53 protein-coding genes (1 of these 53 only partly in view) are annotated in these 57,075 nt (G+C 71.8%); 28 read left to right on the top strand and 25 right to left on the bottom strand.

The window, feature by feature from the left end:
• Positions 1-107: 107 nt before the first annotated feature.
• Together ASG70_RS19580 and ASG70_RS18775 are read right to left on the bottom strand one after the other, a co-directional pair.
• The gene (locus ASG70_RS19580) at positions 108-1,271 is read right to left on the bottom strand and encodes a pilus assembly protein TadG-related protein (RefSeq protein ID WP_056882585.1); all 1,164 of its coding nucleotides are present in this window, start codon (positions 1,269-1,271) and stop codon (positions 108-110) included.
• A gap of 44 nt (positions 1,272-1,315) precedes the next feature.
• Positions 1,316-1,792 carry a TadE/TadG family type IV pilus assembly protein gene (locus tag ASG70_RS18775; protein WP_156399823.1) on the bottom strand — a complete coding sequence of 159 codons (477 nt, stop codon included), beginning with the start codon at positions 1,790-1,792 and terminating at the stop codon, positions 1,316-1,318.
• Positions 1,793-2,025: 233 nt separating this feature from the next.
• Here ASG70_RS18775 and mtrA point away from each other — a divergent pair, with 233 nt between their 5' ends.
• The 3 genes from mtrA to ASG70_RS04250 are packed head-to-tail and all read left to right on the top strand — an operon-like array spanning position 2,026 to position 6,259.
• A complete protein-coding gene (gene mtrA / locus ASG70_RS04240; protein WP_056882586.1) occupies positions 2,026-2,703 on the top strand; it encodes an MtrAB system response regulator MtrA in 678 nt (225 codons plus the stop codon).
• A 2-nt stretch (positions 2,704-2,705) separates the two neighbouring features.
• Entirely contained in the window at positions 2,706-4,493 is a 1,788-nt protein-coding gene (gene mtrB / locus ASG70_RS04245) for an MtrAB system histidine kinase MtrB (RefSeq protein ID WP_082590078.1), read from the top strand.
• Positions 4,490-6,259 (top strand): LpqB family beta-propeller domain-containing protein, encoded by a 1,770-nt coding sequence (locus tag ASG70_RS04250; RefSeq protein WP_056882587.1) that lies wholly within the window; start codon positions 4,490-4,492, stop codon positions 6,257-6,259. Before mtrB ends, ASG70_RS04250 begins: the two co-directional genes overlap by 4 nt.
• A gap of 5 nt (positions 6,260-6,264) precedes the next feature.
• On the opposite strand, the gene ASG70_RS04255 is transcribed toward ASG70_RS04250, so the two are convergent.
• From ASG70_RS04255 to ASG70_RS04265, 3 genes are read right to left on the bottom strand one after another with little or no spacing between them, the layout of a single operon-like run.
• The gene (locus ASG70_RS04255; protein ID WP_056882588.1) at positions 6,265-7,497 is read right to left on the bottom strand and encodes a hypothetical protein; all 1,233 of its coding nucleotides are present in this window, start codon (positions 7,495-7,497) and stop codon (positions 6,265-6,267) included.
• The gene (locus tag ASG70_RS04260) at positions 7,494-8,966 is read right to left on the bottom strand and encodes a hypothetical protein (protein ID WP_056882589.1); all 1,473 of its coding nucleotides are present in this window, start codon (positions 8,964-8,966) and stop codon (positions 7,494-7,496) included. The genes ASG70_RS04255 and ASG70_RS04260 overlap by 4 nt, the downstream gene beginning before the upstream one ends.
• Positions 8,963-10,423, bottom strand: a complete 1,461-nt coding sequence (locus ASG70_RS04265) for a hypothetical protein (RefSeq protein WP_056882590.1) — start codon at positions 10,421-10,423, stop codon at positions 8,963-8,965. The genes ASG70_RS04260 and ASG70_RS04265 overlap by 4 nt, the downstream gene beginning before the upstream one ends.
• Positions 10,424-10,624: 201 nt before the next feature.
• On the opposite strand from ASG70_RS04265, the gene ASG70_RS04270 reads away from it, so the two are divergent.
• The 7 genes from ASG70_RS04270 to ASG70_RS04300 all read left to right on the top strand — a co-directional run bounded on the left by ASG70_RS04270 (position 10,625) and on the right by ASG70_RS04300 (position 17,396).
• Positions 10,625-10,792, top strand: coding sequence for a Flp family type IVb pilin (locus tag ASG70_RS04270; protein ID WP_056882591.1), 168 nt, complete (start codon positions 10,625-10,627; stop codon positions 10,790-10,792).
• Between the two features lie 106 nt (positions 10,793-10,898).
• The gene (locus tag ASG70_RS04275; RefSeq protein WP_235531328.1) at positions 10,899-11,093 is read left to right on the top strand and encodes a Flp family type IVb pilin; all 195 of its coding nucleotides are present in this window, start codon (positions 10,899-10,901) and stop codon (positions 11,091-11,093) included.
• 28 nt (positions 11,094-11,121) lie between these two features.
• Positions 11,122-11,910: a Flp pilus assembly protein CpaB gene (locus tag ASG70_RS04280; protein ID WP_056882593.1), complete on the top strand. Its 789-nt coding sequence runs from the start codon at positions 11,122-11,124 to the stop codon at positions 11,908-11,910.
• A 9-nt stretch (positions 11,911-11,919) separates the two neighbouring features.
• Entirely contained in the window at positions 11,920-13,122 is a 1,203-nt protein-coding gene (locus ASG70_RS04285) for an AAA family ATPase (protein ID WP_056882594.1), read from the top strand.
• Positions 13,119-14,495: a CpaF family protein gene (locus ASG70_RS04290; RefSeq protein ID WP_056882595.1), complete on the top strand. Its 1,377-nt coding sequence runs from the start codon at positions 13,119-13,121 to the stop codon at positions 14,493-14,495. The genes ASG70_RS04285 and ASG70_RS04290 overlap by 4 nt, the downstream gene beginning before the upstream one ends.
• Positions 14,495-16,471: a VWA domain-containing protein gene (locus ASG70_RS04295; protein ID WP_056882596.1), complete on the top strand. Its 1,977-nt coding sequence runs from the start codon at positions 14,495-14,497 to the stop codon at positions 16,469-16,471. Before ASG70_RS04290 ends, ASG70_RS04295 begins: the two co-directional genes overlap by 1 nt.
• A gap of 10 nt (positions 16,472-16,481) precedes the next feature.
• Positions 16,482-17,396, top strand: a complete 915-nt coding sequence (locus ASG70_RS04300; protein ID WP_235531329.1) for a type II secretion system F family protein — start codon at positions 16,482-16,484, stop codon at positions 17,394-17,396.
• 22 nt (positions 17,397-17,418) lie between these two features.
• Here the strand turns inward: ASG70_RS04300 and ASG70_RS04305 are convergent, their stop codons facing one another.
• A complete protein-coding gene (locus tag ASG70_RS04305) occupies positions 17,419-18,069 on the bottom strand; it encodes a response regulator transcription factor (protein ID WP_156399809.1) in 651 nt (216 codons plus the stop codon).
• Positions 18,066-19,679, bottom strand: a complete 1,614-nt coding sequence (locus ASG70_RS04310) for a histidine kinase (protein WP_056882598.1) — start codon at positions 19,677-19,679, stop codon at positions 18,066-18,068. The genes ASG70_RS04305 and ASG70_RS04310 overlap by 4 nt, the downstream gene beginning before the upstream one ends.
• Before the next feature lie 119 nt (positions 19,680-19,798).
• On the opposite strand from ASG70_RS04310, the gene ASG70_RS04315 reads away from it, so the two are divergent.
• From ASG70_RS04315 to ASG70_RS04340, 6 genes are all read left to right on the top strand, one after another.
• The gene (locus tag ASG70_RS04315) at positions 19,799-20,557 is read left to right on the top strand and encodes a ComF family protein (RefSeq protein WP_056882599.1); all 759 of its coding nucleotides are present in this window, start codon (positions 19,799-19,801) and stop codon (positions 20,555-20,557) included.
• Positions 20,558-20,800: 243 nt separating this feature from the next.
• Entirely contained in the window at positions 20,801-21,451 is a 651-nt protein-coding gene (gene hpf, locus ASG70_RS04320; RefSeq protein ID WP_056882600.1) for a ribosome hibernation-promoting factor, HPF/YfiA family, read from the top strand.
• Positions 21,452-21,617: 166 nt separating this feature from the next.
• A complete protein-coding gene (locus ASG70_RS04325; protein WP_056882740.1) occupies positions 21,618-22,289 on the top strand; it encodes a response regulator transcription factor in 672 nt (223 codons plus the stop codon).
• Positions 22,286-23,506 carry a winged helix-turn-helix domain-containing protein gene (locus tag ASG70_RS04330; protein ID WP_056882601.1) on the top strand — a complete coding sequence of 407 codons (1,221 nt, stop codon included), beginning with the start codon at positions 22,286-22,288 and terminating at the stop codon, positions 23,504-23,506. Before ASG70_RS04325 ends, ASG70_RS04330 begins: the two co-directional genes overlap by 4 nt.
• A gap of 102 nt (positions 23,507-23,608) precedes the next feature.
• Positions 23,609-24,961, top strand: coding sequence for an MFS transporter (locus ASG70_RS04335; protein WP_235531330.1), 1,353 nt, complete (start codon positions 23,609-23,611; stop codon positions 24,959-24,961).
• Positions 24,962-25,023: 62 nt separating this feature from the next.
• Complete coding sequence (locus ASG70_RS04340; RefSeq protein WP_056882602.1) at positions 25,024-25,311, top strand: GNAT family N-acetyltransferase; 288 nt, start codon at positions 25,024-25,026, stop codon at positions 25,309-25,311.
• Positions 25,312-25,313: 2 nt separating this feature from the next.
• Here the strand turns inward: ASG70_RS04340 and ASG70_RS04345 are convergent, their stop codons facing one another.
• The 3 genes from ASG70_RS04345 to ASG70_RS04355 are packed head-to-tail and all read right to left on the bottom strand — an operon-like array spanning position 25,314 to position 27,221.
• Positions 25,314-26,345, bottom strand: coding sequence for a hypothetical protein (locus tag ASG70_RS04345; protein WP_056882603.1), 1,032 nt, complete (start codon positions 26,343-26,345; stop codon positions 25,314-25,316).
• Between the two features lies 1 nt (position 26,346).
• The gene (locus ASG70_RS04350; protein ID WP_056882604.1) at positions 26,347-26,997 is read right to left on the bottom strand and encodes a cytochrome b N-terminal domain-containing protein; all 651 of its coding nucleotides are present in this window, start codon (positions 26,995-26,997) and stop codon (positions 26,347-26,349) included.
• Positions 26,994-27,221, bottom strand: a complete 228-nt coding sequence (locus ASG70_RS04355; protein ID WP_056882605.1) for a hypothetical protein — start codon at positions 27,219-27,221, stop codon at positions 26,994-26,996. The genes ASG70_RS04350 and ASG70_RS04355 overlap by 4 nt, the downstream gene beginning before the upstream one ends.
• 235 nt (positions 27,222-27,456) lie before the next feature.
• Here ASG70_RS04355 and secA point away from each other — a divergent pair, with 235 nt between their 5' ends.
• Positions 27,457-30,408, top strand: coding sequence for a preprotein translocase subunit SecA (gene secA / locus ASG70_RS04360; RefSeq protein WP_056882606.1), 2,952 nt, complete (start codon positions 27,457-27,459; stop codon positions 30,406-30,408).
• 107 nt (positions 30,409-30,515) lie between these two features.
• Here the strand turns inward: secA and ASG70_RS04365 are convergent, their stop codons facing one another.
• Together ASG70_RS04365 and ASG70_RS04370 are read right to left on the bottom strand one after the other, a co-directional pair.
• Positions 30,516-30,977 carry an Rv3235 family protein gene (locus tag ASG70_RS04365; RefSeq protein ID WP_156399810.1) on the bottom strand — a complete coding sequence of 154 codons (462 nt, stop codon included), beginning with the start codon at positions 30,975-30,977 and terminating at the stop codon, positions 30,516-30,518.
• 107 nt (positions 30,978-31,084) lie between these two features.
• On the bottom strand, positions 31,085-31,951 hold the full coding sequence (locus tag ASG70_RS04370; protein ID WP_056882607.1) for a LysM peptidoglycan-binding domain-containing protein: 867 nt from the start codon (positions 31,949-31,951) through the stop codon (positions 31,085-31,087).
• A gap of 199 nt (positions 31,952-32,150) precedes the next feature.
• Here ASG70_RS04370 and ASG70_RS04375 point away from each other — a divergent pair, with 199 nt between their 5' ends.
• A complete protein-coding gene (locus tag ASG70_RS04375; RefSeq protein ID WP_056882608.1) occupies positions 32,151-32,693 on the top strand; it encodes a hypothetical protein in 543 nt (180 codons plus the stop codon).
• A gap of 57 nt (positions 32,694-32,750) precedes the next feature.
• Here the strand turns inward: ASG70_RS04375 and ASG70_RS04380 are convergent, their stop codons facing one another.
• Positions 32,751-32,975, bottom strand: a complete 225-nt coding sequence (locus ASG70_RS04380) for a helix-turn-helix domain-containing protein (RefSeq protein ID WP_056882743.1) — start codon at positions 32,973-32,975, stop codon at positions 32,751-32,753.
• A gap of 264 nt (positions 32,976-33,239) precedes the next feature.
• On the opposite strand from ASG70_RS04380, the gene ASG70_RS19830 reads away from it, so the two are divergent.
• Complete coding sequence (locus ASG70_RS19830) at positions 33,240-33,911, top strand: hypothetical protein (protein WP_056882609.1); 672 nt, start codon at positions 33,240-33,242, stop codon at positions 33,909-33,911.
• Complete coding sequence (locus ASG70_RS04390; RefSeq protein WP_056882610.1) at positions 33,908-35,191, top strand: hypothetical protein; 1,284 nt, start codon at positions 33,908-33,910, stop codon at positions 35,189-35,191. Before ASG70_RS19830 ends, ASG70_RS04390 begins: the two co-directional genes overlap by 4 nt.
• 17 nt (positions 35,192-35,208) lie before the next feature.
• Here the strand turns inward: ASG70_RS04390 and ASG70_RS04395 are convergent, their stop codons facing one another.
• Positions 35,209-36,540, bottom strand: a complete 1,332-nt coding sequence (locus ASG70_RS04395) for a hypothetical protein (protein ID WP_235531331.1) — start codon at positions 36,538-36,540, stop codon at positions 35,209-35,211.
• Positions 36,537-36,992 (bottom strand): hypothetical protein, encoded by a 456-nt coding sequence (locus tag ASG70_RS19585; protein WP_235531346.1) that lies wholly within the window; start codon positions 36,990-36,992, stop codon positions 36,537-36,539. The genes ASG70_RS04395 and ASG70_RS19585 overlap by 4 nt, the downstream gene beginning before the upstream one ends.
• A gap of 49 nt (positions 36,993-37,041) precedes the next feature.
• On the opposite strand from ASG70_RS19585, the gene ASG70_RS04405 reads away from it, so the two are divergent.
• The 3 genes from ASG70_RS04405 to ASG70_RS04415 are packed head-to-tail and all read left to right on the top strand — an operon-like array spanning position 37,042 to position 39,901.
• Positions 37,042-38,466: a wax ester/triacylglycerol synthase family O-acyltransferase gene (locus tag ASG70_RS04405; RefSeq protein WP_056882745.1), complete on the top strand. Its 1,425-nt coding sequence runs from the start codon at positions 37,042-37,044 to the stop codon at positions 38,464-38,466.
• Entirely contained in the window at positions 38,463-39,485 is a 1,023-nt protein-coding gene (locus ASG70_RS04410) for a patatin-like phospholipase family protein (RefSeq protein WP_082590082.1), read from the top strand. Before ASG70_RS04405 ends, ASG70_RS04410 begins: the two co-directional genes overlap by 4 nt.
• Complete coding sequence (locus ASG70_RS04415; RefSeq protein WP_056882613.1) at positions 39,482-39,901, top strand: hypothetical protein; 420 nt, start codon at positions 39,482-39,484, stop codon at positions 39,899-39,901. The genes ASG70_RS04410 and ASG70_RS04415 overlap by 4 nt, the downstream gene beginning before the upstream one ends.
• A 70-nt stretch (positions 39,902-39,971) precedes the next feature.
• Here ASG70_RS04415 and ASG70_RS04420 read toward each other — a convergent pair whose 3' ends face one another.
• Positions 39,972-40,805, bottom strand: coding sequence for an alpha/beta fold hydrolase (locus tag ASG70_RS04420; protein ID WP_056882614.1), 834 nt, complete (start codon positions 40,803-40,805; stop codon positions 39,972-39,974).
• 68 nt (positions 40,806-40,873) lie between these two features.
• Here ASG70_RS04420 and pruA point away from each other — a divergent pair, with 68 nt between their 5' ends.
• Entirely contained in the window at positions 40,874-42,502 is a 1,629-nt protein-coding gene (gene pruA / locus ASG70_RS04425; RefSeq protein ID WP_056882615.1) for an L-glutamate gamma-semialdehyde dehydrogenase, read from the top strand.
• 99 nt (positions 42,503-42,601) lie between these two features.
• On the opposite strand, the gene ASG70_RS04430 is transcribed toward pruA, so the two are convergent.
• The 6 genes from ASG70_RS04430 to ASG70_RS19590 all read right to left on the bottom strand — a co-directional run bounded on the left by ASG70_RS04430 (position 42,602) and on the right by ASG70_RS19590 (position 46,690).
• On the bottom strand, positions 42,602-43,093 hold the full coding sequence (locus ASG70_RS04430) for a DUF2505 domain-containing protein (protein ID WP_056882616.1): 492 nt from the start codon (positions 43,091-43,093) through the stop codon (positions 42,602-42,604).
• A 74-nt stretch (positions 43,094-43,167) separates the two neighbouring features.
• A complete protein-coding gene (locus tag ASG70_RS04435; RefSeq protein WP_056882617.1) occupies positions 43,168-44,814 on the bottom strand; it encodes a 5-oxoprolinase/urea amidolyase family protein in 1,647 nt (548 codons plus the stop codon).
• Positions 44,814-45,587 carry a LamB/YcsF family protein gene (locus ASG70_RS04440; RefSeq protein WP_056882618.1) on the bottom strand — a complete coding sequence of 258 codons (774 nt, stop codon included), beginning with the start codon at positions 45,585-45,587 and terminating at the stop codon, positions 44,814-44,816. Before ASG70_RS04440 ends, ASG70_RS04435 begins: the two co-directional genes overlap by 1 nt.
• 19 nt (positions 45,588-45,606) lie before the next feature.
• Complete coding sequence (locus tag ASG70_RS04445; RefSeq protein ID WP_056882619.1) at positions 45,607-46,128, bottom strand: hypothetical protein; 522 nt, start codon at positions 46,126-46,128, stop codon at positions 45,607-45,609.
• Positions 46,125-46,442: a hypothetical protein gene (locus ASG70_RS04450; protein WP_056882620.1), complete on the bottom strand. Its 318-nt coding sequence runs from the start codon at positions 46,440-46,442 to the stop codon at positions 46,125-46,127. Before ASG70_RS04450 ends, ASG70_RS04445 begins: the two co-directional genes overlap by 4 nt.
• 89 nt (positions 46,443-46,531) lie before the next feature.
• Entirely contained in the window at positions 46,532-46,690 is a 159-nt protein-coding gene (locus ASG70_RS19590) for a DUF6131 family protein (RefSeq protein WP_200949181.1), read from the bottom strand.
• A gap of 220 nt (positions 46,691-46,910) precedes the next feature.
• On the opposite strand from ASG70_RS19590, the gene ASG70_RS04455 reads away from it, so the two are divergent.
• The 3 genes from ASG70_RS04455 to ASG70_RS04465 are packed head-to-tail and all read left to right on the top strand — an operon-like array spanning position 46,911 to position 54,018.
• Entirely contained in the window at positions 46,911-51,794 is a 4,884-nt protein-coding gene (locus ASG70_RS04455) for an NAD-glutamate dehydrogenase (RefSeq protein ID WP_056882746.1), read from the top strand.
• On the top strand, positions 51,791-52,510 hold the full coding sequence (locus tag ASG70_RS04460) for an MOSC domain-containing protein (RefSeq protein ID WP_156399812.1): 720 nt from the start codon (positions 51,791-51,793) through the stop codon (positions 52,508-52,510). The genes ASG70_RS04455 and ASG70_RS04460 overlap by 4 nt, the downstream gene beginning before the upstream one ends.
• 14 nt (positions 52,511-52,524) lie before the next feature.
• Positions 52,525-54,018, top strand: a complete 1,494-nt coding sequence (locus ASG70_RS04465; protein WP_056882622.1) for a sensor histidine kinase — start codon at positions 52,525-52,527, stop codon at positions 54,016-54,018.
• Positions 54,019-54,160: 142 nt separating this feature from the next.
• Here the strand turns inward: ASG70_RS04465 and ASG70_RS04470 are convergent, their stop codons facing one another.
• Positions 54,161-54,409 (bottom strand): WhiB family transcriptional regulator, encoded by a 249-nt coding sequence (locus ASG70_RS04470; RefSeq protein ID WP_056882623.1) that lies wholly within the window; start codon positions 54,407-54,409, stop codon positions 54,161-54,163.
• Between the two features lie 438 nt (positions 54,410-54,847).
• Between ASG70_RS04470 and ASG70_RS04475 the strand changes: the two genes are divergently transcribed.
• Positions 54,848-55,294, top strand: coding sequence for a hypothetical protein (locus ASG70_RS04475; RefSeq protein WP_235531332.1), 447 nt, complete (start codon positions 54,848-54,850; stop codon positions 55,292-55,294).
• Position 55,295: 1 nt separating this feature from the next.
• On the opposite strand, the gene ASG70_RS04480 is transcribed toward ASG70_RS04475, so the two are convergent.
• Together ASG70_RS04480 and ASG70_RS04485 are read right to left on the bottom strand one after the other, a co-directional pair.
• Positions 55,296-55,709 carry a PPOX class F420-dependent oxidoreductase gene (locus ASG70_RS04480; RefSeq protein ID WP_200949182.1) on the bottom strand — a complete coding sequence of 138 codons (414 nt, stop codon included), beginning with the start codon at positions 55,707-55,709 and terminating at the stop codon, positions 55,296-55,298.
• A gap of 9 nt (positions 55,710-55,718) precedes the next feature.
• Positions 55,719-57,075: the final stretch of an FtsK/SpoIIIE domain-containing protein gene (locus ASG70_RS04485; protein WP_056882624.1), read on the bottom strand. Its footprint extends 3,158 nt past the window's final position; only the last 1,357 of its 4,515 coding nucleotides appear in the window; the start codon falls outside the window, past its right edge; the stop codon is at positions 55,719-55,721.

A 57,075-nucleotide genomic window follows, 5' to 3' on the forward strand; every position in this document is an offset into this window, starting at 1 on the left:
TCTGCCAGGTCAGTACACCTAGCGAGCCGGGGTGGTCCCCGCGGCCCCCAGTCGAGGGGCGGTTCAGCCGTGGGTGACTCATGAACGAGCCAAGGACTCGCGCCAGCTCACTCCGTGAGGAAGACCTGCTTCAGCCCGAAGTCACACGTCGGGTCGCCGATGGCGCAGATTCCCGGGAGGCTGTCCCCCTCCGAGATCGTGATGGGCACGGCGCGCAGCAGTAGGTACTTGTCCTGGTTGGTTCCGTCACCCGCGTTGAAAGGGACCGTGTTGTACGCAGCACAGTCCCCTGTGACCGCCTGACCGTTCTTCGAGTTGCTCCAGTGATAGCCACAGACCTGCACGCCGATGAGCGACTGCACCGGGTAGATGGCGTTGTTACCACCTGCGTTGACTACTGCAGATGAGCTGCACGCACCGGTGGGTGGTCCGCCGCAGAACACCGGCAGCACGATCTTCTTCTGGGCGTCCACGAGCGTCTGCCAGGCGTTCGCGAGCGGCTCAGACGAGAGGTTGCCAGGGTTGGCGCTGAGGCACGAGGGCCCCCGAACGGTGCAATAGCCTTCGAGGTAGTTCTTCAGCTCCAACGGAGTACGAGCCGGTGCCGGCGGGGCGGGGACCTGATCCGGGACGATCGTGATGGGCAGGGTGCAGCCGTTCACGGTCTTGTCTGCCAGGGCGTCGGTGCCGTTGGAGCCCGCCTCCGGGCAGTCCACGGTCCACCAGTTGCCGCTGCTGCCCGCGTCGGGGCAGGTGGTGTTGCCGGACGCGGGCAGCTGCATCTTGAACACCACGCCGGACTGAAGGGCGTTGCTCGGGATCTGGCTGGCGCAGATGGCGTAGGGCCTTACACCGATGCCGGTCCTGGCGACCTCGACGAGGGCCGTTGCCGGGCGGGAGGACGTGTAGGGCGAGGACTTGCCGAAGATGCCGCCGAGGAAGCTGGGCGTGCTCCCGCCGGAGACGTAGCGCACCTGGAGCGACTTGTTGCCGTCGACGCAGGTCACCTGCATGCTCTCCACGCTGCTGCCGGGGCGGTTCCGCGTGCGGATGTACTCGGCCTTGTCCCGGGCCGCATTGATCACGCTGGCATCCGCCACGAGGGTGGGGCATGTCCCCGTTTGCGTCTTGAGGTAGTTCGCCGCGGCCAGTGCTGCGGCGTCCGCAGACGTCTGCAGTTGACGAGTGTCTGCGTAGCTCATGCCGAAGTCGATCGTGAATGCGCCGATGCCCAGAAGAACCACGGACAGGATCGCCACCGTGACGGCCACCGCCCCTCGTTCATTGTGGCGGCATCGGCCTCTCCAGGCGCCAGTCATGAGAACTCGCATCGAAACATCCCTGTCGCCGTGAGGTTGAAGGTGGGCTGAAAGAACGGGAGAGCCAGCGTGCTGGTGTAACCCAGGCGAACCTGGAGGTTGTCGTTCACCGCGCTGCCTGCACACGGCTTGTTGGTCGATGACCCGCAGGGGTCGCTGGGGAGTCCGGCCGTCGGAACACGGCTGACGGTGACGGTCACACCGGCATTGTTGAGGCCGATCGTGGTTGCATCGGTCTGTGCCTGACCCTTAATGCCAGATCCCGGGCTTCCGGTAGCACCGCAGACAGGCCCGTCCACGACAGCTGATCGAGCGGCTTGGCGCGCAGCATTCCCCAATGCGATCTGTTGCGCGAAGACGAACCCGAAGCCGACGATGCCACTGATGATCAGGACGAGTACCGGCATCACCAGCGCGAACTCGACGGCCGAGGCACCGCCTTCACGGTGTCGACGGCCGAGCCGATGCCTCATGGCAGTCACGTGCGAGTCTCCCTGCGTTCCCGTGGACGCCCTCGATCCGGGTGTCCGCCCCCACAGTCTGGACAAGGGGCTGAGCACGGGAAATCGTCCAAACGGTCGAAGACCTCCGTCGGACGGCCATCGTTTCGTTGCGCTTTCCTGTCGTAGGTGCCGGACCGGGCGCCGCCGGTGTGTGATGATTCGTGAGGGAATCTTGACCGAACGCAGGAAGAGGGCTGACGCAGGTGAAGGGTCGCGTACTCATCGTCGACGACGATCTGGCGCTGGCGGAGATGCTCGGCATCGTCCTGCGCAATGAAGGCCTCGAGGTCTCCCACGTCGCCGACGGCGGCAACGCGCTCGGCGCCTTCCGTGACGCCAAGCCCGATCTCGTCCTGCTCGACGTGATGCTGCCCGGCCTCGACGGCATGGAGGTCTGCCGCCGCATCCGCGCCGAGTCCGGCGTCCCGATCGTCATGCTCACCGCGCGCACCGACACCGTCGATGTCGTGGTCGGCCTCGAGTCCGGGGCCGACGACTACGTCGTGAAGCCGTTCAAGCCGCAGGAGCTCATCGCCCGCATCCGGGCCCGGCTGCGCCGCGACAACGAACCCGAACCCGAGCGCCTCGAGATCGGTGACCTGTCCATCGACGTCGCCGGCCACTCCGTGAAGCGCGGGGGAGAGCCGCTGTCCCTCACGCCGCTGGAGTTCGACCTCCTCGTCGCCCTGGCCCGCAAGCCCTGGCAGGTCTTCACCCGCGAGGTCCTGCTCGAGCAGGTGTGGGGCTACCGGCACGCCGGCGACACGCGCCTGGTCAACGTCCACGTGCAGCGCCTGCGTTCCAAGATCGAGCACGACCCCGAGCACCCGGAGATCGTCGTCACCGTCCGTGGAGTCGGCTACAAGGCCGGCCCGAGCTGACGATGTCCACCCCGGGCACGTCCTCCCCGCGGTGGCCTTCCGACCGCCACGAGGTGCTGCGCGCGGTACGCCGCCTGCTCCGCCTCGCGCGCCGGTGGCTCACCACAGGACTGCGGTGGGTCGTGCACGCGTGGCGTGCGTCGCTGCAGGTGCGGGTCGTCGCCACGACCATGCTCCTGGGCCTGCTCGTCGTCCTCGGTCTCGGCTCCTACCTCTACTCCTCCATCTCCGACGGCCTGGAGCAGGACCGCATGACCACGGCCCAGCTGGAGACCTCGCGGCTGACCAGCCAGGTGCAGGACCGCTTCGACGAGAGCGACCAGAGCAGCCAGGCGGGCCTCAACCTCCTAGCGCAGCAGACGATCAAGAGCGTGGCGGCACCCGGCGGTGACAACGAGCGCTACCTCGTCTTCGCCCGCAGCCTCGGCAACACCTCCGTGCAGACGGTGCAGACCGTCCTCAGCGGGGCGGTCGGGCTCTCCAGCATCCCCGCCGAGATGCGCCAGGCGATCAAGGCCGACCCGCGCCGCCAGCAGGTCACCCTGATCGGGATCACCGATCCCCAGACCAACCAGCAGGTGCCGGCGGTTCTCGTCGGCTCGCAGGTCGAGCTGCCCGTGGCCGGCAAGTACGACCTCTACGTCGTGTTCCCCATGCAGCGTGAGCAGGCGACGCTCAACCTCATCACCCGCACCTTCGCCATCGGCGGCTTCGCCCTCGTGGCCCTGGTGGGCGCCATCGCGTACGTCGTGACGCGGCAGGTCGTGAACCCGGTGCGCCGCGCGGCCGTCGTCGCCGAGCGGCTCTCGTCGGGCCGGCTCAACGAACGGATGCGCGCCCGCGGCGAGGACGACCTCGCGCGACTCGCCAAGTCGTTCAACGAGATGGCCGACAGCCTGCAGACCCAGATCCGCCAGCTCGAGGGGCTCTCGCGGGTGCAGCAGCGGTTCGTCTCAGACGTGTCGCACGAGCTGCGGACCCCGCTGACGACCATCCGCATGGCTGCCGACCTGATTCACGACTCGCGCCGCGACTTCGACCCCACGGTCTCGCGGTCGGCCGAGCTGCTGCACAACGAGCTCGACCGGTTCGAGGAGCTGCTGGCCGACCTGCTCGAGATCAGCCGGTTCGATGCCGGTGCGGCCGCGCTCGACGTCGACCTCATCGACCTGCGCGACACCGTCGCCCGTGCGGTGCAGTCGGCCCAGCCCCTGGCCGAGCGGTGGGGGAGCACCATCACCGTCGAGGCGACCGGGTCCTGCCAGGCCGACATGGACCCGCGGCGCGTCGAGCGGATCCTGCGCAACCTCGTGGTCAACGCCGTCGAGCACGGCGAGGGCCGGCCGGTCGAGATCCACGTGGCCGGCAACGACACTGCCGTGGCCGTGACCGTGCGCGACCACGGCGTCGGGCTGCGCCCGGGCGAGGCCGCCCTGGTGTTCAACCGGTTCTGGCGCGCCGACCCTGCCCGGGCGCGCACCACGGGCGGCACCGGCCTGGGCCTGGCCATCTCCCTGGAGGACGCCCGCCTGCACGACGGCTGGCTGCAGGCCTGGGGCGAACCGGGCCAGGGCTCCTGCTTCCGGCTGACCCTGCCGCGCCGCGCGGGGGGCACCATCGGTGACTCGCCGCTGGCCCTGCGACCGGACGACGCACCCAGCCGCGCGACCGCGCCGGCTACGCCGACCAGCCGCCGTGAGGGACCCGGACGGTCCGCTCCGCCGCGCGGGGTGGTGCCGACCGCGACCGCCCCAGAGCAGGCGCCCACCGCGCCCGGGAGCCCACGGTGAGGGCGCGGTACGCCGTCGCCGCGGCGGGCTGCGTCGCGACCCTGCTCTGCGCCTGCGGCGGGGGACTGTCCACCCGCGCGCCGATCCAGCCCGGCCTCGACGTGGGGTCGGTGCAGGAGAACGAGGTCCGCGTCGAGGCCAACCCCATCGCCGCGGGCTCCTCGCCCGAGCAGGTCGTGAGCGGCTTCATCCGCGCCGCGGCGGCCAGCGACGACCAGTACCAGGTGGCGCGGTCCTACCTGACCAGCGGACCAGCGGCGGGCTGGCGGCCCGACACCTCGGTCGTCATCTTCTCCAACGACTCCGAGCTGCGGGTGCAGCAGACGGGTGCAGGCACCGTCACGGCGACCGCCACCGCGACCGCCCGCGTCGACGGCAACGGCCGCTACCAGGAGCTGCCCGCCGACTCGACTGACGAGGTGACGTTCAGGCTGGAGCGCAGCTCGGGGGAGTGGCGCATCACCGCGCTGCCCGACCAGTTCGGCACGTGGCTGAGCGAGTCCGACTTCGACCGGCTCTACGACCCCTACCGCATCTACTTCCTCTCCACGACGCAGCGGCGCCTCGTGCCCGACGTCCGGTGGTTCCCCCTCGGCACGGGACTGGCCACGCGGTTGGCCAGGTCGCTCATCGCCGGCGTCCCCGACTACCTGCGCGGGGCGGTGCGGAGTGACGTGCCCACCGGCACCCGCCTCGCCGTCGACTCGGTGACCATCGACTCCGGCACCGCGACCGTCGACCTCACGGCCACCCGGCTGGCGACCGACCCCGCCCAGCGGCAGAACCTCGCGGCCCAGTTCCTCGCCACGGTCACCCAGGCGCCGGGGGTGAGCCAGGTGGCGCTGCAGCTCGAGGGCGCCGACCTGCAGGTGCCCGGGACGGACAGCGCCCTGCGATCACTGTCGGTCCTGGGGTTCACCACGCCGAGCGACCCGGCCGTGAAACCGTTGCTGCGCATAGGGTCCACGCTCGTCCCCGTCGACCCCGACGAGGTTGGCGACCCCGGGGAGCGGCCCCCGCCGCCCACCACCGCCGCCTTCCCTTCCCTGCAGCCGGGGTGGACGTATCCGGCCCTGTCGGCAGACGGCAAGGAGGTGGCCGCCGTGAGCGGTGACCGCGGCCAGCTCGCCCGCTGGCGCGGCAAGACGCAGGTGCAGCTGCTGACGTTCGGGTCGCTACTGACCCGCCCGACCTACGACCTGGACGGGCTCCTCTGGGTGGCTGGGCGCGACAAGGGCGCCACGCGCGTGTGGGTCCTCGACACCCGCAGCGACCCGACCATCACCGGCAAGGCAGCGCCGCAGTCCGTGTCGGTGGCGTGGCTGGCCGACCGTCGAGTCGTGAGCCTGCGGGTCTCGCCCGACGGCCAGCGCATCGCCGTCGTGAGCACCGATGCCGGAGGCAACGCACCCCGCCTGGACGTTGCCGGGGTGGTCAGGGGCAGCAACGACGTGCCGTTGAGCCTGGCGCCGCCGCTGAGCCTCGCGCCGACGCTGACCCTGGTGCGCGACGTCGTCTGGGTCGACGACGCGACGCTGGTGGCGTTGGGACGCAAGAACTCCGGCCAGGTCATCCGGCCGTGGACGGTCCCGCTCGGCGGCCAGGTCGCCGCCGGCCCCGAGATCGCCGGTGCCCGCACCATCACGACCATCAACGGCGAGCGCGGGCTCATCGTCACGACCGACACGGGCCAGGTGCTCATCCGCGCAGGCAGCCGGTGGCAGCCTCTGGGCGAGGGCAGCGACCTCCTGGTCGCCGGGCGCTAGGGCCGTCAGGGGTAGCCGAAGCCGCCGGTCGGACCTGTGTAGACGAGGAACTTGGCGACCCACACGTACTGACCCACCAGCTCCAGCGCACAAAACACGACGACCACCCACGTGCCAGCTCGACGGTCGGCAGCCGTCGCCGCGGGGGGCATGAGGACGAGCCCGAACGGGAAGGCCAGCATGAGGTAGCGCACGAGGCTGCTGGTGACGCCCGAGGCCAGGAAGATGTAGGCGCAGTAGGCGACGGTCCAACCCCACAGCTCCGGACCCCAGGCGCGCTGTGTCCGGCCACCGAGGAGGCCGACGAACGCCAGGACCAGGACGGCCACCCCGACCCAGCCACCGATGCCCAGGCCGCCGGCGGCGCCGAGCCACGGCGGGTCCAGCGGCGATTCCGTGTAGCCGGGCCACGCCGCGAGGGTGGTGAAGTAGGCGCGTGGGTCCCCCGTCAGCGCGCCCGCGAGGAGCGGCCACTCGGCCGTCGCCGCGACGCAGACGGCGACCAGCAGCGCAAGCCGCCCGTGGCGTGGCGGTGGCGACAACTCGGTCGAGACGTGGGGCCCGACGAGCGCCCGGCGGTGGCGACGGACGGCGACCAGCCAGTGCAGGGCCACCACCGGCGCGAGGACGAGCGTGATGTTGCGGGTCAGCCCCAGGAGGACGACCGGGACGAGGCACCACAGGTAGCGGCGCCGCACCAGGAGGAGCAGCGTCGTCGCCACGAACAGCAGGCCCAGGCTCTCGGTGTAGGCCGACTGCAGCACGGCGGTGGCGGGGAAGCAGCACAGCAGGGCGGTGCAGGCGAGGGCCCGCCCGCGGTCGACGACCACCTCGAGGAGGCGGAACACCACCAGGACGGCCGCGGCGCCGAGGAGGAGGCTCAGCGTCGGGGCGACCACCTCGAACCCGAGACCGGTGACGGCCATCCCCGCCTTGACCAGCGCGGGGTAGAGGGGGAAGAACGCCAGCGACGACTGCACCGCGTGACCGCCGGTGTCGACGACGGTGCTGGGGTAGCCGTGGAGGACGATGTCCCAGTACCACTGCCCGTCCCACGAGGTGACGACCGAGCCGTAGTCCGCGGGCAGCCGCGCGGTCACGGTGGAGTGGTAGCCGGTCAGGTCCTCCATCCGCACCACCCGCCCCGGGACGGCCATCAGGATGAACGCGGTGGTCACAACGCGGCTCAGCAGGTAGACGGCCAGCGGCACCGCGTAGCGGCGCGCAGCCCTCGTCACCGGCGACCCGGCTCGAGGAGGATGAAGTCGTGGGTCGCGACGACGCGGTTCCATCCCAGCCTGTGCTCCAGCGCGTCGCCGAGGGCCGAGTCCCGTGCGACCAGGGCGACATCGGGGTGCACGCGTGTGACGAAGTCCTGCCAGCCAGGTTCGACCTGCAGCGTGGAGGTGTAGTCGGCGAGGTAAACGTGGTCGTAGATCTCGCCGCGCAGGTCGGCGACCGGTGTGAGGTCGGGGTGCGCCCACAGCAGCCACCCCGAGACCCCGAAGTCGTCGAGGACGACGCTGTGCCGGGGCAGGTCGGCCAGCGCCGCGTCGATGGGCGCCATGCCGACGGGGTAGGCCGCGGCCTTGCCGCCCAACCCTGCGCCGGCGAGCGCTCCAACGACGAGGGCCCCGGCGCAGAACGCCACCAGGCCGCGTCGTTCGGTGCGGGTCCAGCGCTCGCGACGGGCGGTCAGCCCCGACTGGAGCGCCGCGGCGACCAACGGCGTGACGGCGATGCTGCCCAGAGGGACCAGCCGCCACATCCACAGCGTGCAGAAGGCCGCGAACGCCAGCAGGGCCAGCTCCCACAGCCGGGGTCGTGTGCGGCCCCTGGACCGGGCGACCACGCAGATCAGCAGCTGCACCAGGGCAGCCCATGCGAAGACGTTGTTGAGGGGGGTGGCCCGCCACTCGTCGGCGATCATGCTGGCGTTGCCCGCGACCTGGAACGGCGTGAGCAGCAGGCGTGGGCCCAGCGGTGTCAGCGCGACAGCGACCAGGCAGGCGAGCCACAGGGCCGCGAGCCGAAGGGCCTGGCGACGTGTGGGCCGCGTCCGCGGGTCGACGACGGCAGCCGCGAGCAGCAGCACGCCCAGGGCCAGCCCGAACGTCCAGAGCCCGTGGCAGCAGGCCCACACCCAGAACACCGGCACCAGCCACCACCGCGGGCGGCGGTCCCGCAGCATCGACAGACAGGCGTGCAGGGTCAGCGCGAACAGGACGAAGCTGACGAGCTGGGGCCGGGGGTTGAGCCCACCGCCGGCCCCGACGAGGGCCAGGCCGGCGGCCACAGCTGCGGGCAGCCGCCCCGCGGACCTGCGGGCGACGACGTACACGAGGGCGACCAGGGTGACCACGGCGGCGGCACGCAGCCACAGGACCGCGCCCATGCCACCCACGGAGTACGCGGCGGACGCCAGCATCTCGGGCAGCCACTGCGTCGAGGTGTAGTCGCGGTCGGCGAACCCGGCGGACGGGTCCGGAGCCACGAGGTCGAAGGCCTGCCACAGGCGGTCGCCGGTGCGCAGGTGCCACCACACGTCCGGCTCGGCGAAGGTCGACAAGCCCTTGACCAGGGCCAGGGTGAGAACAAGCCCCACGGCGGTGCGGCTGATCATCGGCGGGGTGGTGCGCCCTGCAGGCCGGGCCGCGGTCCCGGTCTCGGTCCCGGTCTTGGTCGAGGAGGCCGTCACGGGCGTCACCGGGGGGCCTCCAGCAGGACGTGGCCATGGTCACGACCGAGCTCGCGCCAGCGGTCCTGCTCGACGAGCGCGGCCCGGACGGGGGAATCGGACGGCACCAGCGCGACCGTCACGCCTCGTTCGCGCACGTAGGCGTCCCAGCCGGGGTCCGCGGACATGGCACCGATGAAGTCCTTGACCTGATGCGCTGAGTAGGACTCGACGCGCAGGTCGTAGACGGGGCGCAGCTGCGGTGCGGCATACATGAGCCACCCGCTGGTGTCACCGTCGACGAGGACCGTGGTGTCCGCGGGCAGCGCGGTGAGACGGGAGGTGAGGCCGAGCGGGACCCCGACCGGGGTGTCGGCACGGGCCGCCGCCACGGGTCCCGCGACGACCATGCCGACAAGGGTGGCAGCGGCCCACGCCGCCGTCGTCCGGCTGAGCACGCGCCCCCGCCGGGGGAGCGCGTCGCGGGGGGCTCCCTCACGGCTGCGCAGCGCCGCCTCGACGGCGGTGGCGGTTAGGGGGACGGCGACGAAGGCCGCGACCGCCACGGTGCGCTCCATGGTCAGGGCCAGCGCGCAGCCCACGACGACCAGCACCACGTGCCAGCCGGGCATCCGACGTCCTAGCGCGACCCAGCAGAGCCACGCCACCGCGAGCAGCGCCAGCGCTGCGAGCACGTGCGGCGACCGCACCGAGGACGGCATCCACTCCTGCACGAACTGGCGCCCTTGGCCACTGACCGCGAAAGGCGTCAGCAGCAGCCGGGGGCCGATGGGCGTCAGGGCAGCCGCGGCCGCGCAGGCCGCGAGCAGCCCGACGAGCCGCAGCGCCACCTGTCGCCCGACGCTCCCGGACACGATGACGCAGAGCGCGACGATGCCACCGACCGCGGCGCCGGTCGCCCAGATGCCGTGGACGCACGCGGCGAGCCAGGTCAGCGGCACCAGCCACCAGCGAGCCTGGTGGTCCTGCGCCGTGCGCCACCAGGCGGCCAGCACCGGGACGAGCAGTACGAAGCCGGCAAGCTGCGGTCGCTCCGTAAGGGAGGGCCAGGCGGCGAAGACCGCCACAGCGGTCGTGGCGGCAGCCACCCAGGGGCGGGCCAGGGTATGAGCCCAGAGCAGCAGCGCCAGGGCGAGCACGCCGATGGCGGCGGCGCGCTCCCACGCCACCAGGGGGGCACCGAGGTGCGGGTAGAGCCAGACCGTCACCACCGACGGCAGCCACTGCGTCGGGACGTAGGCGTGCGAGGCCAGCGGCGCCCACGGGTCCGGGAGGGCGAAGCGCCCGCCGCCCGCGAGGAAGGCGCCGACCTTGAGGTGCAGCCAGGGGCTGGGGTCGCTCACGGGTCGCACCGCCAGCACCGGCAGCGCCGCCAGCAGGAGGGGGAGCGCGACGCGGGTCAGCAGTGGCCCCGCCGCACCGGGCGCCCGGGCGCGCAGGCGTGCGCGGTAGGGGGCGGACGGCATACCGCAAGTCTCTCCCGTCCCAGCCGTCCCATGTCGGTTGCCACACCACATCGGCCGTTCGGACGACCTTCCGGGTACGAAGAGCCCACGCCATCGTGACGGGACGGCCGATTCGCGAAGGGTGCACCGACTGACAACCTTCTGCGTGCTGGGGCAAGTCCGTCCCGGCAGCCCGTTGGTCTTGAAAGGACACCCAGCAACATGACCAAGTACATCGCCAAGTTCCAGACGAAGATGAACGAGCGCGGCGCGACCGCGGTCGAGTACGGCCTCATGGTCGCCCTCATCGCCATCGTCATCATCGTCGCCGTCGCCCTCCTGGGTGGCAACCTCTCCGGCCTCTTCAACAAGGTCGCCGGCAGCGTCTGATCGAACTAGAACAACGGGCTCTCAGCCCGTTGATCGAGGAGGCACAGTGAACGCACCCATGGCTTGCAGAAGGGCATCCAGGCGATGCCGCGCTCAGGTGGTGACCGTGTTCGCAGCGGCCTCAGTCAGCGAGCTGGACCGCGGTCGTCCCGGCAGACGCCGGGGCGACCGCGGGGCCACCGCCGTCGAGTACGCGCTGATGGTGGGTCTCATCGCGCTGGTGATCGTCGTCTCCGTCACGTTGTTCGGGAACAACGTCGTCACCCTCTTCCATGTGCCTGACAGCGTCTTCAACCCGTAACCGCTCGAACACCGAGGACTGAACACCTATGGGACGCAGAATCGTCGCCATCTTCGCTGCTGTCGCCGTCGCCCTGGTGGGTGTCGCGGCAGTGCTGCTGTATGCGCGCGGAGCCGACGCCCGCGCCGTGGCGTCGCAGCAGCCCACCAACGTCTACGTGGTCCAGTCGGTGGTCCCGGCGGGCACGACGCTGAAGGACGCCGTCCAGAACGGCCTCATCATCAAGACCTCCGTCGCCGCGAAGGGCGTCCCCGCGGGCGCCCTGTCCGCCGTCGACGGCAGCAACGGTGGCTACTTCGCCACGACCGACATCCAGCCCGGCGAGTATGTCCTCGCCGCACGCTTCGGCGCCAAGCCAGTCGGAGAGAAGGCAATCGAGGTCCCTGCCGGAATGGTCGCCGTCTCCGTGGCACTCGGCGACGCCAACCGGGTCGGGACCTTCGTGACGCCCGGCTCCAAGGTCGTCCTTTTCGACACATACACCCCGGTGGCCGCCAAGGCGTCCACTGCCAGCAGCAGCTCCTCGAACAACTCCACGACGGCCAGCGGCCAGAGCACCCGGGTGCTGCTCGACGACGTCCTCGTCATTGCCATGGGCGAGGCCTCTCTCACGCCGGCGCAGACCACGACCGCCGACGGAGAGCCGGCTCCCGCGCCGGTGCGTGGCGCGCTCATGACCGTCGCGCTGTCGCCAGCGGACGCCACCCGGCTCGTGCACGGCATCCAGACCGGGACGCTGTACGCCGCCCTGCGTGGCACCGATGCCAAGATCGACCTCGGCAAGGTTGTCTCCGAAGCATCACTCTTCTCCAAGTAGGAGCACGTCATGACCCTGTTGTGGGATGCAGACCCCGCGGCCACCGACCGCTACGACTTCGCGGTCGGGCAGGTGACCCGGGTGGACACCCAGGCCGCCATGGTGCGAGCCCTGGAGGAGGCGCCCGAGGAGCAGCTCGTCCTCATCGGCCCCGATGTCGACATGGAGGGTGCCTGCCAGTTCAGCGAGTTCTGCCGGGTCGAGCGCCCCAACCTCGGGGTGCTCCTGCTGCGCCGGCGCCTGGACGTCAACGTCCTCGGCCAGGCGCTGCGCTCCGGCGTGCGCGAGGTCATCACGGCCGACGACCTCACCGGTCTCGCCGACGCCGCACGTCGCAGCCGTGAAATCTCCTCGCGCGTCGCCGGCCACGCCGGGGACACCGCGGGCAGCACGCGCTCGGCACGTGTCGTCACCATCTTCTCCGCCAAGGGCGGCGTCGGGAAGACGACCTTCGCCACAAACCTCAGCACCTACCTCGCCTCCACCGGCTCCAAGGTGCTGCTCATCGACCTGGACCTGGCGTTCGGCGACGTGGGCATCAGCCTGCAGATGCTGCCGCAGAACTCGATCATCGACCTGGTCGGCATGGCAGGCCACATCGACGAGCAGGCCATCAAGTCGGTCGTCACCAAGCACGACAGCGGCCTCGACACGATCAGCGCCCCGGCCGAGCCCAGTGACGCAGACCGCATCCCCGGCTCGATCGTCGGGGAGCTCATCCGCGTGGCCAAGCGCCACTACGACTACGTGCTGCTCGACACCCCGCCGGCCTTCACCTCCCACGTCCTTGCGGGCTTCGACGACAGCGACCTGCTCGTCCTCATCGCCACCCTCGACATCCCGGCGGTGAAGAACCTGCGCCTCACCCTCGACACGCTCGACCTGCTCGGCAACCCCAAGGACACCCGCCTCATCGTCCTCAACCGCTCCGACGCCAAGGTGGGCCTGCGCGCCGAGGACGTCGTCGCCGCGCTCAAGCAGGACATCGCGATCATGGTCCCCAACAGCACGGCGGTCCCGGCCTCGGTCAACCGCGGTGTGCCGATCATCCTCGACGAGCCGAAGCACCCCGTCAGCGTCGCCCTGCGCGAGCTGGCCGAGAAGTTCGTCCGCACGCCCGAGCCCAGCACCCGTGCCGACGGCCAGAAGTCCTCGGAGGCCGGCAGCGGTCGCTCGAGCCGCTGGTCGCTCTCCCGAGGAGGTAACCGATGAGCCTCGCCGAGCGCCTCGAGAGCGTCCGCCGCAGCCAGCAGGCCGCCAACGACGCCGCCAACAACACCCCGGCGCCGTCGGCGCACGAGCGACAGCGCGTCGTCGACCCGTTCGCCGCGGTCAAGGCGAGCGTGCACCAGGCGCTGCTCGACTCCCTGGGACCGCAGCTCTACGACCCTCACCTCGACCAGTCCGAGCTCGAAGCCAAGGTGCGGCACACGCTGCAGGAGGTCATCGACCACGAGGAGACCCCGCTGTCCCTCGCGGACCGCACCCGGATCTCCCAGGAGGTGGCCGACGAGATCCTCGGCCACGGCCCGCTCGAGCCGCTGCTTCGCGACTCGGAGATCTCCGAGATCATGGTCAACGGCCCGGACTCCATCTATGTCGAGCGCGCTGGCAAGCTCTACCCCGTCGAGGCGCGGTTCAGCTCCGACGCCCACCTGCGTCGCACCATCGACAAGATCGTGGGCCGCGTCGGTCGCCGTGTCGACGAGGCCAGCCCGCTCGTCGACGCCCGCCTACCCGACGGCTCGCGTGTCAACGCCGTCATCCCCCCGATCGCCCTCGACGGCTCCCTGCTGACCATCCGCAAGTTCGCCACCGACCCGTTCACCGACAAGGACCTCATCGCCTTCGGCACGTTCACGCCGCAGGTCCGTGACTTCCTGTCGGCCTGCGTGCGCGGCCGCCGCAACATCGTCATCTCCGGTGGTACGGGCTCGGGCAAGACGACGCTGCTCAACGTGGTGTCCTCCTTCATCCCCGACGACGAGCGCATCGTCACCATCGAGGACGCCGCCGAGCTCCAGCTCCACCAGGACCACGTGCTGCGCCTGGAGTCCCGCCCGTCCAACATCGAGGGTCGCGGCTCCATCCCGATCCGCGAGCTGGTCAAGAACTCCCTGCGCATGCGGCCCGACCGCATCGTCGTCGGTGAGTGCCGTGACGGCGCCGCCCTCGACATGCTGCAGGCCATGAACACCGGTCACGACGGCTCGCTGACCACGGTCCACGCCAATACCCCGCGTGACAGCCTGTCGCGCCTGGAGACCATGGTGCTCATGGCTGGTGTCGACCTGCCCGTCCGCGCCATCCGCGAGCAGGTCGCCGGCGCCGTCGACATGGTCATCCAGCAGGCCCGCCTCAAGGACGGCTCGCGACGCGTCACCGCCATCAGCGAGGTCGTCGGCATGGAGAGCGACGTCATCACCATGCAGGACCTGTTCACCTTCGACTACAGCGCCGGGCGCGACGAGCAGGGCCGTTTCAAGGGCACCCTCAAGAGCACCGGCCTGCGCCCGAAGTTCGCCGCAGAGCTGCACGACCAGGGGATCGAGCTCGCCCCTGACATCTTCGTCCGGGGGATTTGATGCGCTTCTCCCTCCCGCGCAGGCTCGGCGCCGCCGTGGCGCTGGCCTCCGTGGCGCTGCTCTCGGGGGTCTCCTCCGCCGGCGCAGCCCAGGCCCCGACCGTGAACATCACGGGCATCGAGGCCAAGAACGGCAACCTCGTCGGCCTCATCTCCGCCAGCGGCGGTGCCGACATCAACCCGGCCCTCACGGTCACGGTTTCCGGCAAGGACCACCCCGTCGACGCCATCACGTCGGGCCAGGGGTCACCGGTCGCCAGGACCGCCGTGATCGTCGTGGACACCAGCGGCTCGATGGGTGAGCCAGGCATGGCCACTGTCCGCACCGCCGTCGCAGCCTTCCTCAAGAGCGTGCCGGACGACGTCCGGGTGGGCGTGGTGTCGTTCTCCGGCAAGGCCGTCACCAACCTCGTGCCCACCGCCGACCACGGCAAGGTGCAGTCTGCGGTCAACGCCCTGAAGGCCAACGGCGAGACGGCCCTGTACGACGGCGTCCAGCTCGCCGTGCGCACCCTCGGCACCAAGGGGGAGCGCAGCATCCTGCTCCTCTCCGACGGGGGCGACACCGCGAGCCGGAGCACCCAGGCAGCCGCCACGGCCGCGCTCAAGTCCGGCGGGGTCCGCGCCGAGGCCGTGTCCTTCAAGTCCAACGAGGGCAACGTCGCGGTGCTCAAGGGCTTCACGTCCGCCGGCGGCGGGTCGGTGGTCTCCGCTGCCAACGCCGGCGCGGTCGCCAGCGCCTTCACCAGCGCCGCGCAGACCCTTGCCTCCCAGCTCACCTTCTCCATGCCGCTGCCCCCGGGCGTCACCGCGGTCCAGAACATCAAGATCTCCGGCGAGGCAGGCGGCGCGAAGTTCGCTACCACCGCCCTGGTCGACTTCGGCGACGGTGTGCCCGTCGCCACGCCCACCTCCACCACGGCCGCCAAGACGCCGATCACCGGGCCCACCGAGGACGTCGTCAAGGCCACGTCGCCCGGCTCGAAGATCCTCGGCCTTTCGCCCATGGTGCTGCTGGCCGTCGGTGCGGTCTTCCTGGCGCTGGTGCTGTTCGGGCTCGCACTGTCCAGCTCGTCCTTCAAGTCCGGGCGCCAGACCCGCGTCGAGAACATCGACCGCTACGTTGCCCCGGGTGCCGCCCCGAAGAAGAAGGACCGCCAGCGCGCGGTCTCCGAGAACCTCGTCTTCTTCGGCGATAAGGTGATGGAGGGTCGCGAGTCGACCGGCAAGACCATGGCACTCATCGAGCGCGCCGACCTCCCGCTGCGACCCGGTGAGTGGTGGGTGCTGCGGATCGTGGCCGTCGTGGTCGGGGTCGCCGTCTCCATGACGCTCATCCGGGGAGGGCTGATCATGACCCTCGTCGCGGCCCTGATCGGTGTCGTGCTCGGCCTGCTCGCCCCGGCGTTCGTCCTGCGGTTCCTTGCCAAGCGCCGTGCCAAGAAGTTCGACCACCAGCTCCCCGACGTGCTCACCCTCGTCGCCAGCAGCCTCAGCACCGGCTTCTCCCTCCCGCAGGCACTCGACGCCGTCGCCAAGGACGCTGCAGACCCCGCGGCCAAGGAGTTCGCGCGGGCGCTGGCCGAGACCCGCATCGGCGCCGACATCGCCGACGCCCTCGAGCGGATGGCCGACCGGATGGACAGCGGCAACATGCGTTGGACCGCCATGGCGATCCGCATCCAACGCGAGGTCGGTGGCAACCTGGCCGAGACCATGCGCACCACCGCCAAGACGCTGCGCGAACGCGAGGAGCTCGGCCGCCACGTGCGGGCCCTGTCCGCCGAGGGACGGCTCTCCGCCTACATCCTCATCGGCCTGCCGATCGGCATCTTCTTCTACACGATGCAGACCAACCGGGCCTACGTCGAGCTGCTCTGGACGCGCCCCCTGGGCCTCATGATGATGGCGGCCGGATTGGTCTCTCTCGGCATCGGTGTCTTCTGGATGCGTAAAGTCGTGGATGTGAAGGTCTGAGATGGGAACCATGTTGCTGATCGTCGGCCTCGTCGCCATCGCCGGGGCGCTCGTCACCATCGTCATCGCCGCCTCCTCGGGGGCTGGACAAACCACCGGCGTCGCCCGGTCCCTCGAGCTCATCGAGAAGACCATCGACCGTCGCGAGGTGAGCAAGTCGGACCTGCCCGCCATGGAGCGGCTCGTGGCACCCGTACTCGCCAGGACCCGCGCGATCGCCTCCAAGCTGTCGCCCACGGGTACTCAGGAGGGCCTGACGCGCCGGCTGGACCTGGCGGGAAACCCCGGCACCTGGACCGCCGAGCGGATCATGGGTGGCAAGGGAGCCGGCCTGCTCATCGGGGCTGTCCTCGGCCTCGCGTTCGGCGGCTTCAGCCCCAAGGGCCTGCTCATCGCCCTCGGTGCCGCGGCGGCCGGTTTCTACCTGCCCGACCTGCTGCTCATGAACGTCGGCCAGAAGCGCCAGGAGGAGCTGCGCCTCGGCCTGGCCGATGCCCTCGACATGCTCACCGTCTGTGTGGAGGCCGGGCAGGGCTTCGACGCCGCCCTCATGCAGGTGGCCAAGTCCACCACCGGACCCATCTCCGGCGAGTTCGCCCGCGTGCTGTCGGAGATCCAGATCGGCAAGTCGCGTGGCCAGGCGTTCAGCTCGCTCGCCACCCGAACCACGGTCGCTGAGGCGAAGACGTTCGTCAGCGCCCTGGTCCAGGCGGACCGCCTCGGCCTGCCCATCGGCAGCGTGCTGCGCGAGCAGTCCAACCAGATGCGCCTCGTGCGTCGTCAGCGCGCCGAGGAGAAGGCGCAGAAGGTGCCGGTGAAGATCCTGTTCCCGATGCTCCTGTGCATCTTCCCGGCACTGTTCATCGTCATCATCGGCCCCGGCGCCATCAAGATTGTCGATGCCTTCAGCGGCGGCGGCCTCTGACCTCAGCCGGGGCGATCAGGCGTCAGCGGCGGGTGTGGCCGACGGACTCCGAGCGGACCAGCCCCAGGCGCAGCGCGGCCATGACCGCGGACGCGCGGTTGTGGGCCCCGAGCTTCTCGTAGACCTTCGAGACGTGGGTCTTGACCGTCGACTCGCTCATGTAGAGGCGCTTGGCCACCGCGGCGATCGAGTCGCCGGCGACGAGGCGGTCGAGCACCTCAGCCTCGCGCGGCGTCAGCTTGGGCTTGTCGTTGGAGTCGCGACGGCGCAGCGCCTCGGCGAGCCCGGTGGCCATGAAGGCGTCGGGGGCCACCGCGGCACGACGGACCGCGGCGATGACCTCGTCCGAGGGGGCCGACTTCAGCACCAGCGCGGAGGCCCCCAGGTCGAGGGCCTCCAGCAGGGTCTCGTCGTCGTTGTGCATGGTCAGCACGACGATGCCGAGCCGCGGGGAGGCTTCGCGGGCCGCCCGGGCGAGCACCAGCCCTGACCCGTCGGGCATCGAGACGTCGACCACGAGCACGTGGATGAGGCTGTGGGCGAGGACGGTGCGCCCTTCGGCGATGCCCCCGGCCTGGCCGACGACGGCGAGGTCGGGCTCGCTGTCGATCATGCGGCACACGGCCTCGCGGACAAGGGTGTGATCGTCGATCACCACGACGTTGATGGTCATGACGGCTGGGGGATCCTTTCGTTGGAGAGCGTGGCCGACGGTGCGGCCCCGCGGCCACGCATGCGCATGCGGACCGCGACACCGTCGCCGGCATACGGCTCGACCGAGATCTCGCCGCCGAGGGTGGTCAGGGGGTGGTCGGCGAAGTCGCGCGGGCCGAGCGAGCTGGTGCCGTTGTGGGCGACCCAGAGCTCGACGCGCGGGGCCGCGACGTTGAGGCGGACCTCGACGGTCTCGGCGTTGAGGGAGTGCCGCGCGTCGGCGAGCACCTGGAGGAAGAGGCGGTAGATGAGGACCTCGGTGTGCGCAGGCAGGCGGAACCCGGTCTCGCTGAGGTGCATCCGGGTGGTCACCCCGGACGTCGACCCGAAGTTCTGCAGGCGGGCACCGATGAGGGCGCCGAGCCCGGTGTCGGGGCGCACGGCAATGCGGAGGTCGGCGATGTGCAGCCGCAGGTCTGCCAGCACGCGGGACACCTCCACGCGGAGCCCGTCGAGCTCCTCGGCGAGCGGGGAGCCGGTGTCACGGGCCCTGCGGCGCAGCGAGTCGATGCCGAAGCCGAGCGCCACCATCTCCTGGGCGATCCCGTCGTGCATCTCGCGGGCGAGCCGCTCGCGTTCCTCGAGGCCTGCTCGTTCGCGCAGCCCGGCGAACAGCACCGACAGGTCGATGTTGGCGGCATGGCGCGAGGCAACCTCGGAGGCTGCAACGAGGTCGTCCTCGGTGAAGGGCGTCACCAGCGGCCGGTCGGCCACCAGGAGGCCCAGGCGGTCGCCATGGTCGTCGTGGAGGGGCACGACGATGACCGAGCGGGCGACGAGGTCGTCCGCCCACTCGCACAGCGTCGGGACGCCCTCGTGCCACGTCCGGGCGAGGATCGAGTCGGGCTCCATGGGGTCGGGCCACGGCGTGCGGTCGGCTCCACGGATGGCCAGCGGCACCGCCGGGTCGTCGCCGTACCCGACGAGGATGGCGCTCCGTGCCGCCCGCATCTGGGCGGCGAGGTCCTGAAGGGCCATCTCGGCCGAGCCGGGGGCGTCGAAACCCGTGTCTAGGGTCTCGGCGAGCTCGTGGAGGCGACGCAGCAGCAGCCCGGCCTCGGCGGCGATGTTGGGGTCGACGACCGGCTCGTCGGCCTCCATCCGGTGCGACCACGCGCCGAGCAGCCCGAAGACCAGGGCGAGCAGCGAGGCCAGGGCGATCTGCTGGCCCTCGCCCTCGGAGAGGTGGCGCAGCCACGCGGACGTGAGGAGACCGGTGACCAGGCCGACCGTGAAGACGGTGAGCGCGCCACGACGGGCAAAGCGCATTCCGGCGTGGAACGCCGGGATGAGGATCAGCATCTTGGACCACGCAGGCGCATAGCCCATGGCCACGCCGGCGGTGGCTGCGGCGACGCAGTACAGGGCGAACAGCTGCATCCGCCCGATCGCGTTGCCGCTCTGGCTGAGGTACTGGAAACCTGAGGCCGCAAGGTCGAGGGTGACGACCAGCAGGATCCAGGGCAGGCCCGGCAGCAGCGAGCCGTCGAGGGCAGCGAGGAGGGCGGCGAGCACGGCGATGCCGAGGCGAAGTCGCGTCGCCACGGACAGTCGGGGAAGCCACCGCATACAGCCCTCCCGTCTCACGACCTCAGCAGTTGTCCACAGAGCGAGGCTCAGACTAGTCGTGTCCTCAGGTTTACGTCGGCTGAAACAGCACCAACACTCCGTGAGCACACACTCCTGCCATGACCTTCGCTCGCTCGTCGTTGGGTGCGCTGGCCGATCTGGCGCTCCCGGTGACGTGCGCCTCGTGCCGGGCCCTCGGCGCTGCACTGTGCCCCGACTGCACCTCCGGGCTCTGGTCGCAGGTGTGGGAGCGTCCCCGTCCGGTGCGCCCGCGGCCCTGCCCGCCGCGGCTTCCGCCCGTGTGGGCCGCCGGGACGTTTGCGGGGGAGCTCGCCGCCGTCGTGGCCGCCTACAAGGACGACGGGCGCCGCGACCTCGCCCCGGTGCTCGCGGGCCTGCTGGCGGGCGCGGTCGACGCCGCGGTGGGTGGCGCGCCGGAGCTGAGGCGGGCGCTGTGCGCGGGCGACGGTCCGGTACTCGTCGTCCCCGTACCGTCCTCGCCTGCAGCACGCCGGCGCCGCGGCGACTTCCCGCTGGGGCAGCTGGCGGCCCTCGCGTGCCACGGCTTCGGGTCGGGGGAGGTGGTCGTGGCCGACGCGCTGCGGCTGCGCCGCCGGGTCGCCGACCAGGCCGGCCTCGGCGCCCGCGAGCGCCAGGTCAACCTCGAGCACGCCCTGCAGGTGCGAGGCAGGTGGCAGCCGGTCGTCGACCGAGCGAGCTGCGTCCTCGTCGACGACGTCCTCACCACCGGGGCGACCCTCGTCGAGGCCGCGCGGGCGCTGCGTGGTGGCAGGGCGAGGACCGTCGTGGCGGCCACGGTGTGCGCCACCGAGCGTCGCGCCGGCCCTCTCGGTCAGCGTCCAGCCGACTCCCGGTAAACGTTGGGTCAGGCGCGGTGTCGCATCCGTCGGACGTGGACTACCGTCGGTACATGGCCCCCCTGGCCCCCGTGCGTGACACGAGAACAGGGCGCCTCGGACGCGGTCCGACGGGCGCCCTGGGCCGGGGAGCGGAGCCGGTACAGCCCTCCCGTCCCCCTCTGGGGCGGAGGTGGTGCCGCGGTTGACCCAGGGCGTGCCGCCCCCGTCTCGCACCACCCATCGCAACCATGGAGGAAAACCGTGGAGATTGTCGTCACTGGACGCCACATGCAGGTCTCGGACCGATTCCGTGACCACCTCGACGAAAAGCTGGCGAAGGTTCCCCAGCTCGCGCCGCGCGTGCAACGCGTCGACGTCGTGGTGAGTCACGAGCCCAACAAGCGGCAGGCCAAGTCCTGCGAGCGGGTCGAGATCACCTGTCACGTGAAGGGTCCCATCGTGCGGGCTGAGGCCTGCCTGGACGACAAGTACGCGGCGCTCGACGTCGCGATGGACAAGCTGATGGAACGGCTGCGCCGGGCGCAGGACCGCAAGCGCGTGCACCGTGGCCGGCACGCACCCGAGTCGGTGGCCGAGGCCACCGCCCGCATCCAGGGCCTCGAAGCCCTGGCCGCTTCGGAGGAGCACTCGCACGACGAGGCGGCCGAGGCTGAGCCCTTCGGCGCCCAGGGCAACAGCCCCGTCGAGATCCGCGAGAAGGTCCACGCCACCGTGCCCATGGCGCTCGACCAGGCCGTCGCCGAGATGGAGCTCGTCGGCCACGACTTCTACCTCTACCACGACGAGGACACCGGCCAGCCGAGCGTGGTCTACCGGCGCCGGGGCTGGTCCTACGGCGTGATCCACCTCGACGTCAGCAATGGGGGAGAGGTCGCCCAGAAGGTCTCCTGACACCTACGACCGTGCACCATGCAGGGCGGCGATGCCGCCCATCCCGCCGCCCATCCCGCCGCCGAACCCCGGACGCCGTCCCAGATGCCGCGTTCGGGGTTCGGCGGCGGTCGGCCTGTTCTGACAGGATGGGCGCGTGAGCAGCGGGGATGTGCACCAGGGGCCGATGACCGACCCCATCCGGGTCGTCATCGCGGACGACCATGTCCTCTACCGTCGCGGCCTGCAGATGGTCGTCTCGCAGGACGACGACATCGACATCGTCGGCGAGGCCGGTGACGGCAAGGAAGCGGTCGACCGCGTCGTGGAGCTGCTGCCCGACGTGGTGCTGATGGACGTGCGCATGCCGCACACCTCCGGCATCGAGGCCTGCAAGACCCTCAAGGCGCTCGTGCCCTCCACCAAGATCATCATGCTCACGATGTCCGACGAGGAGTCCGACCTCTACGAGGCGGTCAAGGCCGGCGCCAACGGCTACCTCCTCAAGGACGTGCCGGGCGAGGAGATCGCGGCCGGTGTCCGCGCCGTCCACCATGGCGACTCGCTCATCTCACCGTCCATGGCCAGCAAGCTGCTTGCCGAGTTCGCCCAGATGAGCCGGCGGCAGGGCGAGCGCCCCAGCGCCGTCGGTGCGCCCCGGCTCACCGACCGCGAGCTCGAGGTGCTGCGCCTGGTCGCGCGTGGACTCGCCAACAAGGAGATCGCCCACCAGCTGTTCATCTCCGAGAACACCGTCAAGAACCACGTCCGCAACATCCTCGAGAAGCTCCAGCTCCACTCGCGCATGGAGGCGGCGATGTACGCGGTGCGGGAGAACCTGCTCGAACCCGGCGAATGACCGCGGGCGCCGCCATCCCGCCGACCCTTCCGGCGCCACTGCGGCTGACCAAGGCCCAAGCGCGACGAATCGCCTTGGCAGCACAGGGCTTCCGCGACCCCAGACCTGCGCCCGGGGAGGCGACGACTCGCCACCTGCAGCGTGTCATCGACCGGGTGCAGGTGGTCCAGATCGACAGCGTCAACGTCGTGACCCGCAGCCACTACCTGCCCTTCTTCTCGCGGCTCGGTCCCTACGACACCGCACTGCTCGACCGGGCGCGTGACCGTGCGCCGCGGCGCCTCGTCGAGTACTGGGCTCACGAGGCGAGCCTGGTGCCGCCCACGACGTGGCCGCTGCTCGACTTCCGGATGCAGCGCGCCCTCAGCGACGCGTGGGGTGGGATGCAGCGGGTCGCCCACGACCACCCGGGCCTGGTGTCGGCCGTCAAGGCCGAGGTGGTGGCCGGCGGACCGATGACCTCACGGCAGGTGGAGGCTGCGCTGGAGCACGACCTGCCCCGGGAGCGCGAGCACTGGGGCTGGAACTGGTCGCTGGTCAAGAACGCCCTGGAGCACCTGTTCTGGTCGGGACAGATCACCTCGGCGGGGCGGACCAGCCAGTTCGAGCGCCGCTACGCAGCCCTGGAGCGCGTCCTCCCGCGGGCGGTCGTGGAGCAGGCGGCCGATCCCGCGCGCAGGCCCTCGCACGAGGAGGCGTTCCGGGAGCTGGTGCTGATCGCGGCCCGGGCGCACGGCGTCGGCACCGAGCAGTGCCTGCGCGACTACTTCCGGCTCAAGCCCGAGCAGGCGCGCCCGGCCATCGCCTCTCTCGTCGCCGAGGGTCAGCTGGTGCCCGTGACCATCGAGGGGTGGAAGCGGGCCGCGTACCTCCACCCCGAGGCGCGGCGCCCGCGACGGGTGCAGGCGCAGGCCCTGCTGAGCCCGTTCGACTCGCTCATCTGGCAGCGGGAGCGGACCGCTGCCCTGTTCGGCTTCGACTTCCGGCTGGAGATCTACGTGCCGGCCCCCCAGCGCGTGCACGGCTACTACGTCCTGCCGTTCCTCTTCGGTGACACGCTGGTGGCGCGGTGCGACCTCAAGGCAGACCGCGCGGCGGGTGTCCTGCGCGTGCACGCCGTGCACTGGGAGCCGGGAGCCCCGGTCGAGGCGCGACCTGCGCTCGACGCCGAGCTCGCGCTGCTCGCCGGGTGGCTCGGGCTCCGCACCGTGGGCTGAGCCGGCGGGACGCCGTGCGAACGACCAGGCTGTGGCGGGATCCTGTCGAAGGATGACGAGATCGTGCTGGTCGGACGACGCGTTGGCACATAACCTTCGGGGGTGACGATTCCTGCCACAGACCGGTCGACGGCCCCCACCCGTACCCCGCGCGTCCACCGGGCCTGGTGGGTCACCGCCGTGGTGCTCGCCGCCCTCGTGGCCGCAGCCGGCTTCCGCTCCTCGACCGGCGCGCTGCTCGAGCCGCTCGAGGGCGAGTTCGGGTGGTCCCGGGCCACCACCTCCGGCGCGGTGACCGCCAACCTCGTCGTCTACGGGCTCACGGCGCCCTTCGCCGCCGCCCTGATGGAGCGGTTCGGCATCCGGCGCGTGGTCACCGGGGCCCTGCTGCTCGTCGCGGTCGGCAGCGGCCTCACCGTCGTGATGACCGCCGCGTGGCAGCTGTGGGTGCTGTGGGGCCTGGCCGTCGGCATCGGCACCGGCGCGATGGCGCTGGTGCTCGGAGCCGTCGTGGCCAACCGGTGGTTCGTCGAGTCGCGCCGGGGCCTGGTCACCGGTGTCTTCTCCGCGGCGGGGGCAGCCGGCCAGCTCGTGTTCCTCCCCGGCATCGCCGCGCTCGCCACCGGACCGGGGTGGCGGTGGGCGGCGGTGGTCGTGACCGCGGCGGCGCTGCTCCTCGTGCCCCTCGTCGCGCTCGTGGTGCGCGACCGCCCGGCCGATCTCAGGTTGCGGCCCTACGGCGCCGAACCGGGGGAGGCGCTCGACGAGCAGCTGGCCCCGCCCCGTACCTCCGCGGAAGGTCCCGCTCGCACGGCCCTGCGCACGCTGCGGGAGAGCGCCCGGTCACGGACGTTCTGGATCCTCGTAGGGACGTTCTGGGTGTGCGGGTGGTCGACCAACGGCCTCATCGGCACCCACTTCATCCCCGCCGCCCACGACCACGGGATGCCGGAGACGACGGCGGCCGGTCTGCTCGCCCTGGTCGGCGTGTTCGACCTGGTCGGGACCATCGCCTCGGGCTGGCTCACCGACCGGGTCGACCCGCGGATGCTGCTGTTCGGCTACTACGCGCTGCGGGGGCTGTCGCTGCTGTTCGTGCCGGCGCTGCTCGGTCCCGCGATCGCCCCGAACCTGTTCCTCTTCATCGTCTTCTACGGCCTGGACTGGGTGGCGACCGTGCCCCCGACCATCGCGCTGTGCCGGCGACACTTCGGAGTCGCGCGGTCGGGGATGGTGTTCGGTTGGGTCTTCGCCGCCCACATGGTCGGAGCCGGTGTCGCCGCCTCCTACGCCGGCTGGGTCCGGCAGGGGACGGGCGACTACTTCACGGCGTGGCTGACGGCGGGCGGGCTGTGCCTCTTCGCTGCGATGGCGTGCCTGGCCGTCTCGGCGTCGCCCGAGCATGGTCAGTGGAACGCCGAGGGGGAGCAGGCGGAGGTCGCGGCCGTCACCTGACCGTCCGGACGGCTCCCGTCCGACCGGCCGGTGCGGTTGACAGCCGTGCTTCCCTGTGGGGCATGAGCGACGTGGAGGTGCGGCCCAACCCCGACGAGCAGCGGTACGAGGCGTGGCTGGACGGAGAGCTCGCGGGCTTCGCTGCCTACCGGATCTCGCGCGGCCACCTCGTGCTCACGCACACCGAGGTCGACGACGCCTACGAGGGCAAGGGCGTCGGGAGCGCCCTGGCCCGCGGGACCCTCGACGACATCCGGGCGCGGGGCGAGCACGACGTGGTGGCGCTGTGCCCGTTCATGTCGGCGTGGATCGACCAGCACCCCGACTACCAGGACTTGGTCGCCCCCTGACCTCAGCGGCCGGGCTCGTCCCCTGTCTTGGGGGCGGGACGGTCGCGACGGACCGGCGGGTGCTCGCGGTACCAGTCCCGCCAGATGAGGCGGTGCACCGGGACGAGCCGCGGGACGTCACGCAGCCCAGGGATCAGCGGCAGGAACATCAGGCCCAGCGTCAGCACCATCATCAGGCCCCAGACCTGCGCGTCGGCGTTGTCCGAGGTCGAGAACGGTGCGACCTGGTACCAGAACGTGTAGAGCCACATCCACGGCTGGCCGGGGTAGTTGCCCGTCTCGTTCATCATCCCCCACTGGTCGCCGCCGAGCTGCTGGGCGCGGGCGGTGTCCTCGAGGTAGGCGCCGTCGCTGAGCAGGAGGATCGTGCGCGTCTGGTCACCGCCGTAGAAGTTGCCCGACGCGGCGAGCTGGCCCTCCAGGCCGCCGCTGCGCGCGACCGCCAGGAACGACTGCGCCAGCACCGGGACCGGGCCGTAGCTGCCGGAGGCGACGGCTGCGGGGTTGCCGTCGGGTGCCTTGGCCAGCGCGTCGCCGTACGCCGTGGCCCACGCCGTGCGCGTGCCGGCCGGGGCGCTCCGCCAGGCGGCCAGCGCCGCCTTCGTCGGCGCGTCGGCGGCGGCCCGCGTCAGCGGGTCGAGCACCAGTGCGGCGGAGTCCACCGGGATGCGCACCCCGCCCCACTTCTGCAGGGGGATGCCCAGGACCTTCTGGCCCTCGGAGGCGGTGTTGTACGGCGCGCCGTAGGTGGCGCTGACGCTGGTGCCGGCCAGCTCGGAGGTCGCCGTCGCCACGACGTCGGCCGGTGCCGCCTGCGCCCAGCCCGACATCGTGATCGAGCGCTCGTCCGGGGAGGAGAACACGGCGGCGAGGGCGGCGGTGAGCAGGGCCACGACGGCCAGCGCGACGACGAACTCCTTGACGAGGTCGTACGGCCGTGTGGCGAACGAGTGCGAGTCGGGGGTCCGCGTCGCGACGGGGTGCGGCCGGCCCGGCCGGGTCTGTCGAGGCCTCGTGGGGGTGTGGGTGGCCACCTCACTCACCGTCCCTCGCGTCGATGGGCGGCACGACGCCGTGGCGGCGGACCAGCACGACGTGCAGCACCGTGATGAGGCCGATCGCGAGGGGCAGCAGGACGACGTGCCACAGGAGCATCTGCCCGGGGTTGAGCACGTTGAACCAGGCGCCCACGCCGATGGCGTTGATGCCGTCCTTGGCCTCGGCGCTGATCCACTGGGAGTCGAAGTTGGACTGCGACAGGTACCCGGTGAAGGCGGTGCCGATGGAGGTCACGAAGGCGATGACGCCGGTGACCCAGGTCAGCAGGCGCCCGCCCCGCCAGGCGGCCATCCAGAACTTGCCCCACAGGTGGATGACCATGAAGCCGAAGAACAGCTCCACGCTCCACAGGTGCAGCGAGTTGACGAAGTGGCCCAGCGACGACACGTGCCACCAGGCGACTCCGCCGACGGCCAGGACGCAGCCGGTCGCCACCACGACGACCAGCGAGGCCACCGTCAGCACCCCGAACACGTAGATCCACGACGACACGAAGACGGGCTGGCGGTCGGGCAGGGCCTGGCCAGGTGGCACCGTGCGTTCGATGCGCTCGCGCAGGGCCCGGGTCCAGCTGTCCGCAGGTCGGCGGGCAGTCTCTCGCCGGGCTGCGGCGCCGGCGCCGCTCACGGCCGGTCCCCGGAGTCGTCCCGGGCCCAGGCAGAGCGCCCGAAGGGGACCACCATGGCGATGACGAACACCACGACCATCGCCAGGATGATCAGCAGGTTGGCCAGCTCGATGCGGAACCAACCCCAGTGGACGACGTGCGGCGACGCCGCCATGACTGCTGCTGCACGGACCATCTCGACCTCGGCTCGTCCGCGGGCGGTGGGCTGCCGCCCTCGTGCCATGGTCGACCGGTTACCCCTCCCCGCACAGGGCCCAAGGTCCTCCCCGGCGCGCTCGGCACGTCGCCGGAACCTGCTCGGGGGGCGACGCGTTCGCCGACCGGGGACCATTCACCACCCCGGGGCGTCCACAGGCGCGCACCGACTCGACTAGCCTAGGTCGGGCCGTTGCCACCCGGACGTCCACGGCTGCGATCTTCCGGGCGTAGCAGGAGATCAGAACTTCAGGAGATATTGCGTGTCCAAGATCGTCGAACGACTGCTGCGCGCCGGTGAAGGCCGCATCGTCAAGAAGCTCCATGGCATCGCCGCGCAGGTCAACTCCATCGAGGAGGACCTCGCGGGCCTCACCGACGCCGAGCTGCGCGCCGAGACCGATGTGTTCCGCAAGCGCCTCGCCGACGGCGAGACCCTGGACGACATCCTGCCCGAGGCCTTCGCGGCGGTTCGTGAGGCGTCCAAGCGCACCCTGGGCAAGCGCCACTTCGACGTCCAGCTCATGGGTGGGGCTGCCCTGCACCTGGGCAACGTCGCCGAGATGAAGACCGGTGAGGGCAAGACCCTGGTCGCGACTCTGCCGTCCTACCTCAACGCGCTCGAGGGCAAGGGCGTCCACGTCGTCACGGTCAACGACTACCTCGCCGAGTACCAGTCCGAGCTCATGGGCCGCGTGCACCGCATGCTCGGCCTCGAGACCGGCGTCATCCTCGCGTCGATGACGCCCGCCGAGCGCCGCGTCGAGTACGCCAAGGACATCACCTACGGCACCAACAACGAGTTCGGCTTCGACTACCTGCGGGACAACATGGCTTGGTCCATGGACGAGCTGGTGCAGCGCGGCCACAACTTCGCCATCGTCGACGAGGTCGACTCCATCCTCATCGACGAGGCCCGCACCCCGCTGATCATCAGCGGCCCGGCCGACGCCGCCACCAAGTGGTACGTCGAGTTCTCCAAGATCGCCCAGCGCCTGACCCGCGGCGAGCTCGAGTCCGGCGAGGGCGACTACGAGGTCGACGAGAAGAAGAAGACCGTCGGTGTCCTCGAGGCCGGCATCGCCAAGGTCGAGGACTACCTCGGCATCGACAACCTCTACGAGTCCGTCAACACCCCGCTCATCGGCTACCTCAACAACGCCATCAAGGCGAAGGAGCTGTTCAAGCGGGACAAGGACTACGTCAACATGAACGGCGAGATCCTCATCGTCGACGAGCACACCGGCCGCATGCTCGCTGGGCGCCGCTACAACGAGGGGATGCACCAGGCGATCGAGGCGAAGGAGGGCGTCGAGATCCAGAACGAGAACCAGACGCTCGCCACGATCACCCTGCAGAACTACTTCCGCATGTACGACAAGCTCTCCGGCATGACGGGCACGGCCCAGACCGAGGCCGCCGAGCTCAACTCGATCTACAAGCTCGGCGTCGTCCCGATCCCGACGAACCGGCCGATGATCCGCAAGGACCAGCCCGACCTCGTCTACCGGACGGAGGAGGCCAAGTACACCGCCGTCGTCGACGACCTCGTCGAGCGCTACGAGCAGGGCCAGCCCGTCCTCGTCGGCACCGTCTCGGTCGAGAAGAGCGAGTACCTGTCCGACCAGCTGCGCCGCCGCGGCGTCCCGCACGAGGTCCTCAACGCCAAGCAGCACGAGCGTGAGGCGGCCATCGTCGCCCAGGCCGGCCGCAAGGGCGCCGTGACCGTCGCGACCAACATGGCCGGACGCGGTACCGACATCATGCTCGGCGGCAACCCCGAGTTCATGGCCGTCGCCACCCTCAAGCAGCAGGGCCTCGACCCGGAGGAGACCCCGGAGGAGTACGAGGCAGCCTGGGACGAGGCGCTGGCCAAGGCCGAGGCCGCGGTCCAGACCGAGCACGACGAGGTCAGCGGCCTCGGCGGGCTCTACGTCCTCGGCACCGAGCGCCACGAGTCGCGGCGCATCGACAACCAGCTGCGTGGACGCTCCGGCCGCCAGGGAGACCCCGGCGAGTCCCGGTTCTACCTCTCGCTGCAGGACGACCTCATGCGCCTGTTCAACGCGGCGATGGTCGACCGGTTCATGACCACGGCCAAGATGGAGGACGACGTCCCGATCGAGTCCAAGATGGTCAGCCGCTCCATCCAGAGCGCGCAGGGCCAGGTCGAGGGCCGCAACTACGAGATCCGCAAGAACGTCCTCAAGTACGACGACGTCCTCAACCGCCAGCGCACCGTCATCTACGACGAGCGTCGCCGCGTGCTCGAGGGTGAGGACCTGCACGAGCAGATCCGCCACTTCATCAACGACGTCGTCGGCGGCTACGTCGACGCCGAGACGGCCGAGGGCTTCGCCGACGACTGGGACCTCGACCGCCTCTGGGCCGCGCTGAAGACGCTGTACCCGGTGTCGATCACCCCGGACCAGCTCATCGAGTCGGTCGGTGGCCGCGAGGCCCTGACCGCCGACGTCCTGCGCGAGCAGATCACCTCCGACGCCCACCACGCCTACGACGCCCGCGAGGAGCAGCTCGGCGAGGAGGTCATGCGTGAGGTCGAACGGCGCGTGGTCCTGTCCGTGCTCGACCGCAAGTGGCGCGAGCACCTCTACGAGATGGACTACCTCCAGGAGGGCATCGGCCTGCGCGCGATGGCCCAGCGCGACCCGCTCGTGGAGTACCAGCGCGAGGGCTTCCAGCTCTTCGAGGCCATGAACGAGTCCATCAAGGAGGAGTCGGTCGGCTACCTGTTCAACGTGCAGGTCGACGTCGACCAGCCGCAGGAGCAGGCGCCGGCGGTCCAGCCGATGAGCGTCTCCGACATGCTCGCCGGGGCCAACCTGGGCGGGGACGGCGACCACGCCGGTCACGACCACGCCGGTCACGACCACGACCACGATCACGCCGGGCACGAGCACGACCACGAGCACGGGGAGCCGGTTCCCGCCGAGGTCGGCGCGCCGGCCGCGGGCGAGCCGCAGTCCTCGGGCGAGCGCACGCCGGCGTTCCGGGCCAAGGGCCTCGAGCAGCCCGTGCGCCGTACCAGCGAGCTCCAGTACTCGGCACCGGGCGAGACCGGCGAGGTCGAGCAGCGGGGCGGTTCGGTCGACGACCAGCTCACCCCCGAGCAGCTCGAGGGCGCCTCGCGCAACGGTCCGTGCCCCTGCGGCTCGGGCAAGAAGTTCAAGATGTGCCACGGCGCGAAGGACTGACCACGGTTCCACGCGCCACCGGGCGCTGACCGCGCGGCAAGCGCCACGCCCCAGCATGACGGCGCCGCACCCACCAGGGTGCGGCGCCGTCCGCGTCCGTCTCCGGGTCACCCCACCTGGAGCGCCTCGACCCGCCACCGGCCGTCGAGGCCCACCAGCCGCAGGGCGAGCGCCCGGACCCGGCCGCCGTCGACCACGACTGCGCTCACCTCGGCGACGCCGTCCGCCGGTTCGCACACCCGCAGGCTCCGCACGACCGTACGCCGCGTCGGCGGCATGCCGCGGCGGGCCGAGACCGCCGCCCGCCGCGCCACGACGGCGTAGACCTCGGGCGTGGTCCACCGCAGCACCTGCGGCGCGGGGCGCACGCCGCCCATCACCTCGACGAGGGCCTGGGCGAGGTGGCCCCCCCACTCGCGCGGGTCGGGGAGGTCGTCGCGCCGGGTGGGCTGCTCGCCGAAGATCTCCGCATCGCTGCGCAGGCTGAAGTCCACGGCGAGGGCGTCCTGCACGTAGTGCGGGCCACGGGTCACCGGAGTGCGCCAGTCGTCGTCGGTCTCCGCGATCACCGGTGGCCGGTGGCGAGGGGTCGGCAGGATCCGCAGGGGCGTCAGGGCCGAGGGTGCCGGCGCGGCAGCACCCGCGTTCGGTCGCTGTTCTTGCCGGGCCACGGCGCTCACCGGGCGCTCACCGTCGCCGCAGGAGCGCGCAGCTGCTGGCCGGGCACCAGCAGGTCGGGGTCGTCCCCGATGACCGAGTGATTCGCCTCGTGCCAGGCAGGCCACGCTGCGGCGACCTCGGCGTCGGAGGCCTCGGGCCCGAGCTGGCGCGCCACGATGCTCCACAGCGTGTCGCCGCGGTGGACGACCACCTCGTCGGCGGTGGCGCGGGCACCCGGGCGCAGCCCGAGCACCTCGACCGGCGCCTGCGGGCGCTGCACCGGGCGCGTCGGGGTCCAGCCCGGCGCGTCGGCACCGTCTCCGCGCCCGGTGGTGGGGGAGGGTGCGGGGCCATCGGTGGCCGGGCGGCTTCCGCGCTCGCCGTGGGCGGAGCGGGGTGCCGGGGCGTCCTGGTCGGTCGTCGCGCGCTCGTTCGGTGCGGTCGGCAACCACTCCGGGCCCGCAGCGACCGTGGTCGTCGTGGTGGTCAGGGTGCTGGGCATGGTGGTGGTCAGGGGTGGGGCCGTCGTCGAGGCCATGGCGGCGGCGGGCGCCAGTGCGCCACCCACGGCGACACCGAGGAGTGCTGCGGCGACGCGACGGGACGCCGCGGGCGCGGCGCCAGCGGCGAGGCGGCCGCACCATCGACCCGCTCGCCCCTCCAGGTGGGACCCGACCGCGACCAAGGTCCCCAGCCCCCACCAGAGCACCAGTGCGGCGGCGCCCGCGGAGGCCGTGAGGCCGAGCACCTCGTCGAGGGTCGCCGGCCCGGGAGCGGCGACCGCGTGCCACGCCCAGCGGGTCGCCGCCACCAGCCCCACCTGCAGGGCCAGCGTCGCAGCCCCGGCCACCGTCGCCGCTCCGGCCACCCGTGCCGTCGTCACCCCACGGCGTCCTCCGTGGTCTTCTCGTCGCCTGCTCATGTCGACCCCCTAAAACATGCATTTGCTAACGTTTGCTTGTGTTCGAACGTAGCAAGGTGCGTTGGCGAACGCAATGGGTGCCTACTACAGTCACCAGCGGGGGTCGGGTGGGCTCGGACGCGGCTCGACATGATGGGCACGGCGACAAGGGGGATGGCGCATGCGGTGGGACGAGCTGTTCGGCGACCTGTCGGCGCAGTGGGATGCCGAGGTGCGCCGCGAGCTCGATGCCGAGGTGGCCGACCGCACGCGCCGGGAGAGGGCGGCGCTGGGTCTCTACGAGCGGCTGGGCGCTGCAGGCGACGCCCGGGTCGGGCTCGGGCTGCGTACCGGCACGACGCTCAGCGGACGCGTCGCCGACGTCGGCGACGGGTGGGTGCTCCTGACCGGTGAGGCCGGGCGGATGGCGCTCGTGCCCTTCGGGGGCCTCGCCGCGGTCACCGGCCTCAGCGGCCGGACGGGTGGGTCAGCGATGGGCCGCTCGTTCGGGTTCGGCTACGCGCTGCGCGGCCTGAGCCGCGACCGGGCCGTCGTGACGGTGACCGACCACTCGGGGGCGGGCGTCACCGGCACGATCGACGGGGTCGGCCGCGACGTGCTCGACCTCTCCGAGCACGCAGCCGACCTGCCCCGGCGCCCGGAGAACCTCACGGGCCGCCGACTCGTCCCGTTCGAGGCCGTCGTGGTCGTCAGCGCGACCTGAGCCCTCACGCTGCGAGCCCGGGCCGCGAGGGTCCGGGCTCGCACCATCGGGCTCCGGTCAGTCGGTGCCCTGGCCGAACGGGTGTGCGGCGACGAAGGTCTTGGTCTCGGAGTACATCCGCTGGATGTACGTCTCGAGCTCGGCGACCTCGACGCGCCACTGGCCGCGTCCGCCGACCTTGATGGCCGGGAGCTCTCCGGACCGGACCAGGGCGTAGGCCTGGGCCGAGGAGATGTCGAGGATCTCGGACACCTCTGACAACTGGATGAACCGCTTGGCCATCATGGGCCCCCTGTCTTTACCTGCCATCGACTGCTCTTGACGGAACCATGGCGTCCCTTGACCAAATTTTTACCATGTCGGTGTGTCCGCGTCCGGTCGATCGCCAAAGTCTCTCATTGTCAGCCGTTTGGGGGAGTTGGCGCCCAAGGCCTGTGGATGACCCCGAACCTGTGGATTCGCTGGGCGGCAACCCGCTGCCCTGCGCCATGATGGCTCCGCCGGCTGCCCAAAGCCGGGCAAACCATGCCGTAGGGGGACGACGACGTGAGTGACCTGCCGGTGCCCAGCGCACGACGACTGCAGAAGCCGGGATGGCGCGACGCGAGACTGGTCGTCGGGCTGGTGCTCGTGCTCGCCTCGGTGGCGCTCGGTTCGGTGGTCGTGTCGTCCGCCGACGACCGCACTCCGGTGTATGCCGCCCGTGGGCCGCTGGTCCCCGGCCGCCCCCTCAGCGCCGACGACCTCACGCGCGTCGACGTGCAGCTGGGCTCCAGGACGAACCAGTACCTCCCGGCCGACTCCGGGCTGGCGCCGGGGCGCTTCGTCCTCCGGGAGGTGGGCGAGGGCGAGCTCGTCCCGCGCGTGGCGGTCGGCAGCCGGGAGCAGGTCGGGGTGCAGCCGCTGGTGCTCTCCGTCGACGCGGGGTCCGTCGCCACCCTGACCGTGGGCAGCAGGGTCGACGTCTACGTCAACCCCGTCGACCCGGCCGCGACGGGGGCGACCAAGTTCACCGGTCCCGAGCTGGCGCTTGCCGGCGTCTCCGTCGGGGGCCTGCCGAAGGCCGCGGGAGGGCTCTCCGGTGGTGCCGGGGGCGATCGTCCCGTGCAGGTGATGGCGCCTTCGTCCCGCATCAAGGACATCATCGGCCAGGTCGACGCGGGCGCCCGGGTGACCCTCGTGGCGGTGCCGGGCGGCACCGCCGAGGCCGACCAGTGAGCCACCCGGTCGTCACGGCACTGACCGGCCCCGGCGAGTCCGACCTCGTCACTGCGCTGGGGGCCACGGCCGAGTACGCCGTCGCCCGGCGGTGCGCGGACCTGCCGGACCTCCTCGCGGCTGCGGCCGCCGGGCTGGGTGAGGTGGCCCTGGTCTCCCCGGACCTTCGTGCCCTGGACCGCAGCGCCTTGCACGAGCTGGCCAGCCACGGCGTCGTGGTCGGGGGTGTGACCGAGCCCGGGGACGAGCTGGGCGAGCGTCGGCTGCGGCAGCTGGGTCTCGACGTGGTGGTGCGCACCGACATCACGGCACCGGAGCTCGAGGACCTCCTCGACGGCCTCGTCCGCGACGGCCTGGTCCTCGCCCACGGCGCGCACCTGACCCAGGACGGACCGGCTGCCGACGCGCAGGGGGAGGCACCCGACGTGCCGGACCTGCCCGCCCCGCCCGAGGCGCCGTGCCGGGTCATCGCCGTCTGGGGACCTGCCGGCGCACCGGGGCGCAGCACGGTCGCCCTCAACCTGGCCGCGGAGCTGGCGGTGCACGGGCCCACCCTGCTCGTCGACTGCGACACCTACGGCTCGTCGGTGGCCCAGGCACTCGGCCTGCTCGACGAGGCGCCGGGGATGGCAGCCGCGTGCCGGGCGGCCGACCAGGGCACGCTCGACCTCATGGCCCTGGCGCGGCTCGCGCCGGAGGTCACCCCGGACCTGCGGGTCCTCACCGGGATCCCGCGCGCCGACCGCTGGACCGAGCTGAGGGCTGCTTCCGTGGCACACGTGGTCGAGGTCGCCCGGCAGCTCGGGGCCTACGTCGTCGTGGACTGCGGCTTCTGCGTCGAGGATGACGAGGAGCTCTCCTACGACACCCTCGCGCCCCGCCGCAACGCCGCCACCCTCGTCGCGCTGGAGTCGGCGGACGACCTGCTCGTCGTCGGTTCCGGTGACCCCATCGGCCTGCAGCGGCTGGTCAGGGCGGTGCAGGACCTCGCCTCGGTCCCGTCACCGGCATCGCCGCGGGTCGTCGTCAACAAGGTGCGCGCTTCGGCCGTCGGCTCGCGGCCCGAGCGCCGCATCGCCGAGGCGCTCGGACGGTTCGCCGGGATGGAGGAGCTGAGCTACCTGCCCTGGGACCAGGCGACCCTCGACGGCGCCATGTTCGCCGGGAAGTCGCTGGCAGAGTACGCACCGGCGAGCGAGCTGCGCCGCGCGTTCGTCGGGCTCACCGAGGCGTATGCCGCGGTGGAGCCGCGCTACCGCCGCCGGCGGCGTCGCCGCTGAACACCACGACGGACGGGTCAGGAGCTGAAGAGCAGCGTCAGGCCACCCACGGTGTAGACGACCATGAGGGCGAGCAGCGGGAGCTGACCGAGGACGGCCGCCCGCCGCGGGAACAGCGCGACGGCCCGCTCATGGGCCAGCACGACGCCGAGCACGTGCCCGGTGATGATCGAGACGACCTGGACGCCGGCGACGAACCCGGGGGCGATGAGGGACTGCGGTGCCTCGAGACCTGCCGTCCCGAGCAGGTTGGCGCCGGTGCCGAGGGGGTCGGACATCTTCGCCAGCCCGTGCGTGCCCTCCCAGACCCACAGCGACCAGTAGTGGGCGATGAGGTACCCGGCGGCGATGGGCACCAGTGACGGCGCGAACGCGCTGGCGACCCCGCGCGGCGACACCCCTGCCAACCGTGCGGAGAGCACGGCGGTCAGGGCGAGCGAACCAGCCACCACGAGGCAGAATGTGACCAGCGCGGTCGTCTCCCAGAAGGCGGCAGGGAGGCTGGAGGACTGGACGAAGGAGTACCAGCGGGTCTCGCCGGAGAAGCCGTCGTAGGCGGTGGTCCCCAGCATCACCGAGATCACCGCGAGCAGGCCCGGTTGCGCGTCGATCATCAGCGGGCCGTGCAGCGGCGTCCGCAGCACCCAGCGACCGTCGGCGCGGCGGCCGAGCGGGCTGAGTGTGCCGTAGAGGGAGGACCAGGCGGTGAAGGGGTCGCCGGTGCGCAGGTAGGCCGGCCCGAAGGCGAGGCCGAGCACCAGGCTGACCAGGAGGTAGCCGAAGACCGCGATGCGCATCGTCAGCAGGTCGGCGTTGTTCGGCGCGACCAGCTCCAGCCACGCGAAGGCGAGCAGCCCGGCCGCGGCCGGCCAGTACCCGAGCCGGTACTCCGTCAGCGCGAAGTCCTCCTCGATGCGGCCGAGGGCGAGCAGCCCGCGACGCAGCCAGCGCACCGGGTTGACGAGCCTCCAGTAGCCACCGAACAGCATGGAGGAGAACGCCAGCCCGACCCAGAGCCAGACGTAGACGACGCTGGGCACGGGGTTGTTCGCGGTGTCGGCGCCTGCGACGAGTGCGACCAGGGTCCATCCGGTGATGACCAGCGAGAGGGCGACGAAGACTGCCCGCACGGGCGCCGAGTCCAGCGCCAGCGACACCATGATCGGCAGCAGGCGGCCGTCCTCGCGGCGCAGGCGGGGTTGCTTCCACAGCGCGCCCAGGGCGACGAACGACACGACGAGGGCGAGTCCGGCGCCGACCAGCAGCAGGTGGAACGGCAGGGGCAGGTCCTCGCGCGACCCCACGCCGTGGGCCGGCAGCATCGCGAGGGGCCCGACGGCTGGGGTCACCGGACCGCGATCTTGAGCAGCCGCAGGGGCGGCTCGTGGGTCTCGACCTCGTAGATGCCCGGGTCCTTCCCGGTCACCGTCACGGTCGTCGGCACGCCCGCCTTGAGCTTGTCCTCGACGTCGAAGCCGTGCAGGTGCAGCTCGTCGTCGTGGTCGCTGGTGACCACGAGGGTGAGCTGCTCGCCGACGGCGAGGTCGACGGTGGCGGGGGCGGGCACCACCTTCTTGCCGGTGATGGTGATCGTCAGCCCGCGGCCCCGGGACGCCGGGCTGGCGGAGCTGGACGACGACGAGGACGAGGACGAGGACGAGGACGACGAGGGGGATGACGAGGACGTCGAGGAGCTCGACGTCGTGGACCCCGAGACCGCCGAGTCGTCGCCTCCACAGGCGGTGAGGCCGAGGGCGAGCACCAGCCCGGCGGCATACGGAGTCGTCGTGCGCAGCGTCATCTTCGTCACGAATCGAAGTCTAGACAGCGGGTTCTGCCACGATGTGGGGGTGCCTGACCGCCTGAGCTCCCTCGACGCGTCGTTCCTCTACCTCGAGGAGTCGACCACGCCGATGCACGTCGGGTCCGTGATGGTGTTCGACCCGCCGGAGGAGGGCTTCGACTACGACCGGCTGGTGCAGCTCATCTCGACGCGGATCGCCTTCGTGCCGCGCTACAGACAGCGGATCAGGCAGATCCCCGGCCGGCTCGCCAACCCGGTCTGGGTCGACGACGAGAACTTCGACGTCACCTACCACGTGCGCCGCTCGGCGCTGCCCAAGCCGGGCACGGACGAGCAGCTGCAGGAGTTCGTCGCGCGGATCCAGCCGCGGGCCCTGGACCGCAAGCGACCGCTGTGGGAGGTCTACCTCGTCGAGGGGCTCGAGCACGGCCGCTTCGCGATCGTCACCAAGTCCCACCAGGCCCTCGTCGACGGGATCAACGCCGTCGACATCGCGCACGTCATCGTCGACGGTGACCCCGCGGCCGAGGGGCTGGTCACCGACACGTGGCGGCCCTCGCGGGAGCCGAGCGACGTCGAGCTGCTCACCGGTGCGCTCGTCGACGCCGTACGGCGCCCCAGCGAGATCGTCGAGAACATCCGCGGCGGCATCGTCGACGTCAAGGCCGTCGGCAACCGGGCGCTGTCGGCTGCGGGTGACGTAGTGTCGACGCTGGCCCGGACCGCCGCCCGGCCCGCCCCCCACTCGCCGCTCAACGCGCACGTGGGCGAGGCGCGCCGCTACGTCATGATCGGCACCGACCTCGAGGACTACCGCAAGGTCCGCAGCAGGCTGGCGCGCGGGCGCTACGCCGACGACGTCAGCATCAACGACGTGGTGCTCGCGACGATCTCGGGCGCATTCCGCTCGTGGCTGCTCACGCGGGGCGAGGCGGTGCACTCCGGCACGACCGTGCGCGCGATGGTGCCCGTGAGCATGTACGACGCGGAGGCACGGCACGTGGGTAGCCGCCTGACCGCCTGCTTCGTCGACCTGCCCGTGGGGGAGCCAGGCCCCTCGATGCGGCTGCACCAGATCGCGTTCGCGATGCGCCAGCAGATGGAGGGCGGTCAGGCGGTCGGCGCCGAGTCGCTCGCAGGCCTCGCCGGGTTCGCCCCACCGACCCTGCACTCGCTCGGGGCGCGGCTGGGCTCGGCCGTCTCGCGGCGCCTGTTCAACGTCGTCATCACCAACGTGCCCGGCCCGCAGCACACCCTGTACGCCGGGGACGCACGGATGCTGTCGACCTACCCCGTGATGCCCCTGGCCCGGGGGCAGGCGCTGTCGATCGGGCTCACGTCCTACGACGGCGGGGTCTACTACGGCCTCAACGGCGACCGCGACTCCATGCCGGACGTCGACGTCCTAGGCCAGAGCATCGTCGACTCCCTCGCCGAGCTCCTCGACAGCCACCGGTCGCCGTCGAGATGAGCCCGGCGCGTCGGACCGCTGCTCCACGCCGAGGCCTGGTGCTCGGTGGGGGCGGCGTGCTCGGGGCAGCCTGGATGGTGGGTGCACTGTCGGCGCTGCAGGACGAGCTGGGCGTCGACGTGCGCGAGTTCGACGAGGTCGTCGGCACGTCGGCGGGATCGGTCGTGGCCGCCCTGGTCGGCGCGGGCGTGTCCGTCACCGACCTGCTGCACCACCAGCTCGTCGGCGACATCGACGTCGGGCCGCTGGCCGGGTACTCGTGGAACTACGAGCGCGACACCGGCGGCGACCGCCCAGGCCGACCGCGGATGGCGCTGGGGTCACGAGAGCTGTTGCGCCGCAACGCCCTCCACCTGCGCTCGCTGCCCCCTACCGCCGTCCTCTCGGCCATCCTCCCCGAGGGCCGGGGCAGCATCGAGGCCGTCGGCGCCCTGGTCGGTCACGTCGTCCCGTCCGGGTGGGCGCCACGCACCGGGGTGACCGTCGTGGCGCTCGACTTCGACACCGGCGCCCGCGTGCCCTTCGGCCGACCGGAGGCGCCGGCGGTCGACCTCGCGCCCGCCGTGATGGCCTCGTGCGCGATCCCCGGGTGGTACCAGCCGGTCCGCATCGGCGAGCACCGCTACATCGACGGCGGTGCCTGGTCCTCGACCAACCTCGACCTCATGGTGGGCAGGGGGCTCGACGAGGTGTACGTGCTGGCCCCGCAGGTGAGCTTCGTGAAGGACGCGCCGACCCAGTGGCGCACGCGGGTGGAGCGCCAGTGGCGCAACCGCGTCACCCTGCGCGCGCTGCGCGAGCTGGCACGGGTGCACGCCGACGGTGCCGAGGTGACCATGCTCGGTCCCGGCGAGGAGGACCTGGAAGCCTTCGGCTCCAACCTCATGGACGTCACCCGGCGCCCACGTGTCATCGAGACGTCCCTGCGGACGTCGGCGGTGGCCCTGCACGACCCCGCACCACTGCCCGACCGCTCCGCTTTCGAAGATGTTGGACGACTCAACGAGGACGTGGGATGACCCAGACCCGGATCTACCTCCCCCTGGACGCCGAGGGCGTCCGCCGGCTCGCGAGCGAGCGCGAGGTGGCATCGCCACCGATCGCGGCGTTCGCCGTCACCGAGCGGCTCGAGCGCTCGCAACCGGCCGGCGACGAGGAGGAGTGGGAGTACGCAGCGATGGGCGAGGCGCTCGCCGCAGCGGCCCGTGCGCAGAGCGGCCCCGCCCGCAAGCGCGTCGTCCTGGCCGCCGACGTCGACCCTGCCTGGGTCTCACCGAGACCGGGTGACGACCTGGCCGGGGTGCTGGTTGCCGAAGCACTGCCGCTGGCTCGCGTCGTCTCCTTCCACGTCGACGAGACGGCCGGTGACGACGGCATGGACGACCTGCTCTGGTACGACGTCACCGAGCTCGACGAGGTCCTGCGCCTGCTCTGACCACGGCGAGATCCTGAGGTCGGAGACCGCCCCGGAACGCGGGCTCAGCGGGCGTGCTCAGTGGGCGTGCTCAGTGGGCGTGCTGGGCCAGGAGCGGGTCGACCAGGGCGTGGTAGGCGTCGGCGTCGTCCCGGCGGATGCAGTGACCGGTTCCGGCGACCACGTGCAGGTCCAGGTGGGGGTTGTCGAGCTCCACCGCCCGGCGACGCGCCTGCGGTGACACCGGGCCACCGCGCCCGGCGAGCAGCACCAGCGTGGGGACCGTGATGGCGGCGGCGATGTCGTCCCAGGGCTCGAGCAGGTTGGCGATGCCCAGCTCGAGGAAGCCGAGGTCGACCTCGGTCTTGGACCGGGCCCACGGCTCGAGCTCGGCCTCGGGCCAGGTGGGGTTGTCGGCGCGGCCCTTCTCGAGCTCGGCGTCGAGGTGCTCGACGAAGGCGAGGCAGTCCGCGACCCGTTCCCGGACGACGTCCCGAGGCTGCACCCGCTCGGCCGGGTCGCGCCAGGCGGGGTCCTCCAGGACGGCCGCCGCCACGAGGTCGGGGCGACGCGCGGCCAGAGCCGCCGCGATCCCGCCACCCATCGAGTGCCCGACCAGCACGACAGGGCCCCCGTGCGCGGTCACCACCTCCGTGAGAGTGCGCTCCGTCGCTGCATACATCTCCTCCATGGGGTCAGGTGCCGCGAGCTGCTCAGGGGTGAACCGCGGCGAGCGCCCGTGGCCGAGGGCGTCGACGCCCACGACGCGGTGCGTGGGGGACCACCGGCGTACCGCGTCGGGCCAGCAGTCGCCGGAGTCGCCGAGGCCGTGCAGCAGGACGAGGGTGGGCGTGGCGGGGTCCGCCGGACCGGCCCAGCGGTAGGCGAGGGATGCGTCGTCGGCGTGGTGGGGGCTGCTCGGCATACGTGACACCATAGGTGCGCCCTTCCGCCGTCCGACCACCGTCGAAGCAACCCGAGGAGCTCCCCGCCATGGATGCCGTCACCCAGGTGCCCACCCCCGTCAACGAACCCGTCCTCGACTACGCGCCCGGCAGCCCCGAGCGCGCGTCGCTGGAGGTGGCGCTGGCCGAGCTGGGGAGCACGAGCATCGACCTTCCGCACACCATCGCCGGCAAGCGGGTCATGGGCACCGGTCGGAAGATCGACGTGCGCCAGCCGCACGCGCGGCGCAAGGTCCTCGGCACCATGCGCAACGCCACCCTCGGCGACGCCCAGGCCGCGGTGGACGCCGCCAAGGCCGCGGCCCCCGGCTGGCGTGAGCTCTCGTTCGACGACCGGGCGGCGATCCTGCTCAAGGCCGCCGAGCTGCTGTCGGGTCCGTGGCGCGCCCACCTCAACGCCGCCACGATGCTCGGCCAGAGCAAGACGGCCTACCAGGCCGAGATCGACGCGGCGTGCGAGCTCATCGACTTCTGGCGCATCAACGTCCACTTTGCCCGCCAGATCCTCGCCGAGCAGCCGCCGCTCAACGCCAAGGGCATCTGGAACCGCACCGACCACCGCCCGCTCGAGGGCTTCGTCTACGCGATCACGCCGTTCAACTTCACAGCCATCGCCGGCAACCTCCCGACCGCCCCCGCCCTCATGGGCAACACCGTCGTCTGGAAGCCCAGCCCCACACAGCAGTTCGCCGCGCACCTCACCATGGCGCTGCTCGAGGAGGCGGGTATGCCGCCGGGCGTCATCAACCTCGTCACCGGCGACGGCCTCAACGTCTCGAAGGTGGCGCTCGCTGACCCCGACCTCGCGGGCATCCACTTCACCGGCTCGACGCCGACGTTCCAGCACCTGTGGCAGGAGGTCGGCGCCAACCTGCCGAAGTACCGCACCTACCCGCGGCTCGTCGGCGAGACCGGCGGCAAGGACTTCATCCTCGCCCACCCGTCCGCGGACCCGGATGTGTTGCGCACGGCCATGATCCGCGGCGCGTTCGAGTTCCAGGGCCAGAAGTGCTCGGCCGCCTCCCGGGCCTACGTCCCGCGCTCGCTGTGGAAGAAGATCAAGGCCGACCTGGTCTCGATCACCGACGGGCTCACCCAGGGTGACGTCACCGACCTGTCCAACTTCATGGGCGCCGTCATCGACGACCGGGCGTTCGCCAAGCACAAGGACGCGATCGACCGCGCGCACGCCTCGGCCGGCGTGGACGTCGTGGCCGGTGGCACCTACGACGACAGCGAGGGCTGGTTCGTGCGCCCGACCGTCCTCGAGGTCGACGACCCCACCGACGAGTCGTTCCGCACCGAGTACTTCGGCCCGATCCTGTCGGTGCACGTCTACCCGGACCGCCAGTACGACAAGGTCCTCGACCAGATGGAGTCCTTCGCGCCGTTCGGCCTGACCGGCTCGATCATCGCCCAGGACCGGATGGCCATCGCCGACGCCACGAAGCGGCTGCGGTTCGCCGCCGGCAACTTCTACGTCAACGACAAGCCGACCGGTGCCGTCGTCGGGCAGCAGCCGTTCGGCGGTGGTCGTGCGTCGGGCACCAACGACAAGGCCGGTGCCGCGCAGAACCTGCTGCGCTGGACCAGCGCCCGCTCCATCAAGGAGACGTTCGACCCGCCGAAGTCGCACGGCTACCCCCACATGGGCTGAGTGCCGCCCCGCGTTGAGGCGTGCCATACGACGAAAGGCTCGGAACCGTTGCGGTTCCGAGCCTTTCGCGTACCCGGTGTGGCCGGGCGGGGAGGTGCGTCAGCGCGCGAGCCACTCCTTGACGGTGGCGGCCTCGATGTCGATGGCCTCCTCAATCGGCGGGGCCGCGGCCTTCTCGATCTTGCCGCCGATGAGCGGCACCTTGGCCTTGAGCTCGGCGTCGAGCTTCTCCACGGTGCCGGCGCCGCCCGGGCCGAGGGCCAGCGTGCCGTTGAGGGCGACGGGGACACCGGCCACGGACATCTCGACGGTGCCGCTGCGGCTGCCGTCGGCGGCAGCCGCGCCCCAGGTCTGCGTCTCGACGACCTTGAGCGTCTCGCCCACCATGTTCCGGGCGAAGTCGGGCAGGCCGTCGGCGGGGAGGATGCGCTCGGTCGTGATGGTGGCGCCGCCGCCGTTGGCCTTCACCGCCGCCGTGTACTTGATGGCTGCGGTGGCAGCGCACTTGGCCTCCTGGAAGGCCTGGTCGGACAGCACCGCGAACACCTCCTCAGGGGTGCCTGCGTAGTCCATCGTGGTGGCGATCTTCATGCGTCTCTCCTCGGAAGGGGCGATGCCGCCGGGCCCCCCAGGGCCTGGCGGCGGACCGCGCCAGCGTAGCGACGTCAGCGACGACCCCGCGCGGCGAGGAGCCGCAGCCGCACCGCCTGGCCCGGTGCGAGCTGCGCAGCGTGGTCGGAGGCGCGCTCGGTCAGGACGGCGACGACGGGGTAGCCGCCGGTCACCGGGTGGTCGGCGAGGAAGACGACGGGCACACCGTCGGCAGGGACCTGTACGGCGCCGCGCACCAGCCCCTGGCTGGGCACCTCTGCCTCCCGGTGGGCCGCGCCACGGACCAGCGCCGCCCCGGCCAGCCGGACGCCCACGCGGTCGCTGTCGGCCGCCACGGTCCAGGTCGGGGCGTCGACCTGTGCGGTCTCGGCCAGCCAGTGCAGGTGCGGGCCGGGGAGGGCGTCGAGGACGACGGTGCCGGGGGTCCGCTGGTCGACCGGCGCGATGTCGACGAGTAGGTGGCCCCGCCGCGGTCCCACGACCAGCCGGTCGCCGGCACGCAGCGGGGGCGGACCCAGGCCGGCGAGGGTGTCGTGCGACCGCGATCCGAGGGCTGCAGTGGTGGCGATGCCTCCGCGGACCGTGAGGTAGGAGCGGAGCCCCGAGCTCGGTCGCCCGATCCGGAGCACCTGGCCGGCGCGGACGAGGACGGGGGCGTTGCACGGCATGGGGCGGTCGTCCACGAGGACCGGGCACGGCGCACCGGTCACCACCGCGGTGACGCTGCCGTGGGCCCTCACGACCAGGCCCCCCAGCACCTCGACCGCGGCCTCTGCCGCGTCCTGCCCCACGAGCCGGGCGCCGAGCGCGAACGCCGCACGGTCCGCGGCGCCGGACGGCCCGACGCCCAGCGCCGCCAGTCCTGGCCGCCCGCCGTCCTGGACCAGCGAGAGGATGCCCGGGTCCAGCACCTCCAGCCAGGGCCCGACGGGGTCCGGACCGTCGGCGGAGGTCAGCGGGTCGCCCGCCGACGAGAGGGCACCCTCCGACGGAGGGTCACCCGCCGACGACGGGGCGCCTGCGGCGCGAGGGACTGCGGCGTCGTCAGCGTCGGTGAAGCGCACGCGGAGGCCTGGCCGCAGCAGCGCGGGTGGGTCACGGTCCAGGTTCCAGAGCGCCACGTCGGTGTGCCCGACCAGCTGCCACCCACCGGGCGAGGTCCGGGGGTAGACCCCGCTGTACTCGTCGGCAAGGCCCACCGCGCCGGCGGGAACGCGCGGGCGCGGGCTCGACCGGCGCGGTACCCGCAGTCGTGGGTCGCCGCCGACCAGGTAGGCGAAGCCTGGGGCGAACCCCACGAACCCGACCTGCCAGGCCTGGCCCGTGTGCGCGTCGACGACCTCCTCGGGCGTGAGTCCCGTGTGCTCGGCGACCTCGTCGAGGTCGTCGCCGTCGTAGTGCACCGGCACCTCGACGACCTCGGGCTCGGACGGTGGATCGGCCTGCTTGGCAGCATCATCGACGCGCGGGTCCACGCGTGTGAGGTGGGCGAGCGCGCGCTCGGCTGCTGCCCGTACGGCCGGCAGGGATGCCGGGGTGTCCGCGACGAGCACCACGGTGCACGCACCGGGGACGGCGTCGGCCAGCCCCTCCAGCGCCTCGTCGCGCAGGACCAGCGCGTGCACGGCCAGCGCGGCGGCCAGGTCCTCCAGCTCGACGAGGAGGGCCCGCTCGCCGTACGACAGCAGTCGCCGGGGCATCAGCCCTCGCGCGGCGGCACGAACGCCCGGACGTCGACCCCGGCCGACTCGAGCGCACGACGGACAGCGGTCGCCATCGCGACCGCACCCGGTGAGTCGCCGTGGACGCAGACCGAGTCCGCCTGCACCTCGACCCGGCTGCCGTCAGCAGCGGTGAGCGACCCCTCGACGACGAGCTCGACGACCCGGGCAGCCACGACGTCGGGGTCGTCGAGCACTGCGCCGGGCCGCGAGCGCGGCACCAGCGTGCCGTCGGGCTGGTAGGCGCGGTCGGCGAACGCCTCGGTGACCGTGGGCAGGCCGGCGGCTCGGGCCAGCCGCAGGGAGGCCGCCCCCGGCAGTCCGACGAGGGGCATCGTCGGGTCGACGAGGCAGACCGCCTCCACCACGGCGGCCGCCTGGCGCTCGTGGCTCACGACGGCGTTGTAGAGGGCGCCGTGCGGCTTGACGTAGCCGACGCTGGTGCCGGCGGCACGGGCCAGCGCGTCGAGGGCGCCCACCTGGTAGACGATCTCGGCGGTGAGCTCGGCCGGGTCGACGTCGATGAAGCGGCGTCCGAAGCCAGCGAGGTCGTGGTAGCTGACCTGTGCGCCGACCCGCACCCCGGCGGCAGCCGCCGCGCGGCACACGCGCAACAGCGTCGAGGGGTCGCCGGCGTGGAAGCCGCAGGCCAGGTTGGCGCTGGTGACGACCTCGAGCATGGCGAGGTCGTCACCGAGCTCCCACCGGCCGTAGGACTCCGCCAGGTCGGCGTTGAGGTCGACGGCGCTCATCGGCACAACCCGTCGGTGGTCACCGGCGCAGCCCGTCGGCGTGCCCGGCCAGGACGTCCGTCGAGGCGGTGACGGCCGATGCCAGCCGCTGGCGCCGCGCGGCCAGCACGTGGCGGAGTTGGTCGAGCTCGCGCTGCAGCTCGGCACGGACCTGCTCCCGGTCCGCCGTCGCGGCGACGTCGGCGAGACCGCTGACGCCCCAGACCGGAGCCACCACGCCGTCGACCACCCGCAGGCCCGCGGCCTCGGCCCGCGCCTCCAGCCGTCGGGCGTCGGCAACGGCTTCCGCGAGGTCGGCCGCGTGGTCCTGCAGGACGGACCCGACCCGGTCGAGCTCGTGGGCCGCGGCCGCAGCGGCGTCGCCGAGCCTCCCGGCCCGGCGCAGCGAGCGCACCACGACGGCGCCCGGCCGGGGCTCCTCGCGTGCCTGCGCCACGACAGCGTCGACAGCCCGCGCCTCGGTGCGCAGCGACGCGGCGAGCCGGCGCAGCGAGCCACCGACGCGAGAGCAGGATGCCGCGTCGCCGGCCACGGCGCTCACCGTGCGGTCTCCCTCGACGCGCGCGGTCGGCCCCCCGCGGACGCGGTCGGCCTCGCGGTCGGCTCGGGCGCCGCCTTGCTGGGGGTGGCGAGGTCGAGGCGGTCCGCGACCTCGGAGGCCGAGGCGTCGACCTCGCGCAGGAGGTCGGCCACCTGGTCGAGGTAGGCGTCGACCGCCGACTGCAGCTCGCGGTCGCCGAGATCCGGCAGGTGGGAGAGCACCTCGTCGGCGCCATCGCGCGCGCAGTCGCGCAAGGGCCGGAGGGCTGTCCCGAGGGTGGGGGACCGGTCGCGACCGTCCTGGGCAGGCGGCATACCGGCCACTCTAGTGAGGAACGACGAACGGCCCCCGCCGAAACCCACTTGGGGTCGGCGAGGGCCGCACGAGGTGCTCCGGCCAACGATCAGTACCAGTGCTTCCTGCCACCGATGGCACGGCCCGTGCCACCGAGGACGGCCAGGACGAGCCCGACCACGATAAGGATGGCACCGATGGTCACGAGGACCTTCAGGCTGGCGACCAGCAGGCCAATGATCAGCAAGATGATGCCGAGGATGATCACGTGGAGCTCCTTCTTCTGTTCGTGAGCTGAACTGCAACTCTTCACCACACATCGGGTGCACCACATACTTTGACGTGCACCGATGTATTGCGCCACTCGGGGAGCCGACGGGTTCTGCGGCCCTGTCCCCGGCGGCTGTCCCGGGCGATAGTCTCGAGCCGGTGCACAACGACGTGCGCCGAGCATGCACGACGACCCCGTGAGGATGACGACCACAAGCATGTCTGCGTCGCTGGAGCAGTCCCGTCAGCAACTTCTGCACTCCGCAGCGGAGCGCGTGGAGCACGGTGGGGGTGAGGTCGAGCAGTTCCTGCAGGCCTACTACCGCCACGTCGCCACCGAGGACCTCCTGGCCCGCGCGCCCGAGGACCTGCTGGGCGCGGCGCTCGCGCACCGCGACCTCGCGCGCAGCAGGCCGGTCGGCACGGCGAAGGTCGACGTGTTCAACCCCGAGCTCGCCGAGCAGGGCTGGACGAGCGGGCACACCGTCGTGCAGGTCGTCACCGACGACATGCCGTTCCTCGTCGACTCCGTCAGCGCCGAGCTCCAGCGCACCGACCGTGCGGTCCACCTCGTGGTGCACCCGACGATGCGCGTACGCCGCGACGCCGCCGGCGAGCTCGAGGAGGTGCTCCTCGGCAACGGCGACGGCCTCGAGGGGCGCGGTGACGGCGGTGGCTTCGGTCAGGTGCGCGAGTCGTGGATGCACCTCGAGATCGACCGCGACAGCAACGAGGACGACCTGCAGGCGATCGCGGACGGGCTGCGCGGTGTGCTGGCCAACGTCCGCGAGGCGGTCGAGGACTGGCCGAAGATGAAGGCCATGTGCGGCCGGGTCGCGGACGAGCTCACCACCCACCCGCCGCACGGCATCCCACCCGAGGAGGTGGCCCAGGCCAAGGGCCTGCTCGAGTGGCTCGACGACAACCACTTCACCTTCCTCGGCTACCGCGAGTACGCCCTGCACCACGGTGGCGAGGCCGACACCCTGCAGGCCGTGCACGGCACCGGGCTGGGGCTGCTGCGCTACGACCCCACAGGTGCGGGTGTACGGCTCAGCGAGCAGGCACGCACGGTGGCGCGCGCCCCCGAGCTGCTCGTCATCACCAAGGCCAACTCGCGGGCGACCGTGCACCGCAACACCTACCTCGACTACGTCAGCGTCAAGCAGTTCGACGACGCGGGCGAGGTGACGGGGGAGAAGCGCTTCCTGGGCCTGTTCACCTCCAGCGCCTACACCGAGTCGGTCACCCGCGTGCCGGTGCTGCGCGACAAGGTGGAGGCGGTCTTCCGGCGCACCGGCTTCCTGCCCGACAGCCACTCGGGCAAGGACCTGCTCGAGGTCCTCGAGACCTACCCGCGCGACGAGCTGTTCCAGGCCGACGAGGAGTCGCTCTACGACAACGCGACGGAGGTGCTGCACCTCCAGGAGCGTCGCAAGACCAAGCTCTTCCTGCGCCGCGACCGCTTCGGCCGCTTCGTCTCCTGCCTCGTCTACATCCCGCGCGACCGCTACAACACCGCGGTGCGGCTGAAGATGGACGCCATCCTGCGCAGGGCGTTCCCGGGCGCGACGGTCGACTACACCACGCGCGTCTCGGAGTCGGTGCTCGCCCGGCTGCACTTCGTCGTGCGCGTGCCCTCCGGGGAGTCGATCCCCGAGGTCGACGAGGCGGTGCTCGAGCGCCAGCTCGTCGACGCGACCCGCACGTGGGAGGAGGACCTCAACGAGGCCGCCCGTGCGGAGCACGGTGAGGAGGTCGCCGGCCGGCTGAGCGGTCTGTACGGCCGCGCGTTCCCCGAGGCCTACAAGGAGGACTTCTCCTCACGCGTCGGGGTCGTCGACATCAGGCACATGGACGCCCTGGACGACGAGGACGCCACGGGCCTGAACATGTACCAGGAGCCCGGCGCCCCCGCCCACGAGCGCCGCTTCAAGCTCTACCGCCGCAGCCCGCTGTCGCTGACCCAGGTGCTGCCGATGTTCACCCACATGGGGGTCGAGGTCGTCGACGAGCGACCCTATGAGGTGCACCGCTCCGACGGCGTCGACCTGTGGGTCTACGACTTCGGCCTGCGGGTCCGCAACGACAAGATCTGGTCCGGCGAGGGTGGCCGCGACCGGCTGCGCGACCTGTTCCAGGACGCTGTCGACGCCGTGTGGAACGGCCGGGCCGAGTCCGACGGGTTCAACGCGCTCGTCCTCGGTGCCGGGCTGACCTGGCGGCAGGTCGTCATCCTGCGCACGGTCGCCAAGTACCTGCGCCAGACCGGGTCGACGTTCTCCCAGGACTACGTCGAGTCGGCCCTCGTGCAGAACCTGCGGCTCGCCGGGCGCCTCGTCGCCCTCTTCGAGGCGCGCTTCGACCCCCGGTACGGCGCCGCTGCCGGCCCCGAGCGCGAGGCCGCGCAGGGCGCGCTGTGCGAGGAGATCACCAAGGACCTCGACGAGGTGCGCTCCCTCGACCACGACCGGATCATCCGGGCGTTCCTGGGGGTCATCACGGCGACGCTGCGGACGAACTTCTACCAGGCCGACGCCGACGGCCGCGACAAGCCGTACGTGTCGATCAAGCTCAACCCCAAGAAGGTGCCCGACCTGCCCGCGCCACGGCCGCAGTTCGAGATCTTCGTCTACTCGCCGCGGGTCGAGGGCGTGCACCTGCGCTTCGGGCCCGTCGCGCGAGGCGGCCTGCGCTGGTCGGACCGGCGAGAGGACTTCCGCACCGAGGTGCTGGGGCTCGTCAAGGCGCAGATGGTCAAGAACGCCGTCATCGTGCCCACCGGTTCCAAGGGCGGCTTCTACGCCAAGCAGCTCCCCGACCCGTCGGTGGACCGCGACGCCTGGCTGGCCGAGGGCATCGGCTCCTACAAGGTGTTCATCTCCGGCCTGCTCGACCTCACCGACAACCGCGTCGGCGGCGAGATCGTCCCGCCTGCCTCGGTGGTCCGCCACGACGAGGACGACTCCTACCTCGTGGTCGCCGCCGACAAGGGCACCGCCACCTTCTCCGACATCGCCAACGGCGTCGCCCAGTCCTACGGGTTCTGGCTCGACGATGCGTTCGCCTCCGGCGGCTCGGCCGGCTACGACCACAAGGCCATGGGCATCACCGCCCGGGGCGCCTGGGAGTCGGTGAAGCGCCACTTCCGCGAGATGGGCGTGGACACCCAGACGCAGGACTTCACCGCGGTCGGCATCGGCGACATGAGCGGCGACGTCTTCGGCAACGGCATGCTGCTCTCGGAGCACATCCGGCTCGTGGCGGCGTTCGACCACCGCCACATCTTCGTCGACCCGGATCCCGTTGCGGCGTCGAGCTTTGCGGAGCGCAAGCGGCTGTTCGACCTGCCGCGGTCCTCGTGGGCCGACTACGACAGCTCGCTCATCAGCGCGGGCGGCGGTGTGTTCGACCGGTCGCTCAAGGCGGTCCGCGTCACGCCCGAGATGACCCAGGCGCTGGGCCTGCCCAACGGCACGACGTCGATGACGCCGGCCGAGCTCATGAAGGCGATCCTCCAGGCCCCGGTCGACCTGCTGTGGAACGGCGGCATCGGCACCTACGTCAAGGCAGGCAGCGAGTCCAACGCCGACATCGGCGACCGGGCCAACGACGCCATCCGCGTCGACGGCAACGCGTTGCGCTGCAAGGTCGTCGGCGAGGGCGGCAACCTCGGCCTGTCCCAGCTCGGCCGCATCGAGGCGTCGCTGCACGGCGTGCGCGTCAACACCGACGCCATCGACAACTCGGCCGGGGTCGACACCTCCGACCACGAGGTCAACATCAAGATCCTGCTCACCGACCTGGTCCGCAGCGGTGACATGACGCTCAAGCAGCGCAACACCCTGCTCGCGTCGATGACCGACGACGTCGCCGCCCAGGTGCTGCGCGACAACTACGAGCAGAACGTCCTGCTGGGCAACGCCCGGGCGCAGGAGCACCCGATGCTCCCGGTCCACGCGCGGCTCATCCACTGGCTGGAGGAGCGCGGCGACCTCGACCGCGGGCTGGAGTTCCTGCCGGGCGACAGCGAGATCGACCGGCGCCACCAGGAGGGCCTGGGCCTGAAGTCGCCCGAGTTCTCGGTGCTGGTCGCCTACGCCAAGCTCGCGCTCAAGGAGGACCTGCTACCGTCCGAGCTGCCGGACGACCCGTGGTTCCAGCAGACGCTGACCGACTACTTCCCGCCCGCGCTGCGTGAGCAGTTCGCCGGGGAGCTGGCCGACCACCCGCTGCGTCGCGAGATCATCACCAACTCGGTGGTCAACTCGATGGTCAACCGCGGTGGCATCACGTTCGCCTTCCGCGCGATGGAGGAGACGGGTGCGACGCCGGAGCAGATCGCCCGCGCGTTCGTCGTCTGCCGCGAGATCTTCGACCTGCCGAGCTTCGTGCGCGAGGTCGAGGAGCTCGACAACGTCGTCGCGACCGACGTGCAGAGCCAGCTCTACCTCGAGTTCCGCCGTCTCATCGACCGCTCGATCCGCTGGTTCCTCACCTCGCGGCCCTCGCGGCTCGACGTCGCCAGCGAGGTGGCCCGCTTCGGTGCCGTGGCGCGCGAGTTCGCCCCGAGGATCCCCGAGCTGCTGCAGGGCGCGGAGCTGAAGCGCCTGCAGCGCAACGCCTCCAAGCTCGAGAAGCGTGGTGTGCCGGAGGAGCTCGCGCTGCGCTCGGCGAGCCTGCTCGACCAGTTCTCGCTGCTCGACATCGTCGACATCGCGACCGACACGGGGGAGCAGCCCTCCGACATCGCGTCGCTCTACTTCGTGCTGTCGGAGAAGTTCGGGATCGACGCCATGCTCACGCGCGTCACCAACCTGCCGCGTGACGACCGCTGGGACGCCCTCGCCCGTGGGGCCCTGCGCGACGACCTCTACGCGGTGCTCGAGAGCCTCGTGCGCTCCGTCATGGACGCGTCGACGTCGGGCGGCGCCCCCGTCGAGCGCTACCAGCAGTGGGCGCGCGCCAACGCCGAGTCACTGACCCGCGCCACGACGGCGCTCTCGGGCATCGAGCGGCTCGACAAGCCCAACATCGCGGCGCTCTCGGTCGCCCTGCGCACCCTGCGCTCGGTCATCCGCTCGGGAGCCGCCACCTCGTGACGACGTCTCCTGACAAGGCTCCTTCGGGTGCCGTCGTGGCGCTGCAGTGCTTCCCCGTGAAGTCGATGGGTGGCGTCGCCGCGTCCGGCCTCGACGTCGCCGCGCACGGAGTCGTCGGCGACCGGGACTGGGCGGTGTACGACGCGGCGGGCAAGCTCGCGAGTGGCAAGCACACGCGCCGGTTCCGCCGCATGGACCCGGTGTTCGCCCTCGTCGCGCGCCGGGAGGGTGGCGATGTCGTGGTCACCCGCCCCGACGGCACCGAGCTCGTGGCCGGTCACCCCGCGACCGACGAGGTCCTGTCGGCCCACTTCGGTGAGCCCGTCCGGCTCGGGCGGGAGGACGGCGTACCCCACCAGGACGCCGCCGCGGTCTCCCTGGTGGGCACCGCCACCCTCGCCGAGCTCGGCCGCCACGAGGGTGACGGCCGCGTGCTCGACCCCCGTCACCTGCGGGCCAACCTCGTCGTGGAGACCGACGAGCCGTACGCCGAGGACGCCTGGGTCGGCCATGAGGTCACCGTGGGTGGGGTGCGGCTGCGCGTCACCGGGACGACCCAGCGCTGCCGCATGGTCGGGGTCGCGCAGGTGGGGCTGGCAGCGCGCAGGGACATGCTGCGGGTGGTGTCCGAGCAGCACGGGCTGATGGCCGGTGTCTACGCCCAGGTGGTCGAGCCGGGCCGGGTGGCCCTCGGCGACGAGGTCGCGCCCTCCTGACCTAGGCTGCGTGCGTGCCCACGTTGAACGAGGTGCTCCACGCGTCGACCGACCTCGCCCCGGGCGAGGTGGAGTGGCTGCAGCTCCTCGTGGGGGACTGGCAGCTCATCTCCGACCTGTCGTTCGCCGACCTCGTCCTGTGGGTCCCGGGTGGCCTCGAGGGCTGGCTCGCCGTCGCGCACGTGCGCCCCACCACCGGCCAGATGGTGTTCTTCGAGGACGTCGTCGGCCGGCGCACGCACCGTGGGCGGCAGTCGCTGCTCGACCAGGCGTATGCCGACCGGCGCATCGTGCGCGAGCGCGACCCCATCTTCCGCGAGGACATGCCCGTTCGCGAGGAGGCCATCCCGGTGGTCAAGGCGGGAAGGGCGCTGGCGGTCATCACCCGCCACACCAACCTCGCCGCGATGCGCACCCCGAGCCGGCTCGAGCTGACCTACCAGGCCCTGGCCGACGCCCTCGCCCGGATGATCGCCGCGGGGGAGTTCCCCAACGTCTCCGCACCGACCGGGCAGCGTCGCGGCGCACCCCGGGTCGGTGACGGCGTGATCCGCCTCGACGTCAACGGGGTCGTCTCCTACGCCAGCCCCAACGCGCTGTCGGCGATCCACCGCCTCGGCCACGTCGGCGACGTCATCGGTGAGCTGCTGGCCAAGGTCATCGCCGACCTGCTGCGCGACGAGTCCCCGGTCGACGAGTCGCTGGCCGTCGTGGTCACCGGCCGCGCGCCGTGGCGCACCGAGGTGAGCTCCCGCGGGTCGAGCGTTTCCATGCGCGCCATACCCCTCACCGAGGGCGGCCAGCGCGTCGGCGCCCTGCTGCTGCTGCGTGACGTCTCCGAGCTGCGCCGCCGCGAGCGCGAGCTGATGACCAAGGACGCCACGATCCGCGAGATCCACCACCGGGTGAAGAACAACCTCCAGACCGTGGCAGCGCTGCTGCGGCTGCAGGCCCGGCGGCTTCCCGAGGGGGAGGCCGGGCGGGTGGCCCTGGAGGAGGCGGTGCGCCGGGTCGGTGTGATCGCCCTGGTGCACGAGACGCTCAGCCAGGGGTTCGACGAGGTGGTGGAGTTCGACGACATCGCCGTGCGCGGGCTGCAGGCCATCACCGAGGTGGCCAAGGTCGAGCACCCCATCTCGACCAAGGTCGTCGGCTCGTTCGGCAAGCTGCGTGCCGAGGACGCCACCGCGATGGCGATGATCCTGTCCGAGCTCGTGCAGAACGCGGTCGAGCACGGGTTCACCGGCTCCGCCGAGGGCACGATCTGCGTGGAGGCCCAGCGGTCCACCGACGACCGGGGTGACGAGCTGCTGTCGGTGACGATCAGCGACGACGGGGTGGGGCTGCCGTCCGACTTCCGGCCCGGCACCTCCGGCCTCGGCACCCAGATCGTGGAGTCGCTCGTGCAGGACCTGCGCGGCCGCATCGCCTGGGAGAAGGCCGAGCCGCACGGGACGCGGGCGCGGTTCGTCGCACGGCTGCGTCCGTTGGGCCGCGACGGCTCGTAGGCCGCCAGCGGCTCCCTGCGGCTGGCCGCGCTTCCTGCTTCAGGCGGCCGGGGGCGGCTCCGCGGGTCGCCGGCACGCACGAATGTGCCCCAGGTCGCGGGGTCCGCGTCCCGGGGCACGGGAGGTGTGGGGTGGTGGGGCCTCAGCCGGCGCGGCGGGCGCGGGCGTTGCGCCGCTTGAGGGCGCGGCGCTCGTCCTCGGACATGCCGCCCCAGACGCCGGCGTCCTGACCGGACTCGATGGCCCACTTCAGGCACGTGTCGACGACCTCACAGCGTCGGCAAACAGCTTTGGCCTCCTCGATCTGCAGGATCGCCGGGCCGGTGTTCCCGATGGGGAAGAACAGCTCGGGGTCCTCGTCGAGGCAGGCAGCGCGGTCGCGCCAGTCCATGGATCGTGCTCCTTGGTGTGCAGGGGGTTGCGCCGGCTCGGGAGCCCAGGGATGACGGGCCTCGGGGCACGGCGCGTCATTGCGGGGTGTGCAGGGGGACTTCTCGTGGCCGCGGGGCCGACCGGCTAGCCTAGCCGACCTGGTTTCGCCACGGTGAAACATGTGTGACTAGTCATTCTGGGGGGCCGGACACAGTTCTGCCAACGGCCCGTCTCATGTTTCTGTTCCAGCCTCACAGATCGAGACGCTTTTGGGGACCTCTTGGCCGATGCAACCGGCGCGTGACGGTGAGGTTTTGGTCACATTGCCCCCGATTGCCCCTTGGCAGACCTTGGCCTGGCCCCGAATGTCGCAGATGTCCCGGGACGTAGGTCCCCATCGCTGCCCCGCCGCCGATGGGTGGCCTCACGACCGGCGGCCGTGACTAGCCTTGCGGACGTGAACGACAAGCCCGCGTCGCCAGACCTCCCCTACGACCCTGTCGAGGGTCAAGGCGAGCGACACCCGGTACGCCGTGGGCGTGACACCGCGCGGGACGTCGCCGCGGCGGTGTGCGCCCTGCAGGCGCTCTCACTCGTGGGTTTCGTGGTCTTCTACCTCGTCGAGCTGGTGCAGGGTGCCGGCGACGACCCCACGCGGGTGGTCATGTCAGCCCTGCTGATCCTCGTCTTCGCCGTCGGCATCGGAGCGCTCGCGCGTGGGTGGTGGCGGGGCGCCAGCTGGCCGAACACGCCGACCATCGTCTGGAACCTGCTGTTGCTGCCCGTCGCCTGGAGCCTCTTCCAGGCCGACCGCCTCGTGGTGGCCCTGCTGGTCGGTGTGGTCGCCGTCGTCGGCATCGTCGCGGCGGTCCGCGCGGACACGACCGAACCGACCCAGGCGTAGCTCAGCCCGCGGTGGTGGTGCCCGGGGTGATGCGCAGCATCACGCGCTGAGGGCTGCCCCGTCGCAGGAGGCGCTCCATACCCATCACGATGCGGTACTCGAGGGCGTACTTGGGCCGGAGCACCTCGTCGAGCCGGCGCATGACGCCGTCCCCCTCGACGACCTCGGCCACGGCGGTCACCGTGGGGGCGTCGTCATCGACGGCGCCGCGCCGGTTGCAGGGCTGCAGCTCGACCACGTTGTTGTTGCGCAGGCGCTTGACCTTGCCGCTGCCGGCCGGGGTCGTCACCACCAGGGCGTCGCCGTCACGCCCGATCCAGACCGGGGTGGGGACCCTGACACCGTTCTTGCGGAAGGTCGTGAGCGAGACGAACTTCTCGTCGCCGAGGGAGTCCAGGGTCGTGGCGGTGGGCACGGGTCGACGCTACCCGGGCGCGGCTCTCGTCGCCCCCGGAGCGCCGGCGGTCGCTGGCCCCGGAGTGCGGCCGGTCGCTGGCTCGGAGGGCTGAGCGGTTGCCGGCCCGGACGGCTGAGCGGCTGCCGGCCCCGAGGGCCGGGCGGTCGGGAGGGCGACCTGCAACGGCGTGACCTCCCCGCGGAGCACGAGGTGGCCCCGACCGGGGCCTGCGCCACGGTCCACGGGGACTCGTGTGCCGAGCACCCCGCCCTGGGCGGCGGACGCGGCGCCGAGGAGCACGCCGGTGCGGTGGCGGGCGACCTCGACCACCACGCCGCGGTACATCGCCGACAGGGCTGCCGCGTCAGCACCCACGACCACCAACCCCTCGTCGCGGTCGACCAGGAGGAGGACCTCCCGCAGCACCTGTTCGACGGGGTGGTCGAGCAGCTCGTCGCCGGCGTCGACGACCACTGCGAGGCAGGGGTTGCGGCGACGGGCCACGACGAGGGCCTCGGGGTCCGCCCCGCACCAGGCGATGCGGTCGTCCTGGCGCAGGACGTCGAGGGGCCCCGACCGCGGCGAGACGACGGCCACCGTGTGCTGCTGGCGCAGCAGCTCCTGGGCCAGGTGGAGAAGCGTCGTGGACACTCCCGCGCCCCGCGCACCGGCGACCAGCCAGCGCCGTCCGTGCGTCCCGGGCCGCAGGCTCAGGGTCTGCCCCTCGTCCCCTCCGGCGCCCACCGCGAGTGCCCCCGCAGGCGTGCCGGTGCGGTCCAGGTCGTCCGCGCCGAGGCGGTCGGGGAGGGCGTCGACCCGCCACGGGAGGCGTCCCCCGGCACGTGTCGTGCGCTGGGGCTCGACGGTCGGGGGAAGTGCGAGCTGGACCTCCGCGCGGTCGTGCAGCCGCCCCCGGCCGGGCGGGATGGCCGCGCTGGTCATGGACTCCGGCACACCGGCGACGGCTGCGTCGCCACGATCGGTGAGTCGCAGTACCACGCGGTGAGCGGCTGCTGCCGCTCCGCGTCCGACGAGCAGGGACCGGTCGCCGGAGAGGAGCGCGGTCAGGCCCAGGCCGTCGCCCTCCCTCAGCACCGCGAGGAGCCGGTCGGCCAAGGTGCCCAGCGCCGGCACGCCCCCGCTGATCCCGGCTGCGTCGGTGTGGTGGACGAGCAGGTCCCAGTCGTCGACGAGCACGACCAGCGGCGGTGGTGCGTCGTCTGCGTCGTCTACGTCGTCTGCGTCCCACCAGTGCTGCATGGAGCTGTAACCCTGTGACTGCAATGCTTCTCGACGGCGCGCGACCTCAGCGGCAAGCCGGTCGACGAGACGTCCGAGCCTTGCACTGTCGGTCCACTCGACGTGTGCGCCCAGCTGTGGAAGG

The organism is Phycicoccus sp. Soil748, from assembly GCF_001428025.1.
Lineage (GTDB): Bacteria > Actinomycetota > Actinomycetes > Actinomycetales > Dermatophilaceae > Pedococcus.

Excerpts from the sequence above, each read along its gene's own strand:
- ASG70_RS04290 (WP_056882595.1), top strand. The coding sequence starts at position 13,119 with ATGAGCCTCGCCGAGCGCCTCGAGAGCGTCCGCCGCAGCCAGCAGGCC.
- ASG70_RS04420 (WP_056882614.1), bottom strand. The coding sequence starts at position 40,805 with ATGCCGAGCAGCCCCCACCACGCCGACGACGCATCCCTCGCCTACCGC.
- ASG70_RS04315 (WP_056882599.1), top strand. The coding sequence starts at position 19,799 with ATGACCTTCGCTCGCTCGTCGTTGGGTGCGCTGGCCGATCTGGCGCTC.
- ASG70_RS04440 (WP_056882618.1), bottom strand. The coding sequence starts at position 45,587 with ATGAGCGCCGTCGACCTCAACGCCGACCTGGCGGAGTCCTACGGCCGG.
- ASG70_RS04265 (WP_056882590.1), bottom strand. The coding sequence starts at position 10,423 with ATGCCGTCCGCCCCCTACCGCGCACGCCTGCGCGCCCGGGCGCCCGGT.
- ASG70_RS04410 (WP_082590082.1), top strand. The coding sequence starts at position 38,463 with ATGAGCCCGGCGCGTCGGACCGCTGCTCCACGCCGAGGCCTGGTGCTC.
- ASG70_RS04325 (WP_056882740.1), top strand. The coding sequence starts at position 21,618 with ATGACCGACCCCATCCGGGTCGTCATCGCGGACGACCATGTCCTCTAC.
- ASG70_RS04305 (WP_156399809.1), bottom strand. The coding sequence starts at position 18,069 with ATGACCATCAACGTCGTGGTGATCGACGATCACACCCTTGTCCGCGAG.
- ASG70_RS04280 (WP_056882593.1), top strand. The coding sequence starts at position 11,122 with ATGGGACGCAGAATCGTCGCCATCTTCGCTGCTGTCGCCGTCGCCCTG.
- ASG70_RS04435 (WP_056882617.1), bottom strand. The coding sequence starts at position 44,814 with ATGCCCCGGCGACTGCTGTCGTACGGCGAGCGGGCCCTCCTCGTCGAG.
- ASG70_RS04380 (WP_056882743.1), bottom strand. The coding sequence starts at position 32,975 with ATGGCCAAGCGGTTCATCCAGTTGTCAGAGGTGTCCGAGATCCTCGAC.
- ASG70_RS04455 (WP_056882746.1), top strand. The coding sequence starts at position 46,911 with ATGTCTGCGTCGCTGGAGCAGTCCCGTCAGCAACTTCTGCACTCCGCA.
- ASG70_RS04285 (WP_056882594.1), top strand. The coding sequence starts at position 11,920 with ATGACCCTGTTGTGGGATGCAGACCCCGCGGCCACCGACCGCTACGAC.
- ASG70_RS19585 (WP_235531346.1), bottom strand. The coding sequence starts at position 36,992 with ATGACGCTGCGCACGACGACTCCGTATGCCGCCGGGCTGGTGCTCGCC.
- ASG70_RS04470 (WP_056882623.1), bottom strand. The coding sequence starts at position 54,409 with ATGGACTGGCGCGACCGCGCTGCCTGCCTCGACGAGGACCCCGAGCTG.
- pruA (WP_056882615.1), top strand. The coding sequence starts at position 40,874 with ATGGATGCCGTCACCCAGGTGCCCACCCCCGTCAACGAACCCGTCCTC.
- ASG70_RS04450 (WP_056882620.1), bottom strand. The coding sequence starts at position 46,442 with ATGCCGCCTGCCCAGGACGGTCGCGACCGGTCCCCCACCCTCGGGACA.
- ASG70_RS04330 (WP_056882601.1), top strand. The coding sequence starts at position 22,286 with ATGACCGCGGGCGCCGCCATCCCGCCGACCCTTCCGGCGCCACTGCGG.
- ASG70_RS04295 (WP_056882596.1), top strand. The coding sequence starts at position 14,495 with ATGCGCTTCTCCCTCCCGCGCAGGCTCGGCGCCGCCGTGGCGCTGGCC.
- ASG70_RS04430 (WP_056882616.1), bottom strand. The coding sequence starts at position 43,093 with ATGAAGATCGCCACCACGATGGACTACGCAGGCACCCCTGAGGAGGTG.
- ASG70_RS04300 (WP_235531329.1), top strand. The coding sequence starts at position 16,482 with ATGTTGCTGATCGTCGGCCTCGTCGCCATCGCCGGGGCGCTCGTCACC.
- ASG70_RS18775 (WP_156399823.1), bottom strand. The coding sequence starts at position 1,792 with ATGAGGCATCGGCTCGGCCGTCGACACCGTGAAGGCGGTGCCTCGGCC.
- mtrB (WP_082590078.1), top strand. The coding sequence starts at position 2,706 with ATGTCCACCCCGGGCACGTCCTCCCCGCGGTGGCCTTCCGACCGCCAC.
- ASG70_RS04415 (WP_056882613.1), top strand. The coding sequence starts at position 39,482 with ATGACCCAGACCCGGATCTACCTCCCCCTGGACGCCGAGGGCGTCCGC.
- ASG70_RS04375 (WP_056882608.1), top strand. The coding sequence starts at position 32,151 with ATGCGGTGGGACGAGCTGTTCGGCGACCTGTCGGCGCAGTGGGATGCC.
- ASG70_RS04355 (WP_056882605.1), bottom strand. The coding sequence starts at position 27,221 with ATGGCACGAGGGCGGCAGCCCACCGCCCGCGGACGAGCCGAGGTCGAG.
- ASG70_RS04270 (WP_056882591.1), top strand. The coding sequence starts at position 10,625 with ATGACCAAGTACATCGCCAAGTTCCAGACGAAGATGAACGAGCGCGGC.
- ASG70_RS04340 (WP_056882602.1), top strand. The coding sequence starts at position 25,024 with ATGAGCGACGTGGAGGTGCGGCCCAACCCCGACGAGCAGCGGTACGAG.
- ASG70_RS04310 (WP_056882598.1), bottom strand. The coding sequence starts at position 19,679 with ATGCGGTGGCTTCCCCGACTGTCCGTGGCGACGCGACTTCGCCTCGGC.